Source organism: Microbacterium sp. FG3 (assembly GCF_057809335.1).
Genome location: NZ_JBMDJT010000003.1, coordinates 56926 through 111799, shown reverse-complemented (window position 1 = coordinate 111799; position 54874 = coordinate 56926). Strand labels below are relative to the sequence as shown.

General features: G+C 72.7%; 59 protein-coding genes, 1 tRNA gene and 1 pseudogene (2 of these 61 running past the window's edge). 26 read left to right on the top strand and 35 right to left on the bottom strand.

Going from position 1 to position 54874, the window contains the following annotated elements:
- The 4 genes from ACODR5_RS02060 to ychF form a co-directional block, all read right to left on the bottom strand.
- Positions 1 to 101 carry the 5' portion of an AAA family ATPase gene (locus ACODR5_RS02060; RefSeq protein ID WP_449853425.1) on the bottom strand. The gene continues 454 nt to the left of window position 1, outside the view, so 101 of the gene's 555 nt are visible here — the first part of the coding sequence; it begins with the start codon at positions 99 to 101; its stop codon lies beyond the left edge, outside the window.
- 96 nt (positions 102 to 197) lie between these two features.
- Positions 198 to 515, bottom strand: a complete 318-nt coding sequence (locus tag ACODR5_RS02055; RefSeq protein ID WP_449853426.1) for a HigA family addiction module antitoxin — start codon at positions 513 to 515, stop codon at positions 198 to 200.
- Positions 490 to 771 carry a type II toxin-antitoxin system RelE/ParE family toxin gene (locus ACODR5_RS02050; RefSeq protein ID WP_449853427.1) on the bottom strand — a complete coding sequence of 94 codons (282 nt, stop codon included), beginning with the start codon at positions 769 to 771 and terminating at the stop codon, positions 490 to 492. The genes ACODR5_RS02055 and ACODR5_RS02050 overlap by 26 nt, the downstream gene beginning before the upstream one ends.
- Before the next feature lie 225 nt (positions 772 to 996).
- A complete protein-coding gene (gene ychF / locus ACODR5_RS02045) occupies positions 997 to 2070 on the bottom strand; it encodes a redox-regulated ATPase YchF (RefSeq protein WP_449853428.1) in 1074 nt (357 codons plus the stop codon).
- 100 nt (positions 2071 to 2170) lie between these two features.
- On the opposite strand from ychF, the gene ACODR5_RS02040 reads away from it, so the two are divergent.
- The gene (locus tag ACODR5_RS02040) at positions 2171 to 3721 is read left to right on the top strand and encodes a peptide MFS transporter (RefSeq protein WP_488982564.1); all 1551 of its coding nucleotides are present in this window, start codon (positions 2171 to 2173) and stop codon (positions 3719 to 3721) included.
- A gap of 65 nt (positions 3722 to 3786) precedes the next feature.
- Here ACODR5_RS02040 and ACODR5_RS02035 read toward each other — a convergent pair whose 3' ends face one another.
- Positions 3787 to 4374, bottom strand: a complete 588-nt coding sequence (locus ACODR5_RS02035; protein WP_488982563.1) for a 3'-5' exonuclease — start codon at positions 4372 to 4374, stop codon at positions 3787 to 3789.
- Between the two features lie 140 nt (positions 4375 to 4514).
- Between ACODR5_RS02035 and ACODR5_RS02030 the strand changes: the two genes are divergently transcribed.
- The gene (locus ACODR5_RS02030) at positions 4515 to 5807 is read left to right on the top strand and encodes a DNA recombination protein RmuC (protein ID WP_488982562.1); all 1293 of its coding nucleotides are present in this window, start codon (positions 4515 to 4517) and stop codon (positions 5805 to 5807) included.
- Between the two features lie 55 nt (positions 5808 to 5862).
- Here ACODR5_RS02030 and ACODR5_RS02025 read toward each other — a convergent pair whose 3' ends face one another.
- Together ACODR5_RS02025 and glpX are read right to left on the bottom strand one after the other, a co-directional pair.
- On the bottom strand, positions 5863 to 6060 hold the full coding sequence (locus ACODR5_RS02025) for a UDP-N-acetylmuramyl pentapeptide phosphotransferase (RefSeq protein ID WP_449853432.1): 198 nt from the start codon (positions 6058 to 6060) through the stop codon (positions 5863 to 5865).
- Between the two features lie 186 nt (positions 6061 to 6246).
- The gene (gene glpX, locus ACODR5_RS02020) at positions 6247 to 7230 is read right to left on the bottom strand and encodes a class II fructose-bisphosphatase (protein WP_460817282.1); all 984 of its coding nucleotides are present in this window, start codon (positions 7228 to 7230) and stop codon (positions 6247 to 6249) included.
- Positions 7231 to 7413: 183 nt separating this feature from the next.
- Between glpX and fbaA the strand changes: the two genes are divergently transcribed.
- Complete coding sequence (gene fbaA, locus ACODR5_RS02015; protein WP_488982561.1) at positions 7414 to 8442, top strand: class II fructose-bisphosphate aldolase; 1029 nt, start codon at positions 7414 to 7416, stop codon at positions 8440 to 8442.
- 63 nt (positions 8443 to 8505) lie between these two features.
- On the opposite strand, the gene ACODR5_RS02010 is transcribed toward fbaA, so the two are convergent.
- Together ACODR5_RS02010 and ACODR5_RS02005 are read right to left on the bottom strand one after the other, a co-directional pair.
- A complete protein-coding gene (locus ACODR5_RS02010; protein WP_488982560.1) occupies positions 8506 to 9069 on the bottom strand; it encodes a DUF6264 family protein in 564 nt (187 codons plus the stop codon).
- Positions 9066 to 10088, bottom strand: coding sequence for a 4-hydroxy-3-methylbut-2-enyl diphosphate reductase (locus tag ACODR5_RS02005; protein ID WP_488982579.1), 1023 nt, complete (start codon positions 10086 to 10088; stop codon positions 9066 to 9068). The genes ACODR5_RS02010 and ACODR5_RS02005 overlap by 4 nt, the downstream gene beginning before the upstream one ends.
- A gap of 90 nt (positions 10089 to 10178) precedes the next feature.
- Between ACODR5_RS02005 and xseA the strand changes: the two genes are divergently transcribed.
- The 6 genes from xseA (at position 10179) to ACODR5_RS01975 (ending at position 16554) form a co-directional block, all read left to right on the top strand.
- Positions 10179 to 11477, top strand: coding sequence for an exodeoxyribonuclease VII large subunit (xseA, locus tag ACODR5_RS02000; protein WP_488982559.1), 1299 nt, complete (start codon positions 10179 to 10181; stop codon positions 11475 to 11477).
- Position 11478: 1 nt separating this feature from the next.
- Positions 11479 to 11715, top strand: coding sequence for an exodeoxyribonuclease VII small subunit (locus ACODR5_RS01995; RefSeq protein WP_449853437.1), 237 nt, complete (start codon positions 11479 to 11481; stop codon positions 11713 to 11715).
- Positions 11715 to 12332: a DUF4245 family protein gene (locus ACODR5_RS01990; RefSeq protein ID WP_488982558.1), complete on the top strand. Its 618-nt coding sequence runs from the start codon at positions 11715 to 11717 to the stop codon at positions 12330 to 12332. The genes ACODR5_RS01995 and ACODR5_RS01990 overlap by 1 nt, the downstream gene beginning before the upstream one ends.
- Positions 12329 to 12979: a carbonic anhydrase gene (locus ACODR5_RS01985; protein WP_488982557.1), complete on the top strand. Its 651-nt coding sequence runs from the start codon at positions 12329 to 12331 to the stop codon at positions 12977 to 12979. Before ACODR5_RS01990 ends, ACODR5_RS01985 begins: the two co-directional genes overlap by 4 nt.
- A gap of 17 nt (positions 12980 to 12996) precedes the next feature.
- Positions 12997 to 14391: a class II fumarate hydratase gene (locus ACODR5_RS01980; RefSeq protein WP_449853440.1), complete on the top strand. Its 1395-nt coding sequence runs from the start codon at positions 12997 to 12999 to the stop codon at positions 14389 to 14391.
- A gap of 102 nt (positions 14392 to 14493) precedes the next feature.
- A complete protein-coding gene (locus ACODR5_RS01975) occupies positions 14494 to 16554 on the top strand; it encodes a prolyl oligopeptidase family serine peptidase (protein WP_488982556.1) in 2061 nt (686 codons plus the stop codon).
- A gap of 9 nt (positions 16555 to 16563) precedes the next feature.
- Here the strand turns inward: ACODR5_RS01975 and ACODR5_RS01970 are convergent, their stop codons facing one another.
- The 7 genes and pseudogenes from ACODR5_RS01970 to ACODR5_RS01940 all read right to left on the bottom strand — a co-directional run bounded on the left by ACODR5_RS01970 (position 16564) and on the right by ACODR5_RS01940 (position 23176).
- Entirely contained in the window at positions 16564 to 17502 is a 939-nt protein-coding gene (locus ACODR5_RS01970) for an ArsA family ATPase (RefSeq protein ID WP_488982555.1), read from the bottom strand.
- Positions 17493 to 17753, bottom strand: coding sequence for a cory-CC-star protein (locus tag ACODR5_RS01965; protein ID WP_449853443.1), 261 nt, complete (start codon positions 17751 to 17753; stop codon positions 17493 to 17495). The genes ACODR5_RS01970 and ACODR5_RS01965 overlap by 10 nt, the downstream gene beginning before the upstream one ends.
- Before the next feature lie 4 nt (positions 17754 to 17757).
- Positions 17758 to 19491: a carbon starvation CstA family protein gene (locus ACODR5_RS01960; protein ID WP_449853444.1), complete on the bottom strand. Its 1734-nt coding sequence runs from the start codon at positions 19489 to 19491 to the stop codon at positions 17758 to 17760.
- A gap of 172 nt (positions 19492 to 19663) precedes the next feature.
- Positions 19664 to 20977 carry an RNA 5'-3' helicase PhoH2 gene (gene phoH2 / locus ACODR5_RS01955; protein WP_488982578.1) on the bottom strand — a complete coding sequence of 438 codons (1314 nt, stop codon included), beginning with the start codon at positions 20975 to 20977 and terminating at the stop codon, positions 19664 to 19666.
- Positions 20978 to 21227: 250 nt separating this feature from the next.
- Complete coding sequence (locus ACODR5_RS01950) at positions 21228 to 21674, bottom strand: kynureninase/PvdN C-terminal domain-containing protein (protein WP_488982554.1); 447 nt, start codon at positions 21672 to 21674, stop codon at positions 21228 to 21230.
- Between the two features lie 88 nt (positions 21675 to 21762).
- A pseudogene (locus ACODR5_RS01945) lies at positions 21763 to 22230 on the bottom strand (aminotransferase class V-fold PLP-dependent enzyme); the annotation flags it as partial.
- A gap of 160 nt (positions 22231 to 22390) precedes the next feature.
- Complete coding sequence (locus ACODR5_RS01940) at positions 22391 to 23176, bottom strand: isoprenyl transferase (RefSeq protein WP_488982553.1); 786 nt, start codon at positions 23174 to 23176, stop codon at positions 22391 to 22393.
- A gap of 92 nt (positions 23177 to 23268) precedes the next feature.
- On the opposite strand from ACODR5_RS01940, the gene trhA reads away from it, so the two are divergent.
- On the top strand, positions 23269 to 23991 hold the full coding sequence (gene trhA, locus ACODR5_RS01935) for a PAQR family membrane homeostasis protein TrhA (protein ID WP_488982552.1): 723 nt from the start codon (positions 23269 to 23271) through the stop codon (positions 23989 to 23991).
- A gap of 24 nt (positions 23992 to 24015) precedes the next feature.
- On the opposite strand, the gene ACODR5_RS01930 is transcribed toward trhA, so the two are convergent.
- Positions 24016 to 24270, bottom strand: coding sequence for a hypothetical protein (locus tag ACODR5_RS01930; RefSeq protein WP_449853448.1), 255 nt, complete (start codon positions 24268 to 24270; stop codon positions 24016 to 24018).
- 66 nt (positions 24271 to 24336) lie between these two features.
- On the opposite strand from ACODR5_RS01930, the gene ACODR5_RS01925 reads away from it, so the two are divergent.
- The gene (locus ACODR5_RS01925) at positions 24337 to 24726 is read left to right on the top strand and encodes a DUF4307 domain-containing protein (protein WP_488982551.1); all 390 of its coding nucleotides are present in this window, start codon (positions 24337 to 24339) and stop codon (positions 24724 to 24726) included.
- 76 nt (positions 24727 to 24802) lie between these two features.
- Positions 24803 to 25285 carry a transcription elongation factor GreA gene (gene greA, locus ACODR5_RS01920; RefSeq protein ID WP_449853450.1) on the top strand — a complete coding sequence of 161 codons (483 nt, stop codon included), beginning with the start codon at positions 24803 to 24805 and terminating at the stop codon, positions 25283 to 25285.
- Between the two features lie 217 nt (positions 25286 to 25502).
- On the opposite strand, the gene ilvA is transcribed toward greA, so the two are convergent.
- The 3 genes from ilvA to ACODR5_RS01905 are packed head-to-tail and all read right to left on the bottom strand — an operon-like array spanning position 25503 to position 29906.
- Positions 25503 to 26753 (bottom strand): threonine ammonia-lyase, encoded by a 1251-nt coding sequence (gene ilvA, locus ACODR5_RS01915; protein ID WP_449853654.1) that lies wholly within the window; start codon positions 26751 to 26753, stop codon positions 25503 to 25505.
- A gap of 2 nt (positions 26754 to 26755) precedes the next feature.
- A complete protein-coding gene (locus tag ACODR5_RS01910) occupies positions 26756 to 28042 on the bottom strand; it encodes an AI-2E family transporter (protein WP_449853574.1) in 1287 nt (428 codons plus the stop codon).
- Between the two features lie 49 nt (positions 28043 to 28091).
- Positions 28092 to 29906, bottom strand: a complete 1815-nt coding sequence (locus ACODR5_RS01905; RefSeq protein ID WP_488982550.1) for a penicillin-binding transpeptidase domain-containing protein — start codon at positions 29904 to 29906, stop codon at positions 28092 to 28094.
- A gap of 136 nt (positions 29907 to 30042) precedes the next feature.
- On the opposite strand from ACODR5_RS01905, the gene ACODR5_RS01900 reads away from it, so the two are divergent.
- From ACODR5_RS01900 to ACODR5_RS01860, 9 genes are all read left to right on the top strand, one after another.
- Positions 30043 to 31335 carry a winged helix-turn-helix domain-containing protein gene (locus ACODR5_RS01900; protein WP_488982549.1) on the top strand — a complete coding sequence of 431 codons (1293 nt, stop codon included), beginning with the start codon at positions 30043 to 30045 and terminating at the stop codon, positions 31333 to 31335.
- Positions 31332 to 32267 carry a hypothetical protein gene (locus ACODR5_RS01895; protein WP_488982548.1) on the top strand — a complete coding sequence of 312 codons (936 nt, stop codon included), beginning with the start codon at positions 31332 to 31334 and terminating at the stop codon, positions 32265 to 32267. Before ACODR5_RS01900 ends, ACODR5_RS01895 begins: the two co-directional genes overlap by 4 nt.
- Positions 32268 to 32362: 95 nt before the next feature.
- Complete coding sequence (locus tag ACODR5_RS01890; protein ID WP_460817915.1) at positions 32363 to 33205, top strand: MetQ/NlpA family ABC transporter substrate-binding protein; 843 nt, start codon at positions 32363 to 32365, stop codon at positions 33203 to 33205.
- Positions 33206 to 33211: 6 nt separating this feature from the next.
- Positions 33212 to 34267 (top strand): methionine ABC transporter ATP-binding protein, encoded by a 1056-nt coding sequence (locus tag ACODR5_RS01885; RefSeq protein WP_449853579.1) that lies wholly within the window; start codon positions 33212 to 33214, stop codon positions 34265 to 34267.
- Positions 34264 to 34929: a methionine ABC transporter permease gene (locus tag ACODR5_RS01880; RefSeq protein WP_449853580.1), complete on the top strand. Its 666-nt coding sequence runs from the start codon at positions 34264 to 34266 to the stop codon at positions 34927 to 34929. The genes ACODR5_RS01885 and ACODR5_RS01880 overlap by 4 nt, the downstream gene beginning before the upstream one ends.
- 1 nt (position 34930) lies before the next feature.
- Positions 34931 to 36091, top strand: coding sequence for a pyridoxal phosphate-dependent aminotransferase (locus ACODR5_RS01875; RefSeq protein WP_488982547.1), 1161 nt, complete (start codon positions 34931 to 34933; stop codon positions 36089 to 36091).
- Complete coding sequence (locus ACODR5_RS01870; protein ID WP_488982546.1) at positions 36088 to 37203, top strand: iron-containing alcohol dehydrogenase family protein; 1116 nt, start codon at positions 36088 to 36090, stop codon at positions 37201 to 37203. The genes ACODR5_RS01875 and ACODR5_RS01870 overlap by 4 nt, the downstream gene beginning before the upstream one ends.
- 27 nt (positions 37204 to 37230) lie before the next feature.
- Positions 37231 to 37704 (top strand): S-ribosylhomocysteine lyase, encoded by a 474-nt coding sequence (locus ACODR5_RS01865; RefSeq protein ID WP_488982545.1) that lies wholly within the window; start codon positions 37231 to 37233, stop codon positions 37702 to 37704.
- On the top strand, positions 37701 to 38474 hold the full coding sequence (locus ACODR5_RS01860; protein WP_488982544.1) for an SDR family NAD(P)-dependent oxidoreductase: 774 nt from the start codon (positions 37701 to 37703) through the stop codon (positions 38472 to 38474). The genes ACODR5_RS01865 and ACODR5_RS01860 overlap by 4 nt, the downstream gene beginning before the upstream one ends.
- A 56-nt stretch (positions 38475 to 38530) precedes the next feature.
- On the opposite strand, the gene ACODR5_RS01855 is transcribed toward ACODR5_RS01860, so the two are convergent.
- The gene (locus ACODR5_RS01855; protein ID WP_449853585.1) at positions 38531 to 39097 is read right to left on the bottom strand and encodes a LemA family protein; all 567 of its coding nucleotides are present in this window, start codon (positions 39095 to 39097) and stop codon (positions 38531 to 38533) included.
- Positions 39098 to 39197: 100 nt separating this feature from the next.
- Between ACODR5_RS01855 and ACODR5_RS01850 the strand changes: the two genes are divergently transcribed.
- Entirely contained in the window at positions 39198 to 39764 is a 567-nt protein-coding gene (locus tag ACODR5_RS01850; protein ID WP_488982543.1) for a GNAT family N-acetyltransferase, read from the top strand.
- Here the strand turns inward: ACODR5_RS01850 and ACODR5_RS01845 are convergent.
- Together ACODR5_RS01845 and ACODR5_RS01840 are read right to left on the bottom strand one after the other, a co-directional pair.
- Positions 39727 to 40749, bottom strand: a complete 1023-nt coding sequence (locus ACODR5_RS01845; protein WP_488982542.1) for a pseudouridine synthase — start codon at positions 40747 to 40749, stop codon at positions 39727 to 39729. The two genes, ACODR5_RS01850 and ACODR5_RS01845, sit on opposite strands and share 38 nt — an antisense overlap.
- A 49-nt stretch (positions 40750 to 40798) precedes the next feature.
- Positions 40799 to 41212, bottom strand: a complete 414-nt coding sequence (locus ACODR5_RS01840; protein WP_488982541.1) for a MerR family transcriptional regulator — start codon at positions 41210 to 41212, stop codon at positions 40799 to 40801.
- A gap of 58 nt (positions 41213 to 41270) precedes the next feature.
- Here ACODR5_RS01840 and ACODR5_RS01835 point away from each other — a divergent pair, with 58 nt between their 5' ends.
- Positions 41271 to 42167 (top strand): NAD(P)/FAD-dependent oxidoreductase, encoded by an 897-nt coding sequence (locus ACODR5_RS01835; RefSeq protein WP_488982540.1) that lies wholly within the window; start codon positions 41271 to 41273, stop codon positions 42165 to 42167.
- A 140-nt stretch (positions 42168 to 42307) separates the two neighbouring features.
- Here ACODR5_RS01835 and yczE read toward each other — a convergent pair whose 3' ends face one another.
- Both yczE and yczR read right to left on the bottom strand, forming a co-directional pair.
- The gene (yczE, locus tag ACODR5_RS01830) at positions 42308 to 42949 is read right to left on the bottom strand and encodes a membrane protein YczE (RefSeq protein ID WP_488982539.1); all 642 of its coding nucleotides are present in this window, start codon (positions 42947 to 42949) and stop codon (positions 42308 to 42310) included.
- 74 nt (positions 42950 to 43023) lie between these two features.
- Entirely contained in the window at positions 43024 to 44457 is a 1434-nt protein-coding gene (gene yczR, locus ACODR5_RS01825) for a MocR-like transcription factor YczR (RefSeq protein WP_488982538.1), read from the bottom strand.
- A 227-nt stretch (positions 44458 to 44684) separates the two neighbouring features.
- On the opposite strand from yczR, the gene ACODR5_RS01820 reads away from it, so the two are divergent.
- On the top strand, positions 44685 to 44918 hold the full coding sequence (locus ACODR5_RS01820) for a hypothetical protein (RefSeq protein WP_449853592.1): 234 nt from the start codon (positions 44685 to 44687) through the stop codon (positions 44916 to 44918).
- An 11-nt stretch (positions 44919 to 44929) separates the two neighbouring features.
- On the opposite strand, the gene ACODR5_RS01815 is transcribed toward ACODR5_RS01820, so the two are convergent.
- The 10 genes from ACODR5_RS01815 to ACODR5_RS01770 form a co-directional block, all read right to left on the bottom strand.
- Positions 44930 to 45003, bottom strand: a tRNA-Leu gene (locus ACODR5_RS01815).
- A gap of 70 nt (positions 45004 to 45073) precedes the next feature.
- Positions 45074 to 46525: an NAD(P)/FAD-dependent oxidoreductase gene (locus tag ACODR5_RS01810; RefSeq protein WP_449853593.1), complete on the bottom strand. Its 1452-nt coding sequence runs from the start codon at positions 46523 to 46525 to the stop codon at positions 45074 to 45076.
- A gap of 4 nt (positions 46526 to 46529) precedes the next feature.
- Positions 46530 to 47858 (bottom strand): S8 family serine peptidase, encoded by a 1329-nt coding sequence (locus tag ACODR5_RS01805; RefSeq protein ID WP_449853594.1) that lies wholly within the window; start codon positions 47856 to 47858, stop codon positions 46530 to 46532.
- The gene (locus ACODR5_RS01800; protein WP_449853595.1) at positions 47848 to 48396 is read right to left on the bottom strand and encodes a DUF501 domain-containing protein; all 549 of its coding nucleotides are present in this window, start codon (positions 48394 to 48396) and stop codon (positions 47848 to 47850) included. The genes ACODR5_RS01805 and ACODR5_RS01800 overlap by 11 nt, the downstream gene beginning before the upstream one ends.
- A gap of 67 nt (positions 48397 to 48463) precedes the next feature.
- The gene (locus ACODR5_RS01795; protein WP_449853596.1) at positions 48464 to 48946 is read right to left on the bottom strand and encodes an FtsB family cell division protein; all 483 of its coding nucleotides are present in this window, start codon (positions 48944 to 48946) and stop codon (positions 48464 to 48466) included.
- A gap of 29 nt (positions 48947 to 48975) precedes the next feature.
- Positions 48976 to 50256, bottom strand: a complete 1281-nt coding sequence (eno, locus tag ACODR5_RS01790) for a phosphopyruvate hydratase (protein WP_449853597.1) — start codon at positions 50254 to 50256, stop codon at positions 48976 to 48978.
- A gap of 102 nt (positions 50257 to 50358) precedes the next feature.
- Positions 50359 to 51021 carry an O-methyltransferase gene (locus tag ACODR5_RS01785; protein WP_449853598.1) on the bottom strand — a complete coding sequence of 221 codons (663 nt, stop codon included), beginning with the start codon at positions 51019 to 51021 and terminating at the stop codon, positions 50359 to 50361.
- Positions 51022 to 51052: 31 nt separating this feature from the next.
- The gene (locus ACODR5_RS01780; protein WP_488982537.1) at positions 51053 to 51988 is read right to left on the bottom strand and encodes a CPBP family intramembrane glutamic endopeptidase; all 936 of its coding nucleotides are present in this window, start codon (positions 51986 to 51988) and stop codon (positions 51053 to 51055) included.
- Positions 51985 to 53046, bottom strand: a complete 1062-nt coding sequence (locus ACODR5_RS01775; RefSeq protein ID WP_488982536.1) for a DUF1648 domain-containing protein — start codon at positions 53044 to 53046, stop codon at positions 51985 to 51987. The genes ACODR5_RS01780 and ACODR5_RS01775 overlap by 4 nt, the downstream gene beginning before the upstream one ends.
- Complete coding sequence (locus tag ACODR5_RS01770) at positions 53043 to 53420, bottom strand: GntR family transcriptional regulator (RefSeq protein ID WP_449853601.1); 378 nt, start codon at positions 53418 to 53420, stop codon at positions 53043 to 53045. The genes ACODR5_RS01775 and ACODR5_RS01770 overlap by 4 nt, the downstream gene beginning before the upstream one ends.
- 85 nt (positions 53421 to 53505) lie before the next feature.
- Between ACODR5_RS01770 and chrA the strand changes: the two genes are divergently transcribed.
- Together chrA and ACODR5_RS01760 are read left to right on the top strand one after the other, a co-directional pair.
- Positions 53506 to 54702 carry a chromate efflux transporter gene (gene chrA, locus ACODR5_RS01765; RefSeq protein ID WP_488982535.1) on the top strand — a complete coding sequence of 399 codons (1197 nt, stop codon included), beginning with the start codon at positions 53506 to 53508 and terminating at the stop codon, positions 54700 to 54702.
- Positions 54699 to 54874, top strand: partial view of an NUDIX domain-containing protein gene (locus ACODR5_RS01760; RefSeq protein ID WP_488982534.1) — the 5' end (the start) only. 307 nt of this gene lie beyond the right edge of the window; only the first 176 of its 483 coding nucleotides appear in the window; its start codon is at positions 54699 to 54701; its stop codon lies beyond the right edge, outside the window. Before chrA ends, ACODR5_RS01760 begins: the two co-directional genes overlap by 4 nt.

Sequence of the window (54874 nt, the reverse complement as noted above, 5' to 3'; positions counted from 1 at the left end):
TGCAGATGCACGGCACGTTCGTACCGCCGGGCAAGCTCGCGCGCCGTGGTCGACTTGCCCGCGCCCGGAGGGCCAGTCAGAACGATGACATCGGCAACCACGGGCCCACTTTACGGGGCCGGGCGCGTCCTGCGCGCTGCCGTTGAGGCGCCATCGAGGACGTCGATGTCCAGATCCGACGTCGTGCTAGCCGTTCGTCACGCGACTCGCAGCGGAGTGATCTCGTTGATCGCGCCGTGGTTGCGCCGCTCGATCCGCAGGTCGTAGTGCGACTGCAGGTTCATCCAGAACTCCGGGGACGTGCCGAAGTACTTCGCGAGCCGGAGAGCCGTGTCTGCCGTGATCCGACGCTTGCCGTGGACGATCTCGTTGATGCGCCGTGGAGGCACGCCGATCGACACGGCGAGCTTGTTCTGCGTGATCCCGAAGCCCTTGATGAAGTCCTCCATGAGCACCTCACCCGGGTGGATCGGATCGATCAGGTCGCCGTCAGTGGTAGTCCGTGAGCTCGACATCGTCCGCACCTCCATCTCTCCATACGAAGCAGATCCTCCACTGGTCATTCACGCGGATGCTGTACTGACCACGACGGTCACCGCCGAGGCGTTCCAGCCGGTTGCCCGGCGGGATCCGCAGGTCCTCGGCGTCTCTGGCCGCGTGGATGAGCTCAAGCTTGCGCAAGGCCGTCCGCTCGAGGTTCCGATCAACGCTCTTCACATACTGCTCGTGCCAGATCCACTCGGTCACCTTGTCCCCGAACGACCTGATCACATGACCAGGGTATAACGCGACGCGTCATTAACGCGCGGCGTTAAACCGGAACTCCCGGACAACGGCGTGGATCACGCGCTCTGAGTCATCCGCTCCGACTTCTCCCATGCCGTGGCCGCAGCAAAGCGGCGCACCTGCACACATCTCGCCTTCGCGCACACGAATCGTGCGGATCCCTGTGCCCCAACCCGAGATCTGTTGCTCAACGCGCGCCGCGCGACGCGCTCACACGTTGAAGCGGAACTCCACCACGTCGCCGTCCTGCATGACGTAGTCCTTGCCCTCCATGCGGACGCGGCCGGCGGCCTTGGCCTCGGCCATCGAGCCGTACTGGTCGAGGTCGTCGAACGAGACGATCTCGGCCTTGATGAAGCCGCGCTCGAAGTCGGTGTGGATGACGCCCGCGGCCTGCGGGGCCGTCCAGCCGCGGCGGATCGTCCAGGCACGGGCCTCCTTCGGCCCGGCTGTGAGGTAGGTCTGCAGGCCGAGGGTCTCGAAGCCGACGCGGGCGAGCTGGTCGAGGCCCGACTCCTCCTGGCCGAGCGACTGCAGCAGCTCGAGGGCCTCCTCGGCGTCGAGGTCGATGAGCTCCGACTCCACCTTGGCGTCGAGGAACACGGCCTTCGCCGGCGCGACGAGCGCGGCCAGCTCCGCCATCCGATCCGCGTCGGTGAGCACGCCCTCGTCCACGTTGAAGACGAACAGCGTCGGCTTGGCCGTGAGCAGGCCCAGCTCCTTGATGGGCGTGACGTCGAAGCCTGCCTGGAACAGCGTCTTGCCCGAGTCGAGCACGTCCTTGGCGGCCTTCGCGGCGTCGAACACCGAGGCGTCGGTCTTCTTGCCCTTGACCTCCTTCTCGAGGCGCGGCAGCGCCTTCTCGAGGGTCTGCAGGTCGGCGAGGATCAGCTCGGTGTTGATCGTCTCCATGTCACTGGCGGGGTCGACCTTGCCGTCGACGTGCACGACGTCCGAGTCGCTGAAGCCTCGGACCACCTGGGCGATCGCGTCGGCCTCGCGGATGTTGGCGAGGAACTGGTTGCCGAGCCCCTCGCCCTCGCTCGCACCGCGGACGATGCCGGCGATGTCGACGAACGACACCGGAGCGGGCAGGATCTTCTGCGATCCGAAGATCTCGGCGAGGCGATCCAGGCGCCGATCGGGAAGCTCGACCACCCCGATGTTCGGCTCGATCGTCGCGAACGGGTAGTTCGCCGCGAGCACGGTGTTCTTGGTCAGGGCGTTGAAGAGCGTCGACTTGCCCACGTTGGGGAGTCCGACGATACCGATGGTGAGGGCCACGGGAGTCCAGTCTAGGTGCGGCCGCCTGCGGGCACGCCGAGCGCCCGCCCGGCCCGCAAGCCCCTCGCGCATCCGACGCACGGGTGGAACCATCGAGGGCATGAGCACCGCCGAGCCGTCGCCGTACCCGCCCGCCGACGGATCGGCGGATCCGACCCCCGCGGCACGCGTGCGAGACGACCGCCGGTTCTTCGGGCACCCGCTGGGGCTGTTCACCCTCTTCACCACCGAGCTGTGGGAGCGGTTCAGCTATTACGGCATGCGCGCCATCCTGCTGCTGTACCTCACGGCCGAGATGGCCGAGGGCGGCCTGGGCCTCGACACCGCCACCGGGCAGGCGCTCGTGGCGATCTACGGCACGGGCGTGTACCTGCTCACGATCGCGGGCGGCTGGCTGGCGGATCGGATCATCGGAGCCCGGCGATCCGTGCTGTACGGCGGCGTCGTGATCGCGAGCGGGCACGTCGTGCTCGCCATCCCCGGGGCCGGGTTCTCGTTCGCGGGCGTCGCGCTCGTGGCGATCGGCACGGGCCTGCTGAAGGCGAACGTGTCGTCGATGGTCGGGGAGCTCTACGAGCGCGAGGACGAGCGCCGCGACTCGGCGTTCTCGATCTTCTACATGGGCATCAACATCGGCTCGTTCTTCTCACCGTTCATCGTGGGGTTCGTGCGCGGCCTGTGGGGCTTCCACGCCGGCTTCCTCGTCGCGGCGGTGGGCATGGCGATCGCCGTGGCGTTCTACATCGGGGGCCGTCGCGCGCTCGGCGGCGCGGGCGACACCCCGCCGAACCCGATCGCCCGCGACGAGTGGCCGAAGGTGATCCGCCTGTTCGCCGTGGTCATCGCCGGCCTCGCGGTGCTCGGCGTGATCGCCTCGCTCGTGAGCGGCGGCTTCGGCATGACGACCCTCGTCGACACCCTCTCGTACGCGGCGTTCGTCGCGCCCGTCGCGGCGTTCGCCGTGATGTACCGCTCCCCCAAGGTCACCGCGCCGGAGCGGCGGCGGCTGCTCGCCTACATCCCGCTGTTCGTGGCGGCCATGCTGTTCTGGATGATCTTCGAGCAGGCCGCGACCACCCTCACGACATACGCGGCCGAGCGCACGGAGCTGAACGTGTTCGGCATCCCGCTGCAGCCGGAGTTCTTCCAGTCGATGAACCCGCTGTCGATCATCATCCTCTCGCCCGTGTTCGCGTGGCTGTGGCTGCGGACGCACGACCGCCCCGCACTGCCGTACAAGTTCGCGATCGGCCTGCTGCTGGCCGGGGTGTCGTTCCTCGTGCTGTCGGCGGGCGCCGCGCTGGCCGGCGGGGACCGCACGCCCGCGCTACTGCTCATCGGCGTGTACGTGATCCAGACCCTCGGCGAGCTGTTCCTCTCCCCCGTGGGCCTCGCCGCGACGACGCTGCTGGCGCCGCGCGCCTTCCGGGGACAGGCGATGGGCCTGTGGTTCCTCGCTCCCGCGGCGGGCACGGCCATCACCGCGCAGGTGGTGCAGGTGACCCAGGACGTGCCCGACACGGCCTACTTCGGGTGGACCGGCGTCGTCGCGGTCGTGTTCGCGGCGGCGCTGTTCCTGCTCGCGCCGTGGGTGAAGCGCCAGGTGCGCGCCGCCGACGCCGCGGAGGGCGTGCGCACGTCGGGCGACTGAGCGGCGCGGATCAGGACTCGCGGATACGTGTCGACACCGCGACCGCGGATCGACCGGGATCCGGATCAGGCGACGGGTGCGGGGATCGGCTGGATCGCGCGGACGGTGACGCCGATGCGCGCGGCGAGGTCGTCGAGGTCGGCGGCGGCGTGGCGGCGGGCGGCGTCGAGGACGATGTGCGCGCACGCGAGCGCGTCGGCGGCCGCGTCGTGGTGGGCGAAGCCCGTGAAGCCGGCGGCCTCGGCCGCGAGCGGCAGCTTGTATGACGGCAGGTCGTACACCTTGCGCGCCACCTGCAGCGAGCACAGGTAGCGGTACTCGGGGCACGCGTCGCCCGAGACGGAGGCGGCCTTGCGCAGCACGCCGGTGTCGAAGCCGGCGTTGTGGGCCACGAGCACGTCGTCGCCGATGAAGTCGCACAGCTGCGGGAACTGCTCGCGCCAGCCGAGCGCGCCCGCCACGTGATCGGCCGTGATGCCGTGGATGCGCGTGTTCCACACGTTGAACTCGTCGTGGCCCGAGACGGGCCGGATCAGCCACGAGGCGGTCTCGACGACCGCGCCGTCGCGCACGCGGGCGAGGCCCACCTGGCAGGCCGACGCGGGCGAGGAGTTGGCCGTCTCGAAGTCGATCGCACAGAAGTCCACGCCCACGGCTCCAGTGTGCGCGCGGGCGCGCCGCTGCCCCGGCGGCGCGCCGGGGGCGGGGTCGGTCTGCGGCGTGTCGCGCGCGGCGTGCCCGGCGCGCCGCGGATCGGGCGGCGATGTCGGAGGCCCCGCCCATGATGGGACGCATGGATGCGACGACGGTTGTTCTCGTGGCACTGGCCCTGCTCGCCGGGGCCGCGGTCGGGTGGCTCGCGCGCGCCGCGCGGGCGGGCCAGGCTGAGGGCCGCGGGGCGGCCGCGCTCGCGGCGAGGGACGCCGAGCTGGCGGCGCTGCGCACCGCGCTCGAGCGCGCGGAGGACCTGCGGCGCGACGCCGTGGAGCACGCCCGCGCCGAGCGCGCGCAGGACGCGGAGCGCTCGCGGCAGGAGGCCGCCGTGCTGCGAGCCCTCTCACCCGTGCAGGAGAGCCTGCGGCGCATGCAGGAGCGCGTCGACGCCATGGAGAGCGCCCGGCAGGAGCAGTTCGGGCAGGTCGCCGAGCAGCTGCGCGCCGCGCAGGCGGCCGATGAGCAGCTGCGCGTCACGACCGAGTCGCTCGCCGGCGCGCTGCGCTCCACGACCTCGCGCGGGGTGTGGGGCGAGACGCAGCTGCGCCGCATCGTCGAGTCGGCGGGGCTGCTGCACCGCGTCGACTTCGACGTGCAGGCCTCGATCTCCTCCGACGCCGGCGCGGGTCGCCCCGACATGGTGGTGCACCTGCCCGGCGGCACCTCGATCGCCGTGGACGCGAAGGCGCCCCTCGACGCGTTCCTCGACGCCGCGGCGATCCCCGACTCGGCGGGCGCCGACGAGCTCGCGCGCCGCCAGGCGCTGCTGCAGAAGCACGTGCGGGCCGTGCGCGCCCACGTCGACGCGCTCGCGAAGAAGTCCTACTGGTCAGGCCTCGACGCCGGGCCCGAGTTCGTCGTCTGCTTCATCCCGTCCGAGGCCGTGCTCTCGGCCGCCCTCTCGGAGGACCCCACCCTGCTGGAGCACGCGTTCGCCAAGCGCGTGGCGCTCGCCTCGCCCGTGAACCTCTGGGCCGTGCTCAAGACCGTGGCGTACTCGTGGACGCAGCAGGAGGTCTCGCAGGAGGCGCGCACGCTCTTCGACCTCGGCAACCAGCTCTACGAACGACTCGGCTCGCTCGCCACGCACGCCAACGGCATGCGCCGGGCCATCGAGCGCACCGTCGAGGCGTACAACCAGCTCGTCGGCTCGCTCGAGAGCCGCGTGCTCGTCACGGCGCGGCGCTTCCCGGGGATCGACGCCTCCAAACTGGGGCAGACCGAAGCCCCTGCCCCGCTCGAGGCCACGCCGCGTCCCCTCACGGCGCCCGAGCTGCTCGGCACCGACGCGGGCTCCGACGAGCAGGGCGACGCCGCGCGCGAGGCGGCGACGATCGCGGCCGACCTGGGCGACGTGCGCGGCCGGCTCTGACCCGCGCGCCGAACCCGCGCGCCGGGCATCGGGCGTCTGCGCGGGAGCCGCGCGATCAGGGGATGAAGCTGAGCAGCGTCACCACGGCGACGGAGAACACGACGAACGCGCCGATGTTCCACCAGGGGCTGAGCTCCTCGCCGGGCTCGCGCCGCACGCGCAGCAGCACGTCCGGTCGGCGTGCGGGGTCGACCGCGCCCTTCACGACCGCCTGCGCGCCCGTGACGGGTCCTGATGCCTTCTGCGTGCTCATATGCGTTGCTCCCGGCGCCCGCATCGCGGAAGCGATGCCCCTTCCCGAGCGCCTGTCTCGATTGTGCCACGCGCTCCCGTGAGAGAGCCGTCACGGCCGGATCACGATCCGGCGGCGCGCCGGACCGGCGGTGCCCGGGCGGACGGATGGCGCCCGCCCGATCCGGGCCCCCTCAGCGGATCCGGATCAGAGCCACTTCGAGACGAGGTGCTCCGACGACACCCGGCGCAGCGTGCCCGAGTGGCTGCGCAACACGACGCTCTCGGTGTACACGTAATCGCCGCTGCGACGCACGCCCGCGACGAGCTGCCCGTCGGTCACGCCCGTCGCGACGAAGAGGGTGTTGTTGCCGCTGACGAGCTCGTCCGCCTCGTAGACGTGGTCCATCTTCAGGCCCGCGTCGATGCCCTTCTGCCGCTCGTCGTCGTCGCGCGGCCACAGCCGGCCCTGGATGTGCCCGCCGAGCGCCTTGATGGCGCACGCCGTCACGATGCCCTCCGGGCTGCCGCCGATGCCCACGCACATGTCGGTGCGCGCGTTGTGGCGCGCCGCGTTGATGCCGCCGGCCACATCGCCGTCGGTCATGAGGCGCGTGCCGGCGCCGGCCGCGCGGATCTCCTCGATGAGCGCGTCGTGCCGCGGCCGGTTCAGCACCGAGACCACCATCTCGTCCACCGGCTTGCCGAGCGCCTCCGCCAGGCGGCGGATGTTCTCGCCGATCGGCAGGCGGATGTCCACCACACCCACGCCGGCCGGACCCGTCACGAGCTTGTCCATGTAGAACACGCTCGATGCGTCGAGCATGGTGCCGCGGTCCGAGAGCGCGATCACCGAGAGCGCGTTCTGCCGACCCGCGGCGGTCAGCGAGGTGCCGTCGATCGGGTCGACCGCGATGTCGTACGCCCGGCCCTTCCCGGTGCCCACGTGCTCGCCGTTGTAGAGCATCGGCGCGTTGTCCTTCTCGCCCTCGCCGATCACGACGACGCCGTCGAAGTCCACCGTCGAGAGGAAGGCGCGCATGCCGTCGACCGCCGCACCGTCGGCCGCCTCCTTGTCGCCGCGGCCGATGAACGGCACCGAGCGGATCGCCGCCGCCTCGGTGGCGCGCACCAGCTCGAGGGCGATGTTGCGATCGGGACGGAGGGGGATCATGTCGTCGGCGGTCTGCATGCTGCTAGCCTAGGCGTGCCGCCCCGCCGCGCCCGGCATCCGACGGCCGCGGAGCGCGAAGGATCCGCGATTCTTTCGCTCCTGTCATCTCGGGCCGGTGATCCGCCCCCGCTCGCCCGGGTATCCGGGCGGCCGCCGCTGAGTAGAGTGAGACGCGACAGACGTCGACCGGAGGAGCCAGACATGCCCGTCGCCACACCCGACCAGTACGCAGAGATGCTCGACCGCGCGAAGGCGGGCGGCTTCGCCTATCCCGCCATCAACGTGTCGAGCTCGCAGACCATCAACGCCGTGCTGCAGGGCCTGACCGAGGCCGGTTCCGACGGCATCCTGCAGGTCACCACGGGCGGGGCCGACTACTTCGCCGGCCACACCGTAAAGGGCCGCGCCACGGGCGCGATCGCGATGGCGCAGTACGTGCGCACCGTCGCGAAGAACTACCCCATCACGGTCGCCGTGCACACCGACCACTGCCCCAAGGACGCCCTCGACGGCTTCCTGCTGCCCGTGCTCGAGGCGAGCGAGGAGCAGGTCAGGGCCGGCGGCGAGCCGCTGTTCAACTCGCACATGTGGGACGGATCGGCCGTGCCGCTCGACGAGAACATCGAGATCGCGAAGACCCTCCTGCCCCGCACCCACGCGATCGGCTCGATCCTCGAGATCGAGGTCGGCGTCGTCGGCGGCGAGGAGGACGGGGTCGTGCACGAGGGCTCGAACGAGGCGCTCTACACGACCGTGGGCGACGTGACGAAGGCCGTCGAGGCGCTCGGCCTCGGCGAGCGGGGCCGCTACATCTCGGCCCTCACCTTCGGCAACGTGCACGGCGTGTACAAGCCCGGCGGCGTCAAGCTGCGCCCCGAGCTGCTCGGCGAGATCCAGGAGGGCATCGCAGCGAAGTTCGGCACCGGCCCCAAGCCGCTGGACCTCGTCTTCCACGGCGGCAGCGGATCGAGCGCCGAGGAGATCGCCACGGCGGTCGCCAACGGCGTGATCAAGATGAACATCGACACCGACACGCAGTACGCGTTCACCCGCGCGGTCGCCGGCTACATGCTCTCGAACTACGAGGGCGTGCTGAAGGTCGACGGCGAGGTCGGCAACAAGAAGCAGTACGACCCGCGCGCGTGGGGCAAGGTCGCCGAGACGGCGATGGCCGCCCGCGTCGTCGAGGCCGCGCAGCAGCTCGGATCGGCCGGCCACAGCAAGGGCTGAGCCGCATCGACGAAGCGCCCGGTCCCACACGGCACCGGGCGCTTCGTTCTGTGCGGGCCGCCGTTACGGGGCGCCGGCGCTCAGGAGCGCGTCGAGCACGGCGGGATCGTTCAGCAGGGGCACCGTGAGCAGCCCGCCCGAGATGCCGAGGAACACGATCGCCCCGACGATCGGGATCCAGAACGCGAGCCGTCCCGCGCGCAGGCGGAGGTACGAGAGCACGGCGGTGAGGAGCCACCCGAGGCCCATCACGAGGGCGGCGGCCAGGCCCCAGCCCCGCGCACCGGCGGGGTCGGACAGCGTCGCGTCGACGCCCATGAGCGACAGCAGCGTCTCGGCGTACGTCGCGTAGTCGGTCATCTGCGGGATCGAGACGACCGTGTTGACGAGGCCGTACACGAGCAGCCCCACCGTGATGATGCGATCGGCCATGCGCCCGTTGCGGGGGCGCGCACCGGCGACCGGGACGCGAGCCGCCTGCGGCTCGGGTGCGGGCGGCGGCACGGGAAGCGGGTTCGCCTGCATGCGCCGGCGCTGCTCCTCGGGGGTGGCGAGCTCACCGAACTGCGGGCGCGGCGGCGTCGGCTGCTCGTCGCCGTGCGGGCGAGGGGGCAGCGCGTCGCTCACGCCGAGGCCCCGACCCGTCCGCCGCGAGGCTGTCCGTCGCCGCGGAGCTCCTTGGGCAGCGAGAAGATGAGGTCCTCCTCGGCCGTCTTCACCTCTTCGACGTCGGCGAAGCCGGCGTGCGCGAGATCCCGCAGCAGTTCCTGCACGAGCACCTCGGGCACCGAGGCGCCGCTGGTCACGCCCACGGTCTCGACGCCCTCGAGCCACTCCTGCTTGACCTCGTCGGCGTAGTCGACGCGGTAGGCGGCCTTCGCGCCGTACTCGAGCGCCACCTCGACCAGGCGCACGCTGTTCGAGGAGTTCGCCGATCCGACGACGATCACGAGATCGGCGTCCTTCGCGACCTTCTTGATCGCCACCTGGCGGTTCTGCGTGGCGTAGCAGATGTCGTCCGACGGCGGATCCTGCAGCTGAGGGAACCGCGCGCGCAGGCGGCGCACGGTCTCCATGGTCTCGTCGACCGACAGCGTCGTCTGCGAGAGCCACACGAGCTTCGACGGGTCGGCGACCTCGACGGTGTCGGCCTCGTCCGGGTTGTTCACGACGGTGACGTGCTCGGGGACCTCCCCCGCCGTGCCCTCGACCTCCTCGTGGCCCTCGTGGCCGACGAGCAGGATCTGGTAGTCGTCGCGCGCGAAGCGCTTGGCCTCGCGGTGCACCTTCGTCACGAGCGGGCACGAGGCATCGATCGCCTGCAGCCCGCGGTCGGCGGCCGCGTTCACCACGGCGGGCGAGACGCCGTGCGCGCTGAAGACGACGTGCGCGCCCTCGGGCACCTCGTCGACCTCCTCGACGAAGATCGCGCCCTTGTCCTCGAGCTCGCGCACCACGTGGATGTTGTGGACGATCTGCTTGCGCACGTACACGGGGGCGCCGTAGCGCTCCAGCGCCTTCTCCACGGTGATCACCGCGCGGTCGACGCCGGCACAGTAGCCGCGGGGCGCGGCCAGGAGCACGCGCTTGTGTCCCTGCACCCCGTTATCCTGGAGGCGCTCACGACGTGCCGGAATGCGCGGCATGGGAAGCGAGATGGCGGTGGTGCTCACCCGCCCAGTCTACGGTCGCCACATGAGCATCGGCCGAGTCCACGACGTCAGGAAGGCAGCCGCGTGACCACCTTCCAGGCCGACCCGGTGCCGGGTCAGGCGCCCCCGCCCGACAGCGTCTCGCCACGCGATTCCTCCCCCGAGGCGCCCACCTCGGTCGCCCGGCTGAACCAGACGATCCGCGGCTTCATCGAGCGCTGGGGCTCCGTGTGGGTCGAGGGCGAGATCACGTCGTGGAACGTGCGGGCGGGCAACGTCTTCGCGCGCCTGAAGGACGTGCAGTCGGACGCGCAGATCTCGATCCGCATCTGGTCGAGCGTGCGCGGGCGGATCCCCGCGGACCTGAAGATCGGCGACCACGTGGTCGCCTGTGTGAAGGCCGACTACTTCGTGCGCGCCGGCGACTTCTCGTTCCAGGTGACGGCCATGAGGCACGTGGGGCTCGGCGAGCAGCTCGAGCGGCTGGAGCGGCTGCGCGCGCAGCTGCGCGCCGAGGGACTGTTCGACCAGGACCGCAAGAAGCCGCTGCCGTTCCTGCCGCACTGCATCGGCCTCATCACGGGCGAGCGCAGCGACGCCGAGAAGGACGTGCACCGCAACGCCGAGCTGCGCTGGCCGGAGGTGCGCTTCCGCACCGAGTACGCCGCGGTGCAGGGCGACCGCTGCGTGCCGGAGACGCTGGCCGCGCTGAAGCGGCTCGACGACGACCCGGACGTCGACGTCATCGTGATCGCCCGCGGCGGCGGCGATCCGCAGACCCTGCTCGGCTTCAGCGACGAGCGCCTGCTGCGCGCGGTCGCGGCGGCGCGCACGCCCGTCGTCAGCGCGATCGGTCACGAGAACGACCGCCCGCTGCTCGACGACGTGGCCGACCTGCGCGCCTCCACGCCCACCGACGCCGCCAAGCGCGTGGTGCCAGACGTGGGCGAGCAGCGCGCGCTCGTCGGCCAGCTGCGCTCCCGCGCCCGGATGCGGCTGACGCAGCGCGTGCAGCACGACATCGCCCAACTCGAGCAGCTGCGCTCGCGCCCCGCCCTGCGCGATCCCGAGCGGATGGTGCGCGACCGCTCGCACGAGGTCTTCCTGCTCGCCGCGCGCGGCCGCGATCTCGTCGCCCGCGGCATCCGCACCGCCGAGGCCCGCACGGCCGAGCTTCGCGCCTCGCTGCGGGCGCTCTCCCCCGCCGCCACCCTCGCCCGCGGCTACGCCATCGCGCACGCGGACGGCGGCGTGATCGTGCGGGACGCGGCGCAGGCGCCCGCCGGCACGCGGCTCGTCGTCACGCTCGAGAGCGGCTCGATCGCCGCGGTGAGCGAGGGCCCGGTCGACGAGTGCCCGGCGGCCACGGGCCCCGCCGAATAGGATGGATGCGATGACCGATCAGCCCGCCCCCGCCGACGTGGCGGAGCTCTCGTTCGAACAGGCGCGCGACGAGCTGGTGCGCGTGGTGGCCGAGCTCGAGCAGGGCTCCCCGACGCTCGAGCACTCGCTGGCGCTCTGGGAGCGCGGCGAGGCGCTCGCGGCGCGCTGCGAGGAGTGGCTCCGCGGCGCGAAGAGCCGCCTCGACGCCGCGCGTCCGAGCGCGGACGAGGGCGACTGATGGCCACGCTCCCGGAGCAGTCCGCCGAGGACATCGCGGCGCAGAAGGCCGCCCGCTCCGCCGCGTACCGCCAGAGCCAGACGTTCACGAACCTCGTCATCGCGCTCGTCGTGAGCATCGCCGTCGTCGCCGTGATCTTCCTCGCGGTGCCGCGCGGCACGCCGCCCGAGCGGCCGGCCATCGACGTGGCCGCGGTCGCCCAGCGGGTCTCGGAGTCGTATCAGCGCGAGGTCGTCGCGCCCGCGGTGCCGGAGTCCTGGGGCGTCAACGCGGCCGACGTGACGCCCGACGCCCCCGCCGTCTGGGAGGTCGTCTACGTCACCCCGGACGACGAGAACTTCCTCAACCTCGCGCAGGGCTTCGACGCCGACGAGACGTGGGCCGCGCAGCAGCTGGGCGGCACGGCCCCGTCGGGGACCGTCGCGATCGACGGCGTCGAGTGGCAGGAGTACGAGATCTCGCGCCCCGACCGCAACCGGAACATCTCCTACGCGCTCGGCACACAGGCCGGAGCCGACCACGTGCTGCTGTACGGGTCGGCGCCGGCCGAGTACGCCGCCGAGCTCGCGGAGCTGGTCGGCGATCAGGTGCGCGCGCTGCAGGAAGGAGCACGATGACCGATCCGATCACGCCGGCACGGGCGTGGGACGACATGATGGCGGGCAACGCCCGCTTCGTCGCCGGCACGCCCGCCCACCCCCACCAGGACGTCGCGCGACGCGCCGAGGTCTCGGCCGCGCAGACCCCTCGGGCGGCCCTGTTCGGCTGCTCCGACTCGCGGCTGGCCGCGGAGATCATCTTCGACATGGGCCTCGGCGACCTCTTCGTCGTGCGCAACGCCGGCCAGGTCACGGGCGAGTCGATCATGGGATCGCTCGAGTACGCCGTCGAGGTGCTGAAGGTGCCGCTCATCGTCGTGCTCGGGCACGACGCGTGCGGCGCCGTGCGCGCCGCGATCGACAGCTTCGACGTGGCCCAGCCGCCGCTGCCGCCGCACATCTGGCGCACCATCTCGCCGATCGTGCCCGCCGTGCGCGCCGAGCTGCACGCCGGCGCCGCCGAGGGCGTCACGTACGAGACCGTCGACGCCGAGCGGGTAGGCCGCCGCCATCTGCGCCAGACCGTGACGGCCATCCTGCAGTCGTCCGAGCTCATCAGCGACGCCGTCGCCGAGGGCCGCCTCGGCGTCGTCGGCGCCAACTACCGCCTGGCGGAGGGCACGGTCGTGCCCGACGTCGTCCTGGGTGCCGCGTCCGCGGCCTGATCCTGACGGAGGAAGAAGTGACCGAGACCGAGTACCGGATCGAACACGACACCATGGGCGAGGTGCGCGTTCCGAAGAACGCGCTGTACCGCGCCCAGACCCAGCGCGCGGTCGAGAACTTCCCGATCTCGGGCACGGGCCTCGAGTCCCGCCAGATCGCCGCGCTCGCCCGGATCAAGAAGGCGGCGGCGCTCGCGAACAAGGAGCTCGGCACGCTCGACGGCGAGATCGCCGACGCGATCGCGTGGGCGGCCGACCAGGTCGTCACCGGCGCGCACGACGCGGAGTTCCCCGTCGACACGTACCAGACCGGGTCGGGCACCTCGTCGAACATGAACATGAACGAGGTGCTCTCGACGCTGGCGACCCAGCACCTGGGGCGCGACGTGCACCCCAACGACCACGTCAACGCCTCGCAGTCCTCCAACGACGTCTTCCCCACCTCGGTGCACGTCGCCGTGACCGAGGCGCTCACCTCCGACCTCGTCCCGGCGCTTGAGCATCTCGCGGCGGCCCTCGAGCGCAAGGCCGAGGAGTGGAAGTCGGTCGTCAAGTCGGGCCGCACCCACCTCATGGACGCCACGCCCGTCACGCTCGGCCAGGAGTTCGGCGGCTACGCCCGCCAGATGCGCCTCGGCATCGAGCGCATCCAGGCCGCCCTGCCGCGCGTCGCCGAGGTGCCGCTCGGCGGCACGGCCGTCGGCACGGGCATCAACACGCCGCTGGGCTTCCCGCAGAAGGTCATCGAGCTGCTCGTGGCCGAGACGGGCCTGCCCATCACCGAGGCGCAGGACCACTTCGAGGCCCAGGCGAACCGCGACGGTCTCGTCGAGGCGTCCGGCGCCCTGCGCACGATCGCCGTCTCGCTCACGAAGATCAACAACGACCTGCGCTGGATGGGCTCGGGCCCGAACACGGGCCTCGGCGAGCTGCACCTGCCCGACCTGCAGCCGGGCTCGTCGATCATGCCCGGCAAGGTCAACCCCGTCGTGCCGGAGGCGACGCTCATGGTGTGCGCGCGCGTCATCGGCAACGACGCCACCGTCGCGTGGGCCGGCGCCTCGGGCTCGTTCGAGCTCAACGTCGCGATCCCCGTCATGGGCACCGCGCTGCTGGAGTCGATCCGCCTCCTCTCCAACGCCATGCGCGTGCTGGCCGACAAGACGATCGTGGGCCTGAAGGCCAACCTCGAGCGCGTCACGGCGCTGGCGGGCATGAGCCCGTCGATCGTCACGCCGCTGAACAAGGTGATCGGCTACGAGGCCGCCGCGAAGATCGCCAAGCACGCCGTCGCGAAGGGCATCACGGTGCGTGAGGCCGTGATCGACCTCGGCTACGTGGAGCGCGGCGAGATCAGCGAGGCCGAGCTGGACGAGCGCCTCGACCTGCTCTCGATGACCCACCCGGGCTGATCCGGATCCACGAAGGGGCGGCGGGCTTCGGCTCGCCGCCCCCTCGTCGTTGCGGAGCGGCGGGCGCACGGTCGCGCCGCTCGCCCGCAATAGGGTGAAGGGATGCGCTATCCCGAGGTCCGTCGCGACGACGCCATCGACGAGTTCCCCCTTCCCGACGGATCCGTGGAGCGGATCGCGGCGCCGTACCGCTGGCTCGAGGACGCCGACAGCGACGAGACGCGCGCCTTCATCGAGGCGCAGAACGCCTTCGCCGAGCCGATCCTCGCCGCCCTGCCCGCGCGCGAGGCCTTCCGCGAGCGACTGAGCGCGCTGCTGTCGCAGCCGACGCGCGGCGTGCCGCGGCAGCGCGGTGGCCGGCTGTTCGCGTGGCACGGCGACGGCCGCAACCAGGACGTGCTCGTCGTGGCCGACGACGCGGACGGGCTCGAGGGCGCGCGCGTGCTGCTCGACCCGAACGAGCTCTCGCGCGACGGCACCGTGGCCGTGACGGCCAGCTCTCCCAGCCCCGACGGATCGCTCCTCGCGTACGGCCTCGCCGACGGCGGCAGCGACTGGCGCACCATCCGCGTGCGCGACGTCGCCACGGGCGAGGACCTCGACGACGAGATCCCCTGGACGAAGTGGAACCTGCCGCTGTGGCAGCCGGACGGCCGCTCGTTCACGTACTGGGCGTACGACGCCCCGAGCGACGACCCGCTCGTCGACGAGATGGGCGCCGGCCGGCTCATGCTCCACCGGATCGGCACGCCCGTGTCCGAGGACGAGCTGCTGTTCACGCGCCCCGAGGAGCCGCGCACGTTCGGGCGCCAGTGGCCGCGCGACGACGAGTGGTTCGTGTTCTCGACCGACACCGGATCGTCCAGCGGCAACGACCTCGCGGTGCGCCGCCACGACGAGCCGATGTCGGCCCTGCGCCCGCTGGCCACCGGACACGAGCGCGAGTGGAACGCGGTGGGCGTGCGCGACGACGTGCTCTACGTCGTCACCGACGCCGACGCCCCGCGCTACCGGCTCGTCGCGTTCGACCTCGCCGCGGCCGATCCCGCCGCGACCCTGCGCGAGGTCGTGCCGCAGCACGCCGAGGACGTGCTGCTCGACGCCGCGCTGACGGCCGGCGGGCTCGTGCTCACCTACTCGCACGACGCTCAGCACCGCATGCAGCTGGCGACCTTCGACGGCGCCCTCGGCGAGGACCTGCCGATCGGTGCCGGCGTCTCGGTCGAGGGCTCCGACGCCGTCTCGTCCACCGACACGGTGTTCGTGAAGACGCAGGGATTCGTGGATCCGGGCACGCGCCACGAGATCGTCGTGGACGGGGCGCGCGTCGTCTCGCACCGCATGCTGCCCGATCCGGCCGCCGGCGCCGTCCGCGCGACGACGACGCGGATCGCGGCGACGAGCAAGGACGGCACGGTCGTGCCCGCGTTCCTCGTCGCGCCCGAGGGCACTCCCGACGGCCCGCGCCCGACCCTCATGTGGGGCTACGGCGGGTTCAACATCCCCATGAACCCCGCCTACCGCGCGATCTTCGCCGCCTGGGTGCAGGCGGGCGGCACGCTCGTCGTGCCGAACCTGCGCGGCGGCGGCGAGTTCGGATCGGACTGGCACAAGGCCGGCACGAAGGAGCGCAAGCAGAACGTCTTCGACGACCTGTTCGCCGTCGCGGAGCGGATCATCGCCGACGGCCTCACGACGCCGCGGCAGCTCGCCCTGCACGGCCGCTCGAACGGCGGGCTGCTCGCCGCCGCGGCGCTCACTCAGCGGCCCGATCTGTGGGCCGCCGTGCTGCCGGGAGTCGGCGTGCTCGACATGCTGCGCTTCCACCGCTTCACGATCGGCTGGGCGTGGACGAGCGACTACGGCGACCCGGACGACCCCGAGGCGTTCGCCTACCTGCGCGCGTACTCGCCGCTGCACAACGTCGTCGAGGGGCGGTCCTATCCCCCGACCCTCATCACGACCGGCGACCACGACGACCGCGTGGTGCCCGGCCACTCGTTCCAGTTCGCCGCGGCGCTGCAGCACGCGCAGGGCGGGGATGCGCCGATCCTGCTCTCCGTCGACACGCGAGCCGGCCACGGCATGGGCAAGCCGCGCGACGCCCAGGTGCTCGAGTTCGCCGACCAGCTCGCCTTCGCGGCGCGGTTCACCGGGCTCTGAGGGCGACGCTCACCCCAGGGCGTCGGCGAGCTGCGTCAGGGCCGGGAGCCCGACGAGGTCGTCGACCAGCGGCACGCGGGTGAGCGGCGCCCCGAGGTCGAGCTGCGACAGAAGCTCCTCCTCGCGGGTGCGTCGGGCCGGCATCGCGTCGGTCGGCGACAGGCGATTCGCCACCGCGCCGATGAGCCCGACGCCCAGCCGCGCCAGCTCCGCCGCGACCTCCCGGCTCTCGGCGATCGGCATCGGCTCGGGCACGAAGACGAGCACGAAGCCGGAGCGCCCCGCGTCGGCGAGCACCTCGCGCATGAGGGCGAAGCGCTCCCTGCGCCGCAGCAGCACGCGCCGCAGCTCCGCGTCGCGGTCCGCGGTGTCCTTCGTGCCGCCCAGCGCGCCGTAGGCCACGGCGTAGCGCTCGGAGCGGTCGCGGTTCGCGAGCAGCCTCTCCGTCCAGTCCGTCATCCGCTCGGGCATGGCGAGCAGGTGCAGCGTGTGGCCCGACGGCGCGGTGTCGAACAGCACGAGGTCGTAGGCGTCGAGCCCCGTCTCGAGCGTCTCGGCCACGCGGTCGAGCACGGCCGACTCGTGCGTGCCGGGTGCGTGCCGCGCCGACTCGAGATGCTCGCGCGCGGGCCGGTGCAGGCGCTCGGGCAGCAGCCGCAGCATCGTGTCGGACACCGCGGCGAGGTGACGGTCCACCGTGCGCGCGGGATCGATCTCCACGCCGTCGACCCGGCCCGACCCCTCCGACCACAGGCCGATGACGTCGTCGCCGACCGCCCTCTCCCACAGGTGGCCGAGGTTGTGCGCGGGGTCGGTCGAGACGACGAGCACGCGCGATCCCGCCCGGGCGCGGGCGAGGGCGATCGCCGAGGTGAGCGACGTCTTGCCGACGCCGCCCTTGCCGCCCACGAAGACGGCGCGGCGCGCGGCGATGTCGTTCAGCAGCATGAGATGTGGTCCAGGGGGCTGCGGGGGATCCCCGCGCGGCGGTGCCACGCGTGGAAGTCCTCGTAGACGGCGGGCAGCAGCTCGGCCGAGTAGTAGGCGGCGGGATCGGGCACGCCGAGCGACTCGGCGAGCACGACGAGCATGAAATGGTCGTCCTCGTCGCGCTGGGCGCGGGCGAAGGTGCGGCGGTACGGGCCCTGATAGAACTCGTTCAGCCCCCTCGCGAATGCGGCCCAGCGCGACGAAGACACGACGTCACCGGGCCGTGGGAATGGTCCCGGTCAGGTGATCCGCGAGGTCGGCGTCCTCCGTCTCGGGTTCCTCGCTCGCCGCGCGGCGCATGGCCGCGATGCCTTCGACCGCGACCCAGACGGCGGCGACGATGATGATGAGGTCGACGATCAGCAGCAGCCAGTTGGTGTCGACGCCGCCGTTCCAGAACGTGCCCACCTGCACGATCGCCGCCCAGAACGCCGCGACGAAGACGAACGCGAGCGGGATGAGCGTGACGAGCACGTTTCGGCGCTTGCGGATGAGCATGATCGACACGATGATCAGCGTCAGCGAGGCCAGCAGCTGGTTGGTCGTGCCGAACAGCGGCCAGATCGTGAGGCCGCCGGACCCGTCGACGCCCTGGCTGAACACCAACCCCATGCTCACGACGAGCACGAGCACGGTGCCGACGAGCGTGTTGAGCTTGATGCCGACGATCTCGCCGGCCTCCTGGAACACGAAGCGCAGCAGGCGCACGCCGGTGTCCATGGTGGTCGCGGCGAACAGCACGCCCATCGTCGCCAGCACGGTCGCCGCCAGCGAGGCGGGAAGGCCCAGCCCGAGCTCGACGATGTTCCCGCCGCCCTCGACGAACGCGGCCATGCCGCCCTGGTTGAAGGCCGAGTAGATCTCCTCCCAGCGGGCGGCACTCTGGATGCCGGCGGTGGCGGCGATGATCGCGCCGAGCGCGAGCATGCCCTCTCCCACAGCACCGAAGTAGCCCACGAAGCGGGCGTCGGGCTCCTTGTCGAGCTGCTTCGACGTCGTGCCGCTGGCGACCGCGCCGTGGAAGCCGCTGATGGCGCCGCACGCGATCGTGACGAACAGCAGCGGCCAGATGTCGGGCGTGCCCTCCGGGACGGCCGTGTTGATGGCGGGCGCGACGAAGTCGTTGCCGAAGAACAGGCCGGCCGAGAGCGCGCCGACGAACAGGATCGCCAGGCCGATGAACAGCTGCACGCCGTTGATGTAGTCGCGCGGCTGCAGCAGCAGCCACACCGGCAGCAGCGACGCGATGCCCGCGTACAGGAACAGCGCGACGATCCAGAACGTGCCGGGGCTCATCCCGAGGATCGGATCGGGCAGCACCACCGGGAAGCGGTCGCCCACGACGATCAGCGCGTACAGCGCGACGACGCCGACGATCGTGACGACGCCGAGGTTCCAGCGCAGCCTGTACACGGCGATGCCGACGAGCAGCGCGACGACGATCGCGCCCCACGCCGGGATGACGGTGGTCGGGCTGCCGATGAGCAGGTTCGTGATCACGACGGCGAACGCCGCGATGACCATGAGCAGCAGCAGCGCGATGACGAGCAGGAACACATACGAGCCGCGGCGGCCGATGTAGCGGGCGGCGAGCGCGCCGATGGAGCGGCCCTTGTTGCGCTCGGAGGCCCACAGCGCGCCGAGGTCGTGCATGCCGGCGAAGAACACCGTGCCGATCGTGACCCAGAGGAAGGCGGGCAGCCAGCCCCAGATCACCGCGACGGCGGGCCCGACGATGGGCGCGGCGCCGGCGACCGAGGTGAAGTGGTGGCCCCACAGCACGAACTTGTTCGTGGGCACGTGGTCCACGCCGTCGTTCTTCTCGTGCGCGGGGGTGCGGAACGCCGGGTCGAGGCGCAGCACCCGGTTGCCGAGGTACTTCGAGTAGATGAGGTAGCCGGCCGCGAAGATCGCGAGGCCGACGAGCAGCAGGATCACGGAACCCATGCGATGCCCTTTCTGTCGTCATTGACAGCGCAGCGGATGGCTGCACGACGCCCGCGCCTGACGGCTCTCGGGCAATTCACAACTTTAGCGGGCGCGCGGGCCCCGCCGCGCATACGGCGAGGCTCCGGCTCCGGCGCGTCGCGCGGGAACCGGAGCCTCGTCCGGATACGGATCAGGCGAGCTCGCCGACCTCCAGGAGGTCGGTCACGAGCGCCGCGATGGCCGAGCGCTCCGAGCGCGTCAGCGTGATGTGGGCGAACAGGCCGTGTCCCTTGAGCGTCTCGATCACGCTGGCGATGCCGTCGTGGCGGCCGACGCGCAGGTTGTCGCGCTGCTGCACGTCGTGCGTCAGCACCACCTTCGAGTTCTGGCCGATGCGGCTGAGCACCGTGAGCAGCACGTTGCGCTCGAGGGACTGCGCCTCGTCGACGATCACGAACGCGTCGTGCAGCGAGCGGCCGCGGATGTGGGTGAGCGGCATCACCTCGAGCAGGCCGCGCTCCACCACCTCGTCCAGCACGTTCTGCGACACCACCGAGCCGAGCGTGTCGAACACCGCCTGACCCCACGGGTTCATCTTCTCGGCCTGGTCGCCGGGCAGGTAGCCGAGCTCCTGCCCGCCGACGGCGAACAGCGGCCGGAACACGATGATCTTCTTCTGCTGCTGCTGCTCGAGCACCGCCTCTAGGCCCGCGCACAGCGCGAGCGCCGACTTGCCCGTGCCCGCCTTGCCGCCCAGCGAGACGATCCCCACATCCGGGTCGGTGAGCAGGTCGATCGCGATCCGCTGCTCGGCCGAGCGGCCGTGCAGGCCGAACACGTCGCTGTCGCCGCGCACGAGGCGGTACGAGCCGTCGCCCGTGACCCGCCCGAGGGCCGAGCCGCGCTCCGACTGGATGACGAGGCCCGTGTTGACGGGGATGCCCACGACGTCGTCGTGCGTGCCGACCTCCGTCTCGTACAGGTCGGCCATCTCGTCGCCCGAGAGCGCGAGGGTGGCCAGGCCCGTCCAACCCGAGTCCACGGCCTGCTCGGCCAGGTACTCCTCGGCGGCCAGGCCGAGGGAGGCGGCCTTCACGCGCATCGGCAGGTCCTTGGAGACGACGGTCACGGACTGCCCGTCCTGCAGCAGGTGCATCGCCACGGCCAGGATGCGGCTGTCGTTGTCGCTGAGCCGGATGCCGCTGGGCAGCACCGACTGGTCGGTGTTGTTGAGCTCGACTCGGAGCGTTCCGCCCTCGCCCACGGGCACGGGGAAGTCGAGGCGCCCGTGCTCGATGCGCAGGTCGTCGAGGTGACGCAGCGCCTGCCGGGCGAAGTAGCCGAGCTCGGGGTCGTGGCGCTTGGCCTCGAGCTCGCCCACCACCACGACCGGGATGACGACGGAGTGCTCTGCGAATCGGAAGAGTGCGCGCGGATCGCTCAGGAGGACCGACGTGTCGAGCACGTAGGTTCGCAGATCCTGATCCCGATCCTGCGCGTGCACCGTCTCGCGAGCGGAACGCTGCCGACGCTGCACCGTGTTGCCAGTGGTCACAACCCACTCCCCGCCCCGGGCTCTGCCCGGCTCACTGCGAGTCGACCGTTGGCCACGAGTCGAGGTCCGTATGGCCGACTCGATCGGACACCTTGCCCGATGCCACGAACGTACGACCGCGCGCCGGTCCCGTGGCACGACGCGCCGGGCGTGGCGGATTACGTGTTCGTGAATTCCGGGGAACGCGGGCGCCCCGCTGCTACGACGAGACGCGCGGCGCGGCGGCGAGCGCGTCCGCGAGCATGCCGAGCGTCTCGTCGTCGGTGCCCACGTGCGGGGCGACCCGGATGAGGTTGCTGCGGGAGGTCACCGTGACGCCGCTGTTGGCGAGCGCGGCCGCCATGGGCGCCACGTCCTCCTGGCGCGGCGCGAGGGCGACGAACCCGGCGCGCCGCTCCGGCTCGCGCGGCGTGACGACGCGGATGTCGTGGGTGTCGGCGAGCGCGATCACGCGCGCTGTGAGCGCGGCGAGCTCGTCCTGGATCGCGGCGACGCCCACCGCCGCGACCTCGCTCGCGGCGACGGCGAGGCGGCTCGCGGCCAGCCAGTCGGGCTCGGAGAGCCGGTACGCCTGCGCCGTGGGGTGCGGGGCGGGAACGTCGTCGAAGGTGATGCCCGTCGCGGTGGCGACGTGGCCGGACAGCACGGGCCGGATCGCCTCGCGCCCGCGGCCCGAACCACGCGAAACCCGTGCCGCGTCCGGCGCGCAGCCACTTGTAGCCGTGCCCGCACACGACGTCGGCCGCGGCGTAGTCGGCGTCGATCACGCCGAAGCCCTGCGTGTCGTCGACGAGCAGGAGCCGGTCGTCGCCGAGCACCTCGCGCAGCCCGCGCAGGTCGGCGCGGAAGCCCGTGCGCGAGTCGACCGAGCTGACCACGAGCGCGCGCGTGTCGTCGTCGAGCGCCTCGGCCACCGCCTCGGGCGTGACGAACCCGGACGGCGGGGCCATCCACTGCGGCGTGATCCGCCCGAACGCCTCGGCGGCGCGGACGAGGAGCGTGGGGATGGTGGGGAACTCGGCGGCCGAGGCCAGCACGCCGCCCTCCAGGCCGTGCACGGCCTGCGCCAGGCCGTGGCTCGTCGACGGCTGCAGGGTGACCTCGTCAGCCGGTACGCCCAGCAGCCCGGCGACCGCCTCGCGCGCCTCCCGCACCCGTCCGGCGACGTGATCGATGCTCGAGGCCCTGCCGGTGCCGAGCATCCCGACGTCGGCGACGACCTCGTCGCGAACGGTGCGCGACAGCGGCCCGAAGGCCGCGAAGTTCAGGTAGCCGGGCTCGCCCGTGAAGGTCGCGCGATACTCCGAGATGCTGCTCACACGCTCATCATGACAGAGCGGCGCCGCGGGGGTGGATCGCGCGTCAGCCGCCGAAGCGGCGCTCGCGGCTGGCGTAGTCGCGGATGGCGCGCAGGAAGTCGATGTGCCTCAGGTCGGGGCCCAGCGCCTCCACGAAGTAGAACTCGCTGTGTGCGCTCTGCCACACGAGGAAGTCGCTGAGGCGCTGCTCGCCGCTCGTGCGGATGACGAGGTCGGGATCCGGCTGGCCGCCCGTGTACAGGTGCTCCCCGATCACCTCGGGCGTGAGACTCGCAGCGAGCTCCTCGAGGGAGCCGCCGCGCTCGTCGTGCTTCTGGATGATCTTCCGCACCGCGTCGACGATCTCGGCGCGCCCGCCGTAGCCGACGGCGAGGTTGACGTGCAGCCCGGTGTTGGACGCGGTGCGCGCCTCGGCGTCGCGCAGCGCCATGACGAGCGAGTCGGGCAGGTCGCCGTCGCGGCCCACGTGCTGCACCCGCCAGTCGCCGCGCCCCGCGAGCCGGTGCGCGAGGCCCTCGATGATCTCGATCAGGTCGCTCAGCTCGGCGGCGTCGCGCTTGCGCACGTTGTCGTTCGAGAGCAGGTAGAGGGTGACGACGCCCACGCCGAGCTCGTCGCACCACTCCAGGAACTCGACCATCTTGCGCGCCCCCGCGCGATGGCCGTCCGCCGCCGTGCGCAGGCCGAGCTGGCGTGCCCAGCGCCGGTTGCCGTCGATCATCATCGCGACGTGATGCGGCACGGCCGCCGGGTCGATCTCGCGCCGCAGCCGCGCGGTGTAGAGGCGGTAGAGGGGCCCCAGGCCCTGCCCCGAACGTCCGCTGTTCACGGATCCACCCTAGTCAGGTGCGATGCAGGGATCGCCTGGGGATCGCCCGCGCGTGCGCCGCGCGGCATGTGCCGCCGCGTAGTCTCGGGATCATGAGCCGTCGTGATCGCGCCTCCGAGGTCCCGCAGCTGCCCCTCCTCGAGGCCTCCGCCGTCGATGCGGTGGTCGACATCAAGCCCAGCTGGCGCGGCTGGATCCACGCGGCGACCTTCCCCGTCGCGCTCGTGACGGGCGTCGTGCTCATCAGCCTGGCGCAGGGCGCGACGGCCAAGTGGGCGTCGGCCGTCTTCATGGCGTCGTCGCTGCTCCTGTTCGGCAACTCGGCGATGTACCACCGCTTCGACTGGAGCCCGACGGTCAAGGCCGTGCTGAAGCGGATCGACCACGCGAACATCCTGCTGCTCATCGCCGGCACGTACACGCCGATTGCGCTGCTGGCGCTGCCGTTCCCGCAGGGCACGATCCTGCTCGTCGTCGTCTGGATCGGCGCGCTCGTGGGCATCCTGTTCCGGGTGCTGTGGATCGGGGCCCCGCGCTGGCTCTACGTGGCGCTGTACCTCGCGCTCGGCTGGGCGGCCGTGATGTACATGCCGCAGCTGTTCGAGGCGAACCTGGCCATGGTCATCCTCGTGATCGTGGGCGGCCTGCTCTACACCGTGGGCGCCGTCGTGTACGCGATGAAGCGGCCCAACCCGTCTCCGAAGCACTTCGGCTTCCACGAGATCTTCCACGTGTGCACCGTGCTGGCGTTCCTGTGCCACTGGACCGCGGCGCTGCTGCTGGCGATCAACCCGCCGTTCAACGGCCCGGCCTGACGGGGAGCCCCGGCGTGACGCGGCTCAGCGCGCGGCGTCGTCCTCGGACGACTCGCCCCGGGCGGCGGCCTCCTCGGCGTCGAGCGCCTCGTTCGCCTCTTCGCGATAGCGCACCCGGCGCACGCGGCGCAGCATGTCGAGCACGAGCAGCACGACGGCGAGGACGAGCAGCGCGACGACGCCGAAGCCGAGCGGACCGGGCGTGACGAGGTCCGGGTCGACCGTGGGGGTCGGGGTGGGCGTGACCGCCTGCGCGACGATCCAGCCGAGTCCGTGCATTCTGTCCTCATCTTCCCGACGTAGCCTGGAGTACCAGCCTACGTTCCCCCTCCCCCGGAGATCCCCGTGACCACCAAGGCCCAGCTCGACGAGCGATACGGCCGCACGCGCGGCGGCCGCAGGGCGGGCCGGCTGATCGTGGGCGCGCTCGCGGCGGCGGCCGTCGGCTGGCTCGTGTGGACCACGGTGGCCTCGACCATCGACGACGTGAGCGTGGACGGCCTCGGCTTCGAGGTGACCGGCGAGCACGCCGTCGACGTGTCGTTCCAGTTCACCGCTCCCCCGGGCCGCGACGTCGTGTGCGTGCTCGAGGCGCTCGACGAGGACTTCGGCGTGGTGGGCTGGAAGGTGTTCGCGTACCCGGCGGCCGAGCGGCACGCGCAGCAGCACAGGGAGACCGTGCCGACCGTCGCCGAGGCCACGACCGGTTTGGTGAACTCCTGCCGCGTGTCGTAGGCTGACGCACCAGAACCTCTGACGCCCCGGCCGGTGCCGGGGCGTCTTTCACATCCTGCTACGAAGGGATAGAGCCGTGTCGAACGACACCACGTTCCTCACTCAGGAGGCCTACGACCGCCTCGCCGCCGAGCTCGAGCACCTCAGCACGGTGGGCCGCGAGGAGATCGCCAAGCGCATCGAGGCCGCCCGCGAGGAGGGCGACCTTCGCGAGAACGGCGGCTACCACGCCGCCAAGGACGAGCAGGGCAAGCAGGAGGCCCGCATCCGCACGCTGCAGGCGCTCCTCAAGGACGCCGTCGTCGGAGAGGCGCCGCAGTCGGACGGCACCGTCCAGTCCGGCACCGTCGTGACGGCGCTGATCCTGGGCGACGAGGAGCGGTTCCTGCTGGGCAGCCGCGAGATCGCCGGCGGCACCGACCTCGACGTCTACAGCGAGAAGAGCCCCCTGGGCGCCGCGATCCTCGGCCTCAAGGAGGGCGACAAGACGTCCTACGAGGCCCCGAACGGCAAGCAGATCCCGGTCGAGATCGTCAAGGTCGACACCTTCCTGGGCTGACCCGCCCCGCGTCGCCGGATTGCGGTGGTCGCTTCATCTCCGCGGCCTGCGGCCGCTCCGTTCAGCAACCGATCACTGTGCGAGCGAAGCGAGCGTGCGGCCGCACATGCGGCCGCCCCCGCGGCGCGAAGCGCCGCCTCGTCGGCGCGGGAGCGCCGGCGCGAGCACGCGAGCGGCACGGCGAAGCCGTGCCCGAGCGCGCGCAGACTCGAAAAAGCTAGTCTTCGATCAGCTCCGGGCGGAAGCCGGCGTCGCGCAGGGCCTGGAGCACGAGCTCGCGGTGCTCGGTGCCGCGCAGCTCGACCGACACCTGCAGGTTGACCTCGCTGATCTGCAGCCCCTGGCCGTGGCGCGTGTGCAGCACCTCGATGACGTTGCCGCCCGCCTCGGCGATCACCTGCGAGACCTGCACGAGCTGGCCGGGGCGGTCGGGCAGCGGCACGCGCACGGTCATGTAGCGGCCCGACGCGGCCAGGCCGTGCGCGATCACCCGCTGCATGAGCAGCGGATCGATGTTCCCGCCGGTCAGCACCGCGACGGTGTGGCCCTGCGCGCGCACCTTGCCGGCCATGATGGCCGCGACGCCGACGGCCCCCGCCGGCTCCACGACGACCTTGGCGCGCTCGAGCAGGGCCAGCAGGGCGCGGGCGATGTCGTCGTCGCTGACGGTGACGACCTCGTCCACGAGCTCCCGGATGATCTCGAAGGGCACGTCGCCGGGGCGCGCGACGAGGATGCCGTCGGCGATCGTCGGCCGCGTCTCCACCGCGACCGGGCGGCCGGCCGCGAGGGACTCCGGCACGGGGGCGGCGCTCTCGGACTGCACGCCGACGATCCGCACCGTGCGCCCGGCGGCCGCCGCGCGGGCCTTCGCGGCCGCCGCGACGCCCGCGATCAGGCCTCCCCCGCCGATCCCCAGCACGATCGTCTCGACGTCGGGCGCCTCGTCCATCACCTCGAGGCCGAGCGTGGCCTGCCCCGTGACGATGTCCCGGTGGTCGAAGGGGTGGATGAGCACGGCGCCGGTGCGCTCGGCGTGCTCGGCGGCGAGGCGCAGCGGCTCGGTGACCGTCTCGCCCCTCAGCACGACCTCGGCGCCGTAGCCGCGGGTGGCCAGCAACTTGGGCACGGGCACACCGAGCGGCATGTAGATCGTGGCGTGGATGCCCAGCTCGCGCGCGGCCAGGGCCACGCCCTGCGCGTGGTTGCCGGCTGAGGCGGCGACGACCCCGCGGGCGCGCTCCTCGGGCGTGAGGCGCGAGAGCCGGTAGGTGGCGCCGCGCACCTTGAACGATCCCGTCCGCTGCAGGTTCTCGAGCTTGAGGCTCACGGGGTGGCCGAGCACCTCGGTCAGGTGCTGCGAGGGCTGCAGCGGCGTGCGCTCGATGACACCGGCGAGGCTCGCCGCGGCGGCCTCGATCTCGGCGAGCCCGGGCGTCGCGGACGTCCCCCGGGTCTGCTCGGCCATGGTCATGCCCGACTCCCTTCGTCGCCGGCCGGCGGCGCCGGCTCCGCCTCGTCGTCGGGGGCGTCGGCCTTCGGGCCGTCGTCCTTGGCCCCGTCGCCGCGGACCGATCTGGGCACGGTGCTCCAGATCACATCCGCGTCGGGCGGCGCGCCGGTGCGCCACGATCCGCTCGCCAGGGTGACGGCGACGACGTTCACGAACGCCGCCACGGGCACCGCGAACAGCGCTCCCGCGATGCCGCCGATCATCGATCCGCCCGCCACGACGAGCACGACGGCGAGCGGGTGCACCTTGACGGCCGACCCCATCAGCAGCGGCTGCAGCAGGTGGCTCTCGACCTGCTGCACGAGCAGCACGACCGCGAGCATCGCCACGGCGATCCAGATGCCGTTGTAGGCGAGCGCGATCACGACCGCGATGGCTCCCGTGACGATCGCGCCGACGAAGGGCACGAACGCGCCGAGGAACACGAGCACCGCGATGGGGATCGCCAGCGGCACGCCGAGCAGCACGGCGCCGATGCCGATGCCGACCGCGTCGATCGTGGCGACGATGATCTGCGTGCGCGCGTAGTTGATGAGGGTGCGCCAGCCGTTGCGGGCCGAGGCGTCGACCGCGGGGCGCGAGGAGCGCGGGAACAGCCGCAGCGTCCAGCGCCAGATCGAGGCGCCGTCGGCGAGCAGGCAGATGAGGATGAACAGGGCCAGCAGCAGCCCCGCACCGAGGTGGCCGACGGTGGTGCCGACGGTCAGCGCGCCGCTGAGCAGCGTCTCGGCCTGCTCGCTGAGGAAGCGGAAGCCGGTGTCGAACGCGTCGCTGATCTGGCGCTCCGTCAGCAGCCCGCTCGAGATCGCCCAGTCGCGCAGATCGACGATGCCCTGCGCGGCGCGGTCGCGCACCTCCCCCGCCTCGCGGCTCACCTGCCACACGACGAGCCAGATGAGGCCGATGACGATCGCGAGGGTGCCGAGCACCGAGACGACGATCGCGAGCACGCGCGGGACCCGCAGTCGCAGCATGAGCGTGAACCCCGGGTACAGCAGCGCCGTGATGAGGATCGCGACGAGCAGCGGGATGACGAGCAACTTGAACTGGATGACCAGCCAGACGCCCACGCCCACGGCCGCGGCGATGATCAGGAGCCGCCACGCGTAGGCCGTCGCGACGCGCAGTCCCGTCGGGACCTCCACGCCGTCCACCCCCGACGGGCTCGGCGCGGCCGCCCGCGGTCGCAGGAAGTCCCAGAACCCCCGGTTCGAATCGAGCGAGGGGCGGTTCTCGTCGCTCATCTGGCCAAGTCTAGGACCACGCCGTATGCCCGCACCGTGATGCGCGGTCTCAGCCGTCCAGGAAGTCGGCCATGAGCGGACCGGCCGTGCTCGCGCCGCCGTCGCCGCGCTCCACGAACACCGCCACGGCCAGGTCGCCGTGGAACGCGATCATCCAGGCGTGGCTCGCGAGGTCGCCGTTCTCGTCGGGCTCGCCGAACTCGGCCGTGCCCGTCTTCGCCCCCACTCCCGCACCCAGCCCCGCGAGGGCGCTTCCCGAGCCCTCGGTGACGACGGCCGCCATGAGGCCCCGCAGCGTCTCGGCCTCCTCGGCCGTGAGCGAGGACTCCGCCTGCTCGCCGGGGGCGACGAGGTACGGCGACACCGTGCGCCCCGCGGCGACCGAGGCGGCGACCGTCGCCATGCCGAGCGGCGTCTCGGTGACGATGCCCTGGCCGATCATGTTGGCCGCGTGCTGGGTCAGGGAGTCGGTGTTGTCCGGCCCCACGACGCCCAGGGAGGCCGCGGCGTCGCGCAGATCGGCGTCGGTCACGCGGTCGTTCAGGCCGACGAACGCCGTGTTGCAGGAGTTCGCGACGGCGGCGCGCAGGGTGATGCCGCCCAGCGCGGAGGCGGGGTACTCGCCGTAGTTGTGGAACGTGTAGCCGTCGACCGTGACCTCATCCGCGCATGCCACGGCGTCGTCCGGTGCCATTCCGGACCGCAGCAGGGCGAGCGTCGTCACGACCTTGAACGTGGAGCCCGGCGCGTACCGGCCGCTCGTGGCGGCGTCGAAGCCGCCGTTGCCGGGGCCGTTCGCGGCGGCCAGGATCTCGCCCGTGGACGGCCGGATCGCCACGAGCGCGCTCGCGGGCTCGACGCCCGCCAGCACCGCCTCGGCCCGCTGCTGCAGCGCGATGTCGAGCGTGGTCTGCAGCGGCTCGCCGTCCTCCGCCGGCCACTCGGCGAGCACGCGCGGATCCTCGTCGTCCTCGCCCGTCGACGCCGTGATGGTGACGGCCGGGGTGCCGCGCAGACGGTCGTTGTACTCGCCCTGCAGCCCCGACAGCCCGGTCTGCTCCCCGGGGGCGATCGCGCCGTCCGAGTTCTCGATGATCTCGGCCGTCGCCTCGCCGACCGTGCCGAGGATCTCGCGGGCGAACGTGCGGGTCGGCGCGAGCTGCATGGTCGTCTCGATGGCGCTCGCGCCGGGGATCTCGGCGAAGTCCGCCGGAACACGCGTGGCCGCGTCCTCGGGGCGCAGCACGATCGCCTCGACGAAGGCGAGCTCGCCCATCGCCGCGGCCCGCGCGGCGAACTCGTCGGCGTCGACCTGCAGCGCTACGGCGATGTCACGCGCGCTCTGGTCGACCTGTCCCGCGTCGATCCAGCTCTTGTCGAGGCCGTACCGCGTGACGGGCCGCTCCGTGACGATGGGCTCGCCGCCCGCGCCCACGATCGGCGCGCGCGACGGATAGACCCGTTCGACGCCGACCGTCTCGCCCTCCTCCAGGCCGTCGGCGACGAGCGCGGGCGACCACGGAAGGGTCCATTCGCCCGTCTCGCCGTCGCGGGTGAGCTCGAGCGTCTGCTCGTACGTCCACTCCCGCCCGTCGATGTCCCACGTCCACTCCGCCGGCACGGTCGCGACGTCCCCGTCGCGCTCGACCTCGCCGAGAGCGACGTCCAGCTCGTACCCGGCGAGCGGCTCGACGAGCGACGCGAAGTCGTCGCCACCCGTCGCGCTCGCGGGCAGCTCGTGCCGCTCGAGGGCGGACTCGACGGCGGTGAGGGCCTCGTCGAGACCGTCGTCGCCCGGCGCGCAGCCGACGAGCCCGAGGGTCGTGAGGAGGACGAGGGCGGAGGCGGCGGGGATCCGAGACATCGCGGCCAGTATGGCAGGCCCCTCCGACGCGCCGGGCGCGACCGGGCCGATGCGCCGACGCGCCGCCGACCGCGCGGCGTATCGGGACGGATGGATCGTCGGGAGGCATGTCGGAGCCCCGCAGTAGCGTGGAGCGATGACGACCACGCGGATCGAGACCCTCAGCGCGGCCCAGGCGCGGCGCATCGCCCTGGGCGCGCAGGGCTTCGGCGGCGCGCGGCCCGCCGCCGCGGGGCCCGCGCGGCTGCACTCGGCGATGGAGCGGATGGGCGCGCTGCAGATCGACTCGGTGAACGTGTTCGCGCGCTCGCACTATATGCCGCACTTCGCGCGCCTCGGCGCCTACGATCGCGACGCTCTCGACCGGATGCTCTTCGGGCGCCGCGCCCGCTACGTGGAGTACGTGGCGCACGAGGCGGCGCTCGTGCCCGCGGCGGACTGGTCGCTGTGGCGGTTCCGCATGGACGCCTTCCGCGCGCGCTACGACGACTGGGCGCGCGCGCATGCGCCGACGCTCGACCGCCTGCGCGCCGAGCTCGCCGAGCGCGGTGCGGTCCGGCCGGCCGACCTCCACGACGAGTCGCCCCGCGCGCCGCGCGGCCCCTGGTGGGACTGGGACGACGTCAAGCGGGGGCTCGAGCTGATGTGGCGCTTCGGCGAGGTCGCGATCGCGGGCCGGCGCGGATTCGAGCGCAGCTATGCCCTGGCCGAGCGCGTGATCCCCGCCGACGCGCTCGCCCGCGAGGTGCCGCGCGCGGAGGCGATCCGCGAGCTCGTGCGCCGCGCCGCCCGCGCGCACGGCATCGCCACCGCGCCCGACATCGCCGACTACTACCGCCTGAAGGCGCGCGACGTCGCCCCCGCCATCGCCGATCTCGCCGACGCGGGCGAGCTGCTTCCCGTGCGCGTGGCGGGCTGGGATCGCGGCGGCAGGCCGCTGCCCGCCTGGCTGCACCGCGACGCCGCCGTGCCCCGCCGCGTCGACCGCGTCGCGCTGCTCACGCCGTTCGACCCCGTGGTGTGGTTCCGCGACCGCGCCCTGCGGATGTTCGGCTTCGACTACCGGATCGAGATCTACGTGCCGGCGCACAAGCGGCGCTTCGGCTACTACTCCCTGCCGGTGCTCGTGGGCGACCGCCTGGCGGCCCGCGTCGACCTCAAGGCCGACCGCGCGGGTTCGACCCTGCTCGTGCAGTCCGCCTGGTGGGAGCGGGACGCCCCGGCCGACGCGGCCGAGCGGATCGCCGCGGAGCTGCAGCGCGCGGCGGCGTGGCAGGGCCTCGAACGGGTCTCGGTCTCGGGGTGGGGCGACGCGGCGCACGACATCGCCGACGCGCTGCCCGGCGCCGAGCGCCACGACCACCCGCGCGCGCCGCTGGCGCCGGCGATCCCTCTGCCACACACCGAGCAGACGGAGCGGGCGTCGTGACGGCCCCCGGCGACGCGGCCGCGGCGCCGGGGCGCGCGCGCCGCACGCGGGCCGTGCTCGTCGCCGTCGTGGTCGTGGCGCTGCTCGCGGGCGGGATCGGCGCGTGGTGGATCGCCTCGCGCGGATCGGACCCCCGCGACACGGCGGAGCGCTACCTCACGGCGCTCGTCCGGGGCGATGCCGAGGCGCTCGACGCCGTGACCGATGCGGACGACGACGCGCTCGCGCTGTTCGCACGGGCCCGCGCCCACGTCTCGGACGCCGCCCTCGGCGCCGTCGAGACCGACGGCGACCGCGCCGAGCTGCACGCCGAGGTCACGCTCGACGGCGAGCCGCGCGAGGTCGCCGTGCCCATGGCGCGCGCCGGTGATACGTGGATCGTGCGAGCGACCACTGCCCTCACCGTGACGCCGTCCCGCGGCGACGCCTTCGCCATCGGCGACCGCACGTTCGCGGCCGACGACACCCCGATCCTGCTGCCCGGCGTGTACGAGGTGACCCCGCTGCCGGCCGAGATCCTCGACGGCGCGGCCCGCGTCGCGATCCTGCCCGGCCAGGAGTCTGCCGACGTCGAGCTCGATGCGACCGTCGCCGAGGGCGCGACCGAGATCGTGCAGGAGCGGCTCGAGGGGCACGCCGAGCGCTGCGCGGCGGCGACCGACGCCGTCCCGGCCGCGTGCGGGATCGTCGTCCCCTGGGCGGCCGATCTGCGCGAGCTCGAGCGGATCGCGTTCACGATCGAGCGCTTGCCCCGGGCGTCGCTGGATGCCGACGCGGGCACGTTCCAGGCCACGGGCGGCGCGCTCGTCGCGGAGGCCTCCGGCGTCGCGCACGACGGCTCGGCGCAGAGCTTCACGTATCGCACCGACGATTGGACGATGCGCGGAACGCTCACCTTCCGCGACGCGCAGCTGATCCTGTCGATGTTCTGAGTCCGTCGCACGGCGTAACACGAATCGGGCGGCCGGCATCGCGGCGATAGCGTCGGAGCGTCCGCATCCCGGCCGTCACGCACTCGGAGTCCACCATGCCGTTCCCCCGCCTGCTCCCCTCGCTCGCCGCCGCCGTCGTCGTCGCGCTCGCGCTGACGGGTTGCGGCGCCGCCGCCCCCGCCGACCAGCCGGAGGACGAGAAGACGACGCTCCGGTTCGGCTTCAACCCTGGCCCCTACCGCGAGATGTTCGAGCAGGGCATCCAGCCGATCCTCGAGGAGGACGGCTACACCGTGGAGATCAGCGAGTTCACCGACGGGATCATCACGAACGTCGCGCTCGCGGACGGCGAGGTCGACGCGATCATCATGCAGCACCCGGTGTTCCAGGAGTCGGTCAATGAGCAGGAGGGGCTGCACAACGCCTCCCTCGTCCAGGTGCCGGGGCCGCCGATGGCGCTGTTCGGCGGCCAGAGCGACGCCCTGGACGATGTCGAGCCCGGCGCGACCGTCGCGGTGCCGAACCAGCCCTCGAACATGTACCGCGCCTTCCAGGTGCTCGCCGATGTCGGCTGGATCGAGCTCAGCGACTCGATCGATCCGGCGACCGCCTCCCCGGCAGACATCTCCGAGAACGTCGCCGGCATCGAGATCGTCGCGATCGAGAACGCGCAGCAGGTCGCGTCGCTGTCCGACGTGGACTACTCGGTGATCCAGGGCAACTTCGTCGTCTCGGGCGGACTGGACCTGACCGACGCCCTCGCGCTCGAGGAGCTGACGGACGAGTTCTCCGTGGTCGTGACCGTGGACGAGCCGAACCTCGAGACCGCGTGGGCGAAGGACATCAAGGCCGCCTACGAGTCGGAGGAGTTCGCCGCATACATCGCCGGCGACCCGCAGTACGCCGGTTACAACATCCCCGACGCGCTGGAGGACTGAGCGCCGGTGACCGACACAGCCTCCACCTCGCCCGAGGTCGCGGCCCTCGTCGAGTTCGAGCGCGTCTCGCGCGTCTTCCCCGGGCGCCGTGGCGCGCGGGTCACCGCCCTCGACGAGGTGACGCTGCGGGTGCCGCGCGGGAGCATCTTCGGCGTCATCGGCCACAGCGGCGCCGGCAAGTCCACGCTCGTGCGCCTCGTCAACGCGCTCGAGCGCCCCACATCGGGCGTCGTGCGCCTCGACGGGGTGGATCTGGCCGCGCTCGACGGCCGCGAGCTCCGCGCGATGCAGAAGCGCACCGGCATGGTGTTCCAGCAGTTCCACCTGCTCGAGACGATCACCGTGCGCGAGAACGTCGCCCTCCCCCTTCGCCTGGACGGCGTGCCCGCAGGCCAGGCCCGCACGCGCGCCGACGAGGCCCTCGCCTTCGTCGGGCTCGCCGCGAAGGCCGACGCCCACCCCGGTGATCTCTCGGGCGGCCAGAAGCAGCGGGTCGGGATCGCGCGGGCGATCGTGCGCAATCCCGAGATCCTGCTCTGCGACGAGGCCACGAGCGCGCTCGACCCGACGACGACGGAGCAGATCCTCGGGCTGCTGCGCCGCATCAACCGCGAGTACGGCACGACGATCCTCGTCATCACCCACGAGATGGACGTCATCAAGGATCTCTGCCACGAGGTGGCGGTGATGGAGGCCGGTCGGGTCGTGGAACAGGGGTCTGTGCTCGACGTGTTCGTGCGCCCCCGCAGCGCCACCACGTCGGCGTTCGTCGAGTCGGTCGTGCCGCAGACGCTGCCGGCGCGCGTCGTCGAGCGGATCGGCGGCGACCATCTCTGGCGACTGCTCCTGCTGGACGAGCAGGTCACGGCGCCGATCGTCGCCACGCTGATCGCGGAGATCGGCGTGGGCGTGAACATCCTGCACGCCGACATGACCGAGATCCAGCAGCACACCGTCGGCCAGCTCATCATCCAGCTGGACGGCGATCCCTCCCGGATCCGGCGGGCGCGGCAGTACCTCGAGGATGCGGTGCTCACGGTGACGGAGGTGCGTGCGGCATGAGCGCGCCCTTCACCCTGATCACGACGGAGCAGTTCTTCTCCGAGCTGGTCATGACGCTGTACATGGTGGGCGTGTCGCTCGCCATCGGCGCGGCGCTCGGCATCGTCATCGGCACGATGCTCGCGGTCACCCGTCCCGGCGGCATCCTGCCGAATCGCCCGCTGTTCCTCGTGCTGGGCACGTTCGTGAACCTGGTGCGCTCGCTGCCGTTCATCATCCTGCTCGTCGCGATCCTGCCGTTCACCCGCTTCGTCGTCGGATCGTCCATCGGTCCGGAGGCGGCGATCGTGCCGCTGGTCGTCATGATCGCGCCGTACATCGGCCGCCTCGTCGAGAACTCGATGCTCGAGGTGCCCGGCGGCATCATCGAGGCGGCGCGGTCGATGGGCGCCACCCCATGGCAGATCTTCCGCCGCTTCCTGCTGCCGGAGGCGCGGGGATCGCTGATCCTCGCGCTCACCACGGCGACGATCGGCCTCATCGACGCATCGGCGATGGCCGGCACCGTCGGGGCGGGCGGCATCGGCGATCTCGCGATCTCGTACGGCTACCAGCGCTTCGACGGATTCGCCATGCTCGTGACCGTGATCGCACTCATCGTCATCGTGCAGCTCGTGCAGGCGGCGGGCAACGCGCTCGCCCGCCGGGTGCGGAGGCGCTGAGGTGGCCGTCTTCCGCGCCGCGCAGCGGGTCGCGTCGCTGCCGCCCGGCTTCTTCGGCGAGATGGATCGGCGCATCGCGCAGGCACGCGCCCGCGGCGTCGACGTCATCGACCTGTCCAAGGGCAACCCCGACCTGCCCACGCCGCCGGCGATCGTGCGGGCGATGCAGCGCGCGGTCGCCGACCCGGTGCACCACCGCTACCCCGCCGCCACGCCGCTGCCCTCGCTCGCGCGGGCCATCGCCGCCGCGTACGCCCGCGACCACGGCGTCACGGTGGATCCCGAGGCCGAGGTGGCGGCGTTCCACGGTTCGCACGAGGCGCTGCTGGCCGCCTTCCAGGGCCTCGTCGACCCGGGGACCACCGTGGTGCTGCCCGACCCGGGGTACCCGGCCTACCGCTCGCTCGCCGCGCTGGCCGGTGCGGGCATCGCCGAGTTGCGGCTCGACCCCGCTCGCGGGTACCGGCCGGACGCGCGCGGTTTCGCGGGCGCGGACGAGGCGGCGCTCGTCGTGCTGAACTCGCCGCACAATCCCACGGGAGCACTGGTGGACGCCGCCGAGGTCGGGGAGGTGCTCGCGCTCGCGGAGCGTCTGGGCGCTGCGCTCGTCCACGATTTCGCGTACTCCTCGCTCGGCTTCTCGGGCCGGCCGCTGTCGGCGCTCGCCGTCGACGCGTCCGGGGAGCGCACGGTCGAGATCTCCACGCTCTCGAAGACATACAGCATGGCGGGCTGGCGCCTCGGCTTCGCGGCCGGGAACGCGTCGCTGATCGCCGCGATGCGGCGCTACCAGAGCCATGCGCTCAGCACGATCTTCGGGGCGACGCAGGAGGCGGCGGCCGCCGCGCTGTCCGGCGACCAGGACGCGGCCGAGGCGCTCGTCGAGGTCTACCGCGCGCGCCGCGACGCCGTCGTCGCGGCGCTGCGCGAGTCGGGGTGGCGCGTCGAGGCCCCCGGCGGCACCTTCTTCGTGTGGCTGGCGGTCCCCGGCGACGACGGGGCCTTCGCCGCCCGCCTGCTCGAGGAGCACGGCGTCGCGGTCGCGCCGGGCAGCGGCTTCGGCCCCGGCGGTGCCGGGCACGTGCGCATCGGGCTCGTGCACGACGAGGCGACGCTGCGCGCGGCCATCGCGCGCTTCCCCGCACCGGAGGCGTCGGCGTGAGCGGCCTGCGCCATCCCGGCCCCGGCGTCGTCGCGAGCGGCGAGGGCGCGCTCGATGCGCTGCCCCGCGTCCTCGACCGGATCGGGGCGCGACGGGTGCTCTCGGTGCACGGCAGGCGTGCCCGGCGCGCCGTCGCTGCGCACCTGCCCGCGCTCGACCCCGTCGAGACCGTGGACGCGGCATTCGGCGGAGAGTGCAACCCCGCCGAGATCGCGCGCCTGGGAGCGCTCGCCCGCGACGCGGACGCGGTGCTCGGCATCGGCGGCGGGAAGGCGCTGGACACCGCGAAGGCGGTCGCGGTCGAGGCCGGCGTCCCGGTCGTCCTCGTGCCGACGCTGGCGAGCACCTGCTCGGCGTGGTCGCGCGTGAGCGTGTTCTACGACGACGACCACCGCCATCTGGGCCACGCGGAGCACGAGACGCCGACCCATGCGCTCCTCATCGAGCCTCGTGCGGTGTTCGACTCCCCGCCCGAGTTCTTCGTGTCGGGCATCGCCGACACGCTCGCGAAGTGGTTCGAGGTGCGGCCCCTGCTCGAGCGCGGCGACGCCTCCGTGCTCACCGCGATCGGCCGCGATGCCGCGCGGCGCTGCCGGGACGCGGTCCTCGTGCACGGCGTCACCACCGTGCACGACATGAGGGCGGGCCGGCTCAGCGACGCGTGGCGCGACGTCATGGAGGCCGCGATCGTGTCGGCCGGGATCGTCGGAGCGTTCGCGGGGCCCCACGGGCGCGCGACGGCGGCGCACCCCGTCTCGGACGGGCTGAGCGCCGTCGACGGCACCCGCGACCTGCTCCACGGCGTCAAGGTCGCGTACGGGATCCTCGTGCAGCTCGCACTCGAGGCGCACTGGAACGACATCGACGCCCTCGCCGGGCTCTATGCCGACCTGGGGCTGCCGCGCTCGCTGGCCGACCTCGGCATCGACGCCGGCGACCGCGCGACGCTGCGCGTCATCGCCGCCGTGGCGGCGGACGAGCGCTCGTCGCTGCACCTGCTCCGGTCCGGGCTGCGAGCCTCGGACGTGGTCGAGGCGATGTCCGCGCTCGAACGACATCAGCTCCCGCTGCCCCGCGTCGCCCTCACGGCGGCGCCCGTTCCATCCCTCTGATCGAATCCACCACCGAAGGAGAAACCCATGGCCGACGTCGAGAGCTTCCAGCTGGATCACACCGCCGTCCTCGCGCCGTATGTGCGGCTCATCGCCGTCGAGCGCGGGCCCCGCGGCGACGCGATCTCGAACTTCGATCTGCGCTTCGTGCAGCCCAACCAGGGCGAGATCCCGACGGCCGGGCTCCACACCATCGAGCACCTGCTGGCGAGCCTGCTGCGCGACCGGATGGACGGCGTCATCGACTGCTCGCCGTTCGGCTGCCGCACCGGCTTCCACCTGATCGTGTGGGGCGAGCGCACACTGGAGGAGATCACGCCGGTCGTCGCCGACAGCCTGCGCGCGATCGCCGAGGACATCACCTGGGACGACGTGCCGGGGGTGAGCGCGGTCGAGTGCGGCAACTACCGCGACCACAGCCTGCACAGCGCCCGCGAGTGGGCGGCCCACATCGTGGCGCAGGGGATCAGCACGGACCCGTTCCGCCGGGTGGTCGCGTGACCTTCCCCGAGCTGCGCGGCCGGGTGGTGCTCGTCACCGGCGGCGCGAGCGGCATCGGAGAGGCGACCGTCGCGGCCTTCGCCGCCGAGGGAGCGACGGTGGTGAGCGCCGACGTCGCCCACGCCTCCGCGACGCCGACGGTCGCGCCGGACGGCGGCTGGCAGATCCGCCTCGACGTGGCCGATGAGCCCGCCGTCGACGCGGCCGTCTCGGCGATCCGCGACCGGGTCGGGCCGGTGGACGTGCTCGTCCACGCGGCCGGCACATCGACGATGGCGTACACGACCGAGACGACCCTGCCCGACTGGAACCGCAACCTCGAGGTGAACGCCACCGGCTCGTTCCTCGTCGCCCGCGCGGTGGCGCGGCAGCTCGTCGCGACGGGGCGGCAGGGCCGGCTCGTCCTCATCGCGTCGCAGGCGGGGAAGAACGGCTACCGGGGCATGAGCGGCTACGTCGCGTCGAAGCACGCCGTGCTCGGCCTCGTGCGGACGATGGCGGTCGAGCTCGCGCCGCGCGGGATCCTCGTGAACGCCATCTGCCCTGGCGTCATCGAGACGCCGATGAAGCACCGGGAGCGCGAGGAGGGAGCCGTCGTGCGCGGGATGACGGCCGCCGAGATCGAGGCCGAGGACAACGCGCAGGTGCCGCTCGGGCGGACCGGTCAGCCGTCCGACGTCGCCGGCGTCGCGCTGTTCCTCGCGAGCCGACTCTCGTCGTACATGACCGGCCAGGGCATCAACGTCACGGGCGGCATGACGATGCACTGAATCCCCGATGCAGCTTGTTCAGAACTGCAGGGTGTCGATTGGCAAGTGCAGTTCTTTCAGAACTGCACGCGCGGCGGCTCGGCGATGGCGGCGCCGTCGACCACCTCGAAGAACTCCCGCTCGTGGAAACCGAGCTGGCGGGCGAAGAGGTTGTTGGGGAAGACCTTGATCTTCGTGTTCAGCTCGCGCACGCCGCCGTTGTAGAAGCGGCGCGACGCCTGGATCTTGTCCTCGGTGTCGACGAGCGACTGCTGCAGCTGCAGGTAGTTCTGGCTCGCCTGCAGCTGCGGGTACGCCTCGGCGACGGCGAACAGGCTCTTGAGCGCCTGCTCCATGTGGCCCTCGGCCACACCCGCGGCGCGCGGCGTGGTCGCCTGCAGCGTCTCGGCCCGCGCGCGCGTGACGTTCTCGAACACCGCCTTCTCGTGGGCCGCGTATCCCTTCACCGTCTCGATGAGGTTCGGGATCAGATCCGCCCGACGCTTGAGCTGCACGGTGATGTCGCTCCACGCCTCGTCCACCCGGACGTTCAGCTGCACGAGCGAGTTGTACGTCGCCCACAGGTAGATGCCGACGATCACCGCAATGGCCACGATGATCCCGACCGGAATCAGCAACTCCATGGAGAACCCCCTGTTCGCGACCCCATCCTAGAGGCCGCCCATCCGCGCCGGCAGGGAATCCCCCGGATCCCGCCCGCGCCGGTTCGGGTAGCGTCATGGCGTGACCGCCGCACTCTCGTTCCGCGCCGCCGTCCCCGCCGATGTGCCCGCCATCGTCGCGCTCGTCCAGCGCGCCTACCGTGGCGAGGCCAGCCGCGCCGGATGGACGACCGAGGCCGACCTGCTCGACGGGCAGCGCACGGACGCCGAGCAGGTGCGCGCGCTGCTGAGCACGGCCGGCTCCGTCGTGCTGCTGGCCGAGCGTGACGGAGCGCTCGCGGGCTGCTGCCACCTCGAGCGCCGCGAGGGCCACGCGTACTTCGGCATGTTCGCCGTCGACCCCACCGCGCAGGGCGGCGGGATCGGCGGGACGCTGCTGGCCGAGGCCGAGCGCAGGGCGCGCGAGGAATGGGATCTTCCCGAGCAGCGGATGACCGTGATCACGGCACGCCCCGACCTCATCGCCTGGTACGAGCGCCGCGGCTACCGCCGCACCGGCGCGCGCAGCCCGTTCCCATACGGCGACGAGCGCTTCGGCATCCCGCGCCGCGACGACCTCGAGTTCGAGACGCTCGCCAAGTCGCTCGTCGTCACGCACGCGCCGGATCGAGCGCCAGCCCGCTCGTGAACACGCGGCGTTCGCCCGTGAAGGGATCGTCGAACGCGAGGCGCTGGGCGAGCAGCTGCAGCGCGTGGCGGAAGTCGTACGGGTCGGGACCGAGGTCCTCGGGGTAGACCGGATCGCCGAGGAGCGGCAGTCCGAGGCCGTTCATGTGCACGCGCAGCTGGTGGGTCTTGCCCGTGTGCGGCCGCAGCACGAACTCCCCGGCCCAGCGGCCGGCGTGCGCGAAGGTGCGCACGAGCCGCATGGTCGTGTGCGCGTTCGGCTCGCCCGGGATCACCCGTACCGGCCGCTCCCCGTCGACCTTGAGCAGCCGGCTGCGCACATCGCGGTCCTCGCCGGTCTCGAGCCCGAGCGGCAGCGGGTCGCCGGGCGACCACCCCGGCGGCAGCCACGCGAGCGCGCGGTACGTCTTGTCGATCTCGCGCCGCTGGAACAGCACCTGGTACGCGCCGCGGGTGCGGGGCCGCCGCGACAGCACGAGCAGCCCCGCCGTGACCCGGTCGAGGCGGTGGATGGCGACGAGCTCGTCCTCGCCGCGGGCCGCGCGCAGCCGCGTCACGACGCACTCGCGCACGAAGACGCCGTTCGGCGTGGCGGCGAGGAAGTGCGGCTTGTCCACGACGAGCAGGTCGTCGTCCTCGTGCACGATGCGCACCTCGAACGGCACGCGGTCCTCATACGGGATCGGCTTGTGGAACCAGTAGAAGCCGCCGGGCTCCACGGGGTCGTCGAGGCCGACGGCCGCGCCGCGCGCGTCGACGAGCGAGCCCTCCCGCACGAAGTACTCGGGCTCCAGCGGGCTCGCGCCGAAGGCCTGCTCGCGCCCCATCGTCTTCGGGATCACGGTGCCCGCCAGCCACTCGCGCACGGTGGCCGGCACGGGCAGGTGCGCCGCGGCGTGCGTCTCGCGCCCGCCCGGGGCCCGCAGCCGCGCGGCGGAGATGCCCTCGCGCGGCGGCAGTACGCCGGTCCTTCCCGATGACCTCACGAGCATCGGAGTCTACGCGGGCCCGCGTGGGCGAACCCGGGGCGTCCGATCAGAACCGGGCGAGGATGTCGGCGACGCCCTCGCGGAAGCGCGGGCACGTCGAGATGTCGTGCGCGGTGCAGCGGAAGGCGTGCTCGGTCATCTCGCGTGAGCGCCGCATCTCCTCCATGCGGCGATCCAGATCCGCCAGGTGCGCCTGCAGCACCTCGTGGCGCCCGGGGCCGTCGCCCTCCAGCAGCACGGCGATCTGCTCGAGGCTCATGCCGGCGGCCTTGCTGCGCAGGATGATCGCGATGCGCGCCACGTCGTCCTCGCCGTAGCGCCGCCGTCCGGCGGTGTCGCGCCGCGGCCGCAGCAGCCCGACCGACTCCCAGTGGCGCAGCACGTGCGTGGGCAGCTCGAACCTCGAGGCCACCTCGCCGACCGCCCAGCGCGCGCCCCGATCCTCCGCATTTGACTTCATGTCGACATGAAGTCACACACTGGCTCACGACGCAAGTCCGACGGACGGAAGGATCGACATGTACGACGTGATCGTGATCGGGGCGGGGCCCGCGGGCCTGCAGGCGGCCCTCACCCAGGGGCGGATGCACCGCACCGTGCTGCTGCTCGACTCGGGCGAGTACCGCAACGGGACGGTCGCCCACATGCACAACGTGGTCACCCACGACGGCACGCCGCCCGCAGAGTTCCGCGCCACCGCCCGCGCCCAGCTCGCGGCCTACGCGGGCGTCGAGCTGCGCGAGGCGTCCGCGCGCGACGTCTCGGGCAGCGTCGACGACTTCGCCGTGGCGCTCGATGACGGCTCCACGGCGCGGGGGCGCCGGGTGATCCTGGCCACGGGCGTGGCCGACGAGCTGCCCGACGTGCCCGGACTGGCCGAGCTGTGGGGACGGCGCGCCTTCGCGTGCCCGTTCTGCGACGGCCACGAGCACACCGGCCGGCCGATCGCGCTGCTCGGCACCGCCCGCGCGGCGCACCTGGTCGCGCTGCTGGGCCGCATCGCCGAGCGCATCACGGTCTTCCCCATCGGCCAGCCGGCGACCGAGGACGAGCACCGGGCGCTCGAGGCCGCCGGCGCCCGCGTCCACCCCGGCCCGGCGATCGCGATGCGGGAGGAGGGCGACGGCGTGCGCGTCGACACCGCCGAGGGCGGGACCGTCGTGGCCGGCGTGTTCATCGCGACGGACGGGATGCGCCAGCGGGCGCCCTTCGCGGAGCGGCTCGGGCTGCGCACGCTCTCCTCGGGAGCCATCGAGATCGACGAGTTCGGCCGCACCTCGCTGCCGGGAGTCTCGGCCGCGGGCGACCTCGCGCACCGGGCCACCCTCCCGGGCCCCGTCGCATCGGTCGTCATGGCCGCGGCCGCGGGACAGATGGCGGCGGCCGGCATCGTCCAGGAGCTGACGGCGCACTGAGCCGGGGGCGCCCGCCGGCGTCACACCACGCGCGCGGAGACGGCGGTCACGATGGGAATGACGATCGCTCCGACCGCGAGCGGGAGCACGAGCGCGATCCACTCGAAGTCGGCAAGCGTATCGCCGCCGAGAACGCAGGATCAGGCCGGCCGGGCGCCGTCGCGCCGCGCGGCCCGCTCGCGCGGGTCGAGCACGCGCAGGGCGACGTGCACGAGCGGGCCGATCAGGATCGCGAAGAGCACCGTGCCGATCCCGACCGTGCCGCCCAGCAGCCAGCCGAGCGCGAGCACGGTGAGCTCGACCGTCGCCCGCCCGCGCCAGTGCGGCCAGCCGAGGCGCTGGTGCAGCCCTGTCATGAGGCCGTCGCGGGGGCCAGGGCCCAGGTGCGCGCCGATGTAGATGCCGCTGCCCACGGCGACCACGACGATGCCGCCGAGCAGGGCGAGCAGCTGCAGCGCAAGGTGATCGGGCCGCGGCACGAGGTCGACCGTCACCTGCATCACGGTGCCGACGAGCAGCACGTTCAGCACCGTGCCGATGCCCGGGCGCTGGCGCAGGGGGATCCACAGCAGCAGCACGAGCGCGCCCAGCAGGTTGGCGACCCAGCCGATCCCGATGCCCGTGCGGCGCGCGAGGCCGTCGGCGAGCACGGTCCACGGGTCCAGGCCCAGGCCCGCGATCACCGTGAGCCCCACGCCGATGCCGAACACCGCGAGGCCCACGACCAGGCGCAGGGTGCGCCGGGCGAGCGAGACGGATCGGGGGCGTGCGGCGAGGGTCATGCCCCCAGTCCAGCGCATCGGCCGCCGAGGCGCGCGGTCCAATCCCGGGTCCGTGGCCGCGGGGCACTCGCGGCTCAGACGAGCGCGTCGACGAGCGTCGACGCGGCCGGCGCGTCGCGGGATGCGGCGACCTCGCCCCACGCCTCCGCGAGAAGCGCGGCGGCGCGGACGAGCGTGGCGGGCGCGCCCGTGAACGGCACGCGCAGGTGCCGCTCCAGCCCGCCGCCCACCGAGAAGCGCGGTCCGGCGCTCAGGAGCACGCCGCGCCGGCGCGCGGCGAGCACGAGCGCCGAGCTGCGGGCGGCGCCGAGGCCCACCCAGAGCGCGACGCCGCCGGCGACGTCCGGCACCTGCCAGCCCTCGACGCGGCGCAGCTCGGCAGTGAGGGCATCGCGCCCCGCCCGCAGCTGCGCCCGGCGCTGCGCGATGATCTCCGGCATCATGCCCACCAGCCGCTCCGCGACCGCCTGCTCCACCTCGGGGGTGCCGAGATCCGCCGCGGGCCGCGCCACCGCCAGCCGCTGGATCGTCTCCCGGTCCGCGCGGACCCAGCCCACGCGGATCCCGCCCCACACCGTCTTGCCGAGCGAGCCGAGCGTGACGATGCCGGGGCCGTCGCCCACGTCGGCGGCGAACGGCGTGGCGGGCGCGGCGCCCGAGATGTCGAGCTCCGCCGTGGTCTCGTCGACGATCAGCACGGTGCCCGTCGAGGCCGCCGCGTCCGCGAGCGCGTGCCGCTGCGCGACCGGCATCGACGCGCCCGTCGGGTTCTGGAAGTCGGGCATCAGGTAGGCCGCGACCGGCGACGCCCGCCGCAGCGCGTGCTCCGCGCGGTCGAGGTCCCACCCCTCCCCCGGCGCCACCGGCACGCCGACCAGCCGCGCGCCGGCCCGGCGGAACGCCTCGGCCGCGTGCGGGTACGTGGGGGTCTCGGTGAGCACGCGGTCGCCGCGCGACACGAGCAGCGAGGCGCACAGGGCGATGGCGCTCTGGGCGCCGTTGGTCACCATGATCTGGGCGGGATCGGTGGGCAGGCCGCGCTCCGCGTAGCGCCGGGCGATCGCCTCGCGCAGGCTCGGCGAGCCGAGCATCTCGTAGCCGTGACCGCTGAACAGCCCCGCGCCCCGGCGGACGACCTCCGCGTACACCGAGGGGAGGCCGGGCCAGGGGGCCGGGCTCGCCTGGCGCAGGTCGAGCACGTCGCCGGCGCCGCCGAGCGGCGTCACGTCGCGCGTGCCGACGGGCAGCGTCTCGCTTCCCGAGCCGCGCACGCTGCGGATGTGGCCGCTCTCGCGCAGGCTGCGGTACGCGGCGGCGACCGTGGTGCGGCTCACACCGAGACGCGCGGCGAGCTCGCGCTCCGCCGGCAGCGACGTGCGCGGCGCGATCCGGTCGTCGAGGCACAGCACCCGCACCGCCTCCGCCAGCGCCTCGTATGCCGGCTCCCGCGTGCGCCACGCGCCGAGCTTCTCGACGAGGGCCCGGGCCGACAGCCGCGAGTCCACCATCCGGGCAACCTACCGCATTGGACTGCTCGGAGGAGTCCAATCCGCCTCGTGGCGCACTTAGCAATCGGTCTCGGTGGCGTCAAGCTCTTTCCTGCGCCCCGCGGCGCTCGTACCGTATTGGAGTTTTCACGCCGGCGTGGTGCCCTCGCTCGAGCGCATCGGCGGCGCCCCACCCGCACAGGACCGGTGCCTCGCGGCACCGCGCAGTACCGAACGAGGACGACCCGATGACCAACGATGTCCGGCACGTCACGCACGTGCTGTACCCGAACACGACCGACGACGACCACGGCCCGTGGGAGAACCCCGAGGCGGCGGATGAGATCTCGCGCCTGCTCGACGAGGGCTTCCGCATCGTCGACACGAGCGTCGCGCCGCTCACGTCGCCCTGGGTCCGCGCCGCCCAGCTCGTCTCCGCCACGCGGCTCGTGCTCGTGACGACGCTCGTCCGCACGGCCTGAGCGCCGACCCGTCCCCCCGCTGGGATTCGAACCCAGACTGGGCCGAGTTTAAGTCGGCTGCCTCTGCCGGTTGGGCTACAGGGGGACGCCTTCGCCGGAACGACGAAGGGCGCCCATCCACGTTAGGGGATGGGCGCCCTTTCGTCGTGCGGCGGCTACTCCGCGGAGACCTTCTCGGCCGGCTTCTCGCCGGCGGGAGCCTCGGCCTGCTTCTCCTCCGCCGGAGCCGCGGCCGGAGCGTCGGCGGGCTTCTCGGCCGGGGCCGGTGCCTCCTCGGCCGGGGGCTTCGGGCGCGAGGCGAAGGCCTCGAAGAAGCCGCGCGGGTTGGTCAGCGCGCTCAGCTGCACCTGGTCGCGGCCCAGGAAGAAGTTGTGCCACCAGCCCCACAGCACGCGCCACTTGCGCTCCCACGTGGGCATCGCGAGGCCGTGGTAGCCGCGGTGCGCGACCCAGGCGAAGAAGCCCTTGATGGCGATCTTGCCCGACTGGAACACGCCGTCGTACAGGCCGAGGCCCGCGACCGCGCCGAGGTTCTTGTGGTAGTAGTCCACGGGCTGCTCGCCGCGCAGAACCGCGACGAGGTTCTTGGCGAGGCGCTTGGCCTGGCGCACGGCGTGCTGCGCGTTCGGCACGCACGTGCCGTCGGGCAGGCCGCCGGTCTTGTCGGGCACGGCGGCGACGTCGCCCGCGGCCCACGCGCCCTCGACCACGTTCTTGTCGGCGTCGACCACGCGCAGGTCTGCCTGCGTCGTGATGCGGCCGCGCGGCTCGGTCGGCAGGTCGCTGCCGCGCACCACCTGCGGGTTGGCCATGACGCCGGCCGTCCAGATGATGAGGTCGGTCGGGTACTCCTCGCCCGTGTTGGTCTTCACGACGCCGTCCGTGGCGTCGGCGACCTGCGTGTCGAGGTGGACGTACGCGCCCTTCTTGGCGAGGTCCTTGAGCACCCACTCGGACGTCTCGAGCGAGACCTCCGGCATGATGCGGCCCATCGCCTCGATGAGGTGGAACTGCGTCTCCTCGAACGAGATCTCGGGGAACTTCTCGAGCAGCGCCGAGGCCGCCGAGCGCAGCTCGGCGAACGTCTCGATGCCGGCGAAGCCGCCGCCGACCACGACGACCGTGAGCAGTCGCTTGCGCAGCTCGCTCTCCTTCGGCAGCGCCGCGGCCTTCTCGAAGTTGGAGATCATGCGGTCGCGCACGGCCGCCGCCTCCTCGATCGACTTCATGCCGATCGCGTTGTCGGCGATGCCGGGGATCGGGAAGGTGCGCGACACCGAGCCCGCCGTGACGACCACGTGGTCGTAGTCCAGCTCGTACGGCTCGCCGCCCTCGGGCGTGATGGTCGCGGTCTTGTTCGCGTGGTCGATGCCCGTGACCTTCGCGTTCACGATCTTCGTGCGCTTGAGGTGGCGCCGGTGCGAGACGACCGCGTGGCGTGGCTCGATGGATCCGGCGGCGACCTCCGGCAGGAACGGCAGGTAGGTCATGTAGGGAAGCGGGTCGACCATGACGACCTCGGCCTCTCCCTTGCGAAGGTGCTTCTCGAGCTTCCACGCGGTGTAGAAACCGGCGTATCCGCCGCCGACGATCAGGATCCTGGGCACGACTTCACGAACTCCTTGACTGTGGATTGCCGGGCAGGCGCCGGGGCGCCGTTCGAATGCGTCGGATGACAGCGACGAGACCGAGCGTTATCAGGATACTAGCCGCGCTGGCCGCGGCGAGCGGCAGCGTGCCCTCGCGAAGGGACGCCTCCGACGGCAGCCACGGCGAACCGGCCTCGCTCGGCGCCTCGGCCGGCGGCAGCGGCGGGATCGACACCTCGACCTCCTCCGGCACCGGCGCGGGCTCCGTGTCCCCCCGCCGGTACAGGCGGATCCATTCCGCCAGCTCGACGTCGACGAGCGGGTTGTCGGCCACGGCCGGCACGCTCGCCGACACGGCCTCGGCGGCGTCGACGAGGCCGTAGCCGTACTCGGGGTCGGGCACGCTCGTGCCCGGAACCCGATCGGCCGTCGCGATGATCCGGTTGATGACGTTGTCCGCATCGAGCTCCGGATGGGCGGATCGCACCAGCGCGGCGATCCCCGCGACGATCGGCGCCGCGCCGCTCGTCCCGTCCCACCGCATCAGCTGGCCGTCCGGCGCGACGCCGAGCAGGCCCTCGCTGGGCGCGACGACGCCGATCGTGATCCCCTGCGTCGAGGCCTCGACGCTGGCCTTGCCCTCCTGGTCGACGCCGCCGACCGCGAGCACGCCGGGGATCGTGGCGGGCGCGCCGACCACGTCGGTGCCGCTGCCGCGGTTGCCCGCGGCGACGACGATCACGACATCGTTCTCGAACGCGTGCAGGAACGCGTCGTCCCACGACTCGTCCCACGTGAGGGTGTTCGTCGTCCACGACAGGTTGATGATGTCGGCGCCCTGATCGACGGCCCACGTGATCGCCTCGGGCACCTGATCGACGAAGGGCACGGCGGCCGACGCACCGAACCCCACCGAGATGGACAGCAGCTCGGCCTCGGGGGCGACGCCGATGAACCCCGTGTCCGGCCCCGTTCCGCGGGCGGCCGCCATCGATCCGACCAGCGTGCCGTGGTTGCGGTCGCGGGCGCCGACCGGGGTGCGGCCGTCGGAGCTGCCGACGCCCGACACGTCCTTGCCGTCGACGACGACGCCGTTCAGCTCGGTCGGGCCGTTCGCGATGCCGGTGTCGATGACGGCGATGGTCGTGCCCGCGCCGCGCGTGGTCGCCCACGCGTCGGTGATGCCGTAGTCCTCCAGCCAGTACTCGGCCGCGCGCACCGGATCGGACGGGGTGGGCTCGGGACTGGGGGCGGGCGTGGGCGTCGCGGCGGCGCCCGTCACCAGCAGCACGGCCACGATCGCACCGGCGAGGGCGACCGGCACCCGCACGCGCGCTCGCCTAGCCGACATCCTCTGCCCCGTCCGCGTGCTCCCGCGCCGCGCCGGGGTGCGCGCACTCGCAGCGCTCGGGCGACCACGCCGACAGCGCCAGCGCCTCGTCACCGAGCGGGTTGACGCCCGGACCGGCGGCGAGCGCGTGCCCGACGAGGGCGTGCAGGCACTTCACGCGACGCGGCATGCCGCCCGCCGAGACGCCGGAGATCTCCGGCACGTCGCCGTACGGCGCGCGATCGGCCAGGTACGCCTCATGCGCGCGTGCGTATGCGGCGCGCAGATCGTCGTCCTCCGCCAGCCGCTCGTTCATGCCGACCATGACCTGGTCGGCCTCGAGCCGCGACATCTCGGCCGTGGCGGCCGGATGCGTGAGGTAGTAGAACGTGGGGAACGGCGTCCCGTCCGGCAGCCGCGGCGCGGTCGCCACGACGGTGGGGTTGCCGCAGGCGCAGCGCGCGGCGACGCCCACGACGCCGCGTGCGGGCCGGCCGAGCTGGTCCGAGACCACCCGGAGATCGGCATCGCGGACCGGTTCGAAGGGCGGGGTCGTCACGTGGCCAGGCTATAAGGGCTTCGCTGGCAATCGGCAGACACGCCCCGTCGCGACCGGACCGTTACGCTCAGCCTTCCGGCCCCACGGCCGTCTGCGTGAGCCCCGACGCGACCACCGAGCGCAGCAGCTGGCCCATCCAGTCGGCCCGCGCCTCCTCGACCTCGTCGCTGACGGGCTCCTCATCGCGCGGCAGCTCGGACTCGTCGAGGTCGTTGTCGATGATGTAGACGACCTCGCCGGGCCGCTCGTAGTAGAGCCGCTCGCGGGCCTGCGTCGTGATGTAGGCCGGGTCCTGCCAGCGCTCCTGCTCGGCCTCGAGGTCCGCGATCTCGTCGGCCGTGAGCTGCACGGCCTCCTCGAGCGCGGCGATCTTCTGCCGCTGCTCCACGAAGGTCCCCACCGTCGGCACGAGCACGAAGGCGCCCAGCACGACGAGCCCGAGCATGATGACGGTGAATCCGGAGACGCGCAGCCCGCCGAGCCAGTCGCGGGCGCTGGTCGCGCGGGGCGTCCGCCGCCGAACGCGGGAAGGGGGAGCCGATCCGGTCATCCGCTCCCCCTTCCGATCGTCGTGTGCGCTCAGCCCTTGAATCGGGGGTAGGCGCCGCGGCCCGCGAACACCGCCGCGTCGCCGAGCTCCTCCTCGATGCGCAGAAGCTGATTGTATTTCGCGACCCGGTCGCTGCGGGCGGGCGCGCCGGACTTGATCTGACCGCAGTTCACGGCGACCGAGAGGTCGGCGATCGTCGTGTCCTCGGTCTCGCCCGAGCGGTGCGACATCATCGCGGTGTAGCCCGCGTTGTGGGCCATCGCGACGGCGTCCAGCGTCTCGGTGAGGGTGCCGATCTGGTTCACCTTGACGAGCAGCGAGTTGGCCACGCCCTGGTCGATGCCGCGCTTCAGGCGCTCGGGGTTGGTGACGAACAGGTCGTCGCCCACGAGCTGCACCTTGCCGCCGATCGCGTCGGTGAGGGCCTTCCAGCCCTCCCAGTCGTCCTCGGCGAGCGCGTCCTCGATCGTCACGAGCGGGTAGTTCGCGAGCAGCTCCTCGTAGTAGCCGATGAGCTTCTCGCTCGACCACTGCTCGCCCTCGAACGTGTAGACGCCGTCCTGGAAGAACTCGGTGGCGGCCACGTCCAGGCCCACGGCGATGTCGGTGCCGGGAGTGAAGCCGGCCTTCTCGATCGCGCCGATGAGGAAGTCCAGGCCCTCGCGGTTGCTGGGCAGGTCGGGGGCGAAGCCGCCCTCGTCGCCGAGGCCCGTGGCGAAGCCGCCCGCGAGCAGCTCCTTCTTGAGCACGTGGTAGGTCTCGGCGCCCCAGCGCAGCGCCTCGGCGAACGACTCGGCGCCGTGCGGCACGAGGAAGAACTCCTGCATGTCGATGCCGTTGTCGGCGTGCTCGCCGCCGTTGATGACGTTGAGCGCCGGCACGGGCAGCACGTGCGCGTTCGGGCCGCCGAGGTAGCGGAACAGCGGCAGGTCGGCGCTGTCGGCCGCGGCCTTGGCGACGGCCAGGCTGACGCCCAGGATGGCGTTGGCGCCGACGCGCTTCTTGTTCGGGGTGCCGTCGACCTCCTTGAGCGTCGCGTCGATGACGCGCTGGTCGCTGGCGTCGAGGCCCTCGATGGCGGGGCCGAGCTCGTCGATCACGGCGTCGACGGCCTTCTGCACGCCCTTGCCGTTGTAGCGGTCCTTGTCGCCGTCGCGCAGCTCGTACGCCTCGAAGGCGCCGGTGGACGCGCCGGACGGGACGGCCGCGCGCTGCACGATCCCGTCGTCCAGCAGCACCTCCACCTCGACCGTGGGGTTGCCGCGAGAATCGAGAATCTCGCGAGCGCCAACTGCTTCGATCTGTGCCACGGGTGACTCCTCTGCACGTGGGGATGACCGGTTCCGATCCGCGTTTCAGCCTAGTCCCGCCCGGGGCGTGCCCGTGGCCGCCGCGACGGTATTCCGTTCGCGTCAGACGACGAGGGCGACCGCGATGCCGTCCCAGCCCTTCGCGCCGACCGTCTGCAGCGCCGAGGCGTCGAAACGCGGGTCGGTGCCGAGCATCTCCAGCCCCTCTCGCGTGCCGCGCACGCGGGGATCGTCGGTGCCCGCGTCGACGATGTCCCCCGAGCGCCCGATGTTGTCGACGACGACGACCGTGCCGGGGTGCCCGAGCCGTGCCGCCCAGTCGAGGTAGAGCGTGTTGCGCTCCTTGTCGGCGTCGATGAAGACGAGGTCGAATCCGGGCACGAGCGTGGGCAGCACGTCGGCCGCGGCGCCGACACGGATGTCCACCCGCTCCCCCACGCCGGCGCGGTCGACGTTCTCGCGCGCGACGGCGGCGTGGGCCGGCTCGGCCTCGATCGTCACGACCTCGCCGTCATCGGGCAGGGCCCGCGCGAGCCAGATGGTCGAGTAGCCGCCGAGCGTGCCGATCTCGAGCACACGGCGCGCTCCCGCGATGCGGGCCAGCAGGTGCAGCAGCTTGCCGGCCGGCGGCGAGACCTCGATGTCGGGCAGGCCCGCGTCGCGCTGCGCGGCGAGCGCCGCCTCGAGCGCCGGGTCGTCGCCGACGAGCGTGTCGGTGAGGTAGCGGTCGGCGGCGGCCCACGCCGCGGGCGTCGATTCGGCCATGGGGACATCTCATCGCCGCCGCGCGGCACGGTCAAGCCCCGGCGGGCTCCCCCGACAGGCGCTCCTCGCGGAAGGCGCCCGCCAGCACCATCGCGACGACGATGGCGGCGATGACGACCCACGCGACGACGCCGAGCGGCCCGACCACGGCCATGTCGATCCGCTGTCCCGCGGCGGCGAGGACGACGACGATGCCGCCGACGGCGTTCATCGCACCGTGGGCGAAGACCGCCGGCCAGATCGATCCCGTGCGCAGGCGCGTCCACCCCAGCAGCACGCCCCACGCCACGCAGCCGCCGATCATGAGCAGCACGCCCGTGGCGTCGGTGCGGCCGAAGTTGTGTCCCAACAGCGTGACGGGCGCGTGCCACAGCCCCCAGATCACGCCGCTGAAAAGCAGCGCCGGCCAGATGCCCCAGGGCCGCAGCGCGGCGAGCAGCCAGCCGCGCCAGCCGACCTCCTCCCCGAAGGCGAGGAGCGCGTTGGGGATCACGGCGGCGAACGGCACGGCGATCAGCTGCGTGAGCACGACCGTGCCGAGCGGCAGTGCGGACGGATCCACACCGGCGGCGGCGAGCTGCTCGGCGAAGCCCGAGAAGTGCGCGAGGTCGAGCTCGACCAGCCCGAACCAGGCCGACACCGCGACGACGAGCAGCGTGATGACGATGGGGCCCAGCAGCGCCGCGACGGCGAAGCCGATCGTGCGGCCGACGGGCCGCAGGGGCCACACGCCGAGGAAGCGCCACACGTCGCGGCGCGGCACCTTCATGGCGAGCACGACGATGAGGGTCGCGAGCGCCGGCGTCCACATCATCGCCGACACGAACACGGTGGCGATCGGCTGGGACGCGAGGTCGCCGATCCACAGCGGCATGGCCACCGCCCACGCGAGCAGCAGCACGAGGGCGGTGAACAGCGCGACCGCGTTCCACGGCACGCGCGCCTGCGGGGCCTCCTGCGTGGTCATCGGTCCGTCTCCCTCGATGCGTCGCCGTTCGCGCCCTCGCGGGCGATGAGTCCGTTCAGGAGGGCGGCGCCGGTCTCGGCGTCGTCGACCGTGACCGTGAAGGCCCGCCCGTCGGTGCGCCGCACCCGGATCGCCTCCCCCGTGCGCAGGATGACGCCCCAGCCCGCGTTGACGCTGTACCGCCATCCCCAGCCGCCGTACTCGCCCATCGGGTTGACCTGCACGACGGTGGCGGAGCGGATGCGCTCGCGCGGGATCCGCACGCGCGGCCAGCCCAGGGCCGAGCGCACCTCGAGCCCCGCGTCGTCGATCCGCACGCGGAAGACCGTGTTCGTGGCCACGAGGACGGCGAGGAGGACGAGCACCGCGACGGCGATGAGGATTCCCGCATCGGCCTCGCCGCCGATCTGCGCCCACGCCACGGCGACGGTGGCGGCCAGGGCGGCCACGATCAGGCTCCAGACGAGGATCAGGCCCGTCCGGCTCATCGACACCGTCTTGAGCCAGACGGCGTGCTCGGCCTCGCCGAGCGCGAGGGGCGAGGGCTCCTGCGGCGCGGCGTCGGTACGCGGCGGTTCCACGACGATGCGCCACGCCGCGAGCGCGAGGAGCGCCCCGACGGCGAGCCCGACGAGCGCCCACCAGCCGGGCAGCGTCGCGTCGCGGGCGTCGTCGATCCCGATCTGCGGGACGAACGTCGCGAGCATGAGGCTGCCGAGGAAGCCGGTCTCGGCCCACACGATCGCGGCGAGCAGCCGGTAGCTCATCGGGCCGCCGCGGACGAGCTGGTCCGGTGCGGCGTCGGCGAGGTAGGGCGTCAGCGCCACGAGCAGCGTCACGACGAACCCGGTTCCGCCCGTGACCAGCGGCAGCAGCCACGGCGCACTGAACCCGTCCGGCTCCCCCGACAGACCCCAGTGCGAGGCGACCGGATCGGGCAGCTGCGGCAGCAGGGCGAACTGGACGGTCATCAGGACGAGGAACACGGCCAGCGGGATGCCGATCGCGATGATCGCGTAGCGGCGCCTCGCGGCCTTCCTCGTGAGCGTCGCTGTCATGATGCCCCCTCCTTCTCGTGGTCGTGGCGGCCCGCCTCGCGCACGAGCGAGGCGAGGGTGTCGCGGTCGATGCCCAGCTCGTCCGCGCGGGCGGCGAGTCGCGTGATGTGCGGCAGCAGCACGGCGACGGCGGCACCGCGCTCGGCCACGATCGCTCCCCTGCCCGGCCGCATCGAGACGAGTCCCTCGTCGCGCAGCACCTGGTAGGCGTGCAGCACCGTGTGCAGGTTGACGTCGAGCGAGGCGGCGACGTCCTTGGCGGACGGGAGCCGCTCGCCCGCGGTCACGCGGCCGGCCGCGATGTCCGCGCGGATCGACGCGGCGAGCTGGGCGTACACGGGCTCGTCGCGCGTCGGGTCGATCCTCAGCAGCATGGCGGCCTCCTCGCACTTATTCTAGTTGCAATAGAACAATGCAGTCAAAGCGGCCCGGCCATCTCGCCCCGATACACTCCCCCGCGTGGAGACGATCGCGCGGGGGTCCTGGTGGGAGGTCGGTCGGGCGTTCCTCAAGCTCGGAGTGACGTCGTTCGGCGGCCCCGTGGCACATCTCGGGTTCTTCCGCGCCGAGTTCGTCGAGCGGCGGCGCTGGCTCGACGACCGGTCGTACGCCGACCTCGTCGCGCTGTGCCAGTTCCTGCCCGGCCCGGCATCGAGCCAGGTGGGCTTCGCGGTCGGGCTGCTGCGCGCCGGACCGCTGGGCGCGCTGGCCGCCTTCGTCGCGTTCACGCTTCCCTCGGCGCTGCTCATGGTCGCCTTCGCCTTCGGTGCGGCGCTGTTCCGCGGGCCCGTCGGCGAGGGCCTGCTGGACGGTCTCAAGATCGTGGCGGTCGCGATCGTGGCCCAGGCGGTGTGGGGCATGGCCCGCACGCTCACGCCGGATCGCACGCGGGCGGCGATCGCCGCCGGCGCCGCCGGCATCGCGCTGCTGGCGGCGGGCGCCACCGGCCAGGTCACCGCGATCGCCCTGGGCGCCGTCGTGGGCCTGCTGCTGTGCCGCCCCGCGGAGCTTTCACCGGCGAACCGGCTGCGCGTTCCCGTCTCGCGCACGGCGGGGCTCATCGCGCTCGCGGTGTTCCTCGTCCTGCTCGTCGGCCTGCCGATCGCCGCGATCGCCGGCGATCCGGCGGTCTCCCTCGCGGATGCGTTCTACCGCGCCGGCGCCCTCGTGTTCGGCGGCGGGCACGTCGTGCTCCCGCTGCTGGAGGGCGAGGTCGTGACGACCGGATGGGTCTCGCCGGAGGAGTTCCTCGCCGGCTACGGCGTGGCCCAGGCCATGCCGGGCCCGCTGTTCACCTTCGCCGCCTTCCTCGGCGCCGTGAGCGACAACGGCGCCGGCGGTGGCCTCGGCGCTCTCGTCGCGCTGCTGGCGGTGTTCCTGCCCGGCTTCCTGCTGCTGGTCGCGGCCCTGCCGTTCTGGGCCGCGCTGCGCGGCAGCGCGAACGGCCAGGGCCTCATGAACGGCGCGAACGCCGCCGTCGTGGGCATCCTCGCCGCCGCGCTCTACGATCCGGTCTTCACCACCGCGATCACCGGTCCGGCCGCCTTCACCCTGGCGCTCGTGTGCTTCGTGCTGCTCGTCGCCTTCCGGCTGCCGCCGTGGGCCGTGGTGATCGTCGGCGCGGCCGGCGGCGTGCTCATCGGGGTGCTGCCGTGACCGAGCGCTACTCCGAGGCCTATGCCGCCGCACACGGCCGCTTCACGGTGATCCCCGCCGCCTACGTCTTCCTCCGCCGCGCCGACGAGGTGCTGCTGCAGCTGCGCGAGGGCACCGGCTACTACGACGGTCACTGGGCCGCGGGGGCCGCCGGGCACGTCGAACGGGGCGA

Excerpts from the sequence above, each read along its gene's own strand:
- ACODR5_RS02055 (WP_449853426.1), bottom strand. The coding sequence starts at position 515 with ATGTCGAGCTCACGGACTACCACTGACGGCGACCTGATCGATCCGATC.
- ACODR5_RS02040 (WP_488982564.1), top strand. The coding sequence starts at position 2,171 with ATGAGCACCGCCGAGCCGTCGCCGTACCCGCCCGCCGACGGATCGGCG.
- ACODR5_RS02030 (WP_488982562.1), top strand. The coding sequence starts at position 4,515 with ATGGATGCGACGACGGTTGTTCTCGTGGCACTGGCCCTGCTCGCCGGG.
- ACODR5_RS02025 (WP_449853432.1), bottom strand. The coding sequence starts at position 6,060 with ATGAGCACGCAGAAGGCATCAGGACCCGTCACGGGCGCGCAGGCGGTC.
- glpX (WP_460817282.1), bottom strand. The coding sequence starts at position 7,230 with ATGCAGACCGCCGACGACATGATCCCCCTCCGTCCCGATCGCAACATC.
- fbaA (WP_488982561.1), top strand. The coding sequence starts at position 7,414 with ATGCCCGTCGCCACACCCGACCAGTACGCAGAGATGCTCGACCGCGCG.
- ACODR5_RS02005 (WP_488982579.1), bottom strand. The coding sequence starts at position 10,088 with ATGCCGCGCATTCCGGCACGTCGTGAGCGCCTCCAGGATAACGGGGTG.
- ACODR5_RS01995 (WP_449853437.1), top strand. The coding sequence starts at position 11,479 with ATGGATGCGATGACCGATCAGCCCGCCCCCGCCGACGTGGCGGAGCTC.
- ACODR5_RS01990 (WP_488982558.1), top strand. The coding sequence starts at position 11,715 with ATGGCCACGCTCCCGGAGCAGTCCGCCGAGGACATCGCGGCGCAGAAG.
- ACODR5_RS01985 (WP_488982557.1), top strand. The coding sequence starts at position 12,329 with ATGACCGATCCGATCACGCCGGCACGGGCGTGGGACGACATGATGGCG.
- ACODR5_RS01975 (WP_488982556.1), top strand. The coding sequence starts at position 14,494 with ATGCGCTATCCCGAGGTCCGTCGCGACGACGCCATCGACGAGTTCCCC.
- ACODR5_RS01970 (WP_488982555.1), bottom strand. The coding sequence starts at position 17,502 with ATGCTGCTGAACGACATCGCCGCGCGCCGCGCCGTCTTCGTGGGCGGC.
- ACODR5_RS01960 (WP_449853444.1), bottom strand. The coding sequence starts at position 19,491 with ATGGGTTCCGTGATCCTGCTGCTCGTCGGCCTCGCGATCTTCGCGGCC.
- trhA (WP_488982552.1), top strand. The coding sequence starts at position 23,269 with ATGAGCCGTCGTGATCGCGCCTCCGAGGTCCCGCAGCTGCCCCTCCTC.
- ACODR5_RS01930 (WP_449853448.1), bottom strand. The coding sequence starts at position 24,270 with ATGCACGGACTCGGCTGGATCGTCGCGCAGGCGGTCACGCCCACCCCG.
- ilvA (WP_449853654.1), bottom strand. The coding sequence starts at position 26,753 with ATGGCCGAGCAGACCCGGGGGACGTCCGCGACGCCCGGGCTCGCCGAG.
- ACODR5_RS01910 (WP_449853574.1), bottom strand. The coding sequence starts at position 28,042 with ATGAGCGACGAGAACCGCCCCTCGCTCGATTCGAACCGGGGGTTCTGG.
- ACODR5_RS01905 (WP_488982550.1), bottom strand. The coding sequence starts at position 29,906 with ATGTCTCGGATCCCCGCCGCCTCCGCCCTCGTCCTCCTCACGACCCTC.
- ACODR5_RS01900 (WP_488982549.1), top strand. The coding sequence starts at position 30,043 with ATGACGACCACGCGGATCGAGACCCTCAGCGCGGCCCAGGCGCGGCGC.
- ACODR5_RS01890 (WP_460817915.1), top strand. The coding sequence starts at position 32,363 with ATGCCGTTCCCCCGCCTGCTCCCCTCGCTCGCCGCCGCCGTCGTCGTC.
- ACODR5_RS01880 (WP_449853580.1), top strand. The coding sequence starts at position 34,264 with ATGAGCGCGCCCTTCACCCTGATCACGACGGAGCAGTTCTTCTCCGAG.
- ACODR5_RS01865 (WP_488982545.1), top strand. The coding sequence starts at position 37,231 with ATGGCCGACGTCGAGAGCTTCCAGCTGGATCACACCGCCGTCCTCGCG.
- ACODR5_RS01855 (WP_449853585.1), bottom strand. The coding sequence starts at position 39,097 with ATGGAGTTGCTGATTCCGGTCGGGATCATCGTGGCCATTGCGGTGATC.
- ACODR5_RS01840 (WP_488982541.1), bottom strand. The coding sequence starts at position 41,212 with ATGAAGTCAAATGCGGAGGATCGGGGCGCGCGCTGGGCGGTCGGCGAG.
- ACODR5_RS01835 (WP_488982540.1), top strand. The coding sequence starts at position 41,271 with ATGTACGACGTGATCGTGATCGGGGCGGGGCCCGCGGGCCTGCAGGCG.
- yczE (WP_488982539.1), bottom strand. The coding sequence starts at position 42,949 with ATGACCCTCGCCGCACGCCCCCGATCCGTCTCGCTCGCCCGGCGCACC.
- yczR (WP_488982538.1), bottom strand. The coding sequence starts at position 44,457 with ATGGTGGACTCGCGGCTGTCGGCCCGGGCCCTCGTCGAGAAGCTCGGC.
- ACODR5_RS01820 (WP_449853592.1), top strand. The coding sequence starts at position 44,685 with ATGACCAACGATGTCCGGCACGTCACGCACGTGCTGTACCCGAACACG.
- ACODR5_RS01805 (WP_449853594.1), bottom strand. The coding sequence starts at position 47,858 with ATGTCGGCTAGGCGAGCGCGCGTGCGGGTGCCGGTCGCCCTCGCCGGT.
- ACODR5_RS01795 (WP_449853596.1), bottom strand. The coding sequence starts at position 48,946 with ATGACCGGATCGGCTCCCCCTTCCCGCGTTCGGCGGCGGACGCCCCGC.
- ACODR5_RS01785 (WP_449853598.1), bottom strand. The coding sequence starts at position 51,021 with ATGGCCGAATCGACGCCCGCGGCGTGGGCCGCCGCCGACCGCTACCTC.
- ACODR5_RS01780 (WP_488982537.1), bottom strand. The coding sequence starts at position 51,988 with ATGACCACGCAGGAGGCCCCGCAGGCGCGCGTGCCGTGGAACGCGGTC.
- ACODR5_RS01775 (WP_488982536.1), bottom strand. The coding sequence starts at position 53,046 with ATGACAGCGACGCTCACGAGGAAGGCCGCGAGGCGCCGCTACGCGATC.
- ACODR5_RS01770 (WP_449853601.1), bottom strand. The coding sequence starts at position 53,420 with ATGCTGCTGAGGATCGACCCGACGCGCGACGAGCCCGTGTACGCCCAG.